At 67.1% G+C, this 49,428-nt stretch carries 47 protein-coding genes; 21 read left to right on the forward strand and 26 right to left on the reverse strand.

What is annotated here, in order from left to right; genetic code table 11:
- Positions 1–821: NAD-dependent epimerase/dehydratase family protein (locus QZ609_RS04725; RefSeq protein WP_295491756.1), on the forward strand; the 821-nt coding region annotated here is incomplete at its 5' end.
- A gap of 17 nt (positions 822–838) precedes the next feature.
- Here the strand turns inward: QZ609_RS04725 and QZ609_RS04730 are convergent.
- The 4 genes from QZ609_RS04730 to QZ609_RS04745 all read right to left on the reverse strand — a co-directional run bounded on the left by QZ609_RS04730 (position 839) and on the right by QZ609_RS04745 (position 7,250).
- Entirely contained in the window at positions 839–2,332 is a 1,494-nt protein-coding gene (locus QZ609_RS04730) for an efflux transporter outer membrane subunit (RefSeq protein ID WP_365900941.1), read from the reverse strand.
- Between the two features lie 91 nt (positions 2,333–2,423).
- The gene (locus QZ609_RS04735; RefSeq protein WP_295491757.1) at positions 2,424–4,391 is read right to left on the reverse strand and encodes a glycosyltransferase; all 1,968 of its coding nucleotides are present in this window, start codon (positions 4,389–4,391) and stop codon (positions 2,424–2,426) included.
- A 20-nt stretch (positions 4,392–4,411) separates the two neighbouring features.
- A complete protein-coding gene (locus QZ609_RS04740; protein ID WP_295491838.1) occupies positions 4,412–5,707 on the reverse strand; it encodes a hypothetical protein in 1,296 nt (431 codons plus the stop codon).
- 91 nt (positions 5,708–5,798) lie between these two features.
- Positions 5,799–7,250: a multidrug transporter gene (locus QZ609_RS04745; protein ID WP_295491759.1), complete on the reverse strand. Its 1,452-nt coding sequence runs from the start codon at positions 7,248–7,250 to the stop codon at positions 5,799–5,801.
- An 877-nt stretch (positions 7,251–8,127) separates the two neighbouring features.
- Between QZ609_RS04745 and QZ609_RS04750 the strand changes: the two genes are divergently transcribed.
- Positions 8,128–9,024 (forward strand): response regulator transcription factor, encoded by an 897-nt coding sequence (locus QZ609_RS04750; RefSeq protein WP_295491761.1) that lies wholly within the window; start codon positions 8,128–8,130, stop codon positions 9,022–9,024.
- 114 nt (positions 9,025–9,138) lie between these two features.
- Here the strand turns inward: QZ609_RS04750 and QZ609_RS04755 are convergent, their stop codons facing one another.
- From QZ609_RS04755 to QZ609_RS04765, 3 genes are read right to left on the reverse strand one after another with little or no spacing between them, the layout of a single operon-like run.
- Entirely contained in the window at positions 9,139–9,543 is a 405-nt protein-coding gene (locus QZ609_RS04755) for an ester cyclase (protein WP_295491763.1), read from the reverse strand.
- Positions 9,544–9,579: 36 nt separating this feature from the next.
- On the reverse strand, positions 9,580–10,341 hold the full coding sequence (locus QZ609_RS04760; RefSeq protein ID WP_295491765.1) for an SDR family NAD(P)-dependent oxidoreductase: 762 nt from the start codon (positions 10,339–10,341) through the stop codon (positions 9,580–9,582).
- Positions 10,342–10,392: 51 nt separating this feature from the next.
- Complete coding sequence (locus QZ609_RS04765) at positions 10,393–11,205, reverse strand: SDR family oxidoreductase (protein ID WP_295491767.1); 813 nt, start codon at positions 11,203–11,205, stop codon at positions 10,393–10,395.
- Between the two features lie 129 nt (positions 11,206–11,334).
- On the opposite strand from QZ609_RS04765, the gene QZ609_RS04770 reads away from it, so the two are divergent.
- The 3 genes from QZ609_RS04770 (at position 11,335) to QZ609_RS04780 (ending at position 13,932) form a co-directional block, all read left to right on the forward strand.
- Positions 11,335–12,282, forward strand: a complete 948-nt coding sequence (locus QZ609_RS04770) for a GlxA family transcriptional regulator (protein ID WP_295491769.1) — start codon at positions 11,335–11,337, stop codon at positions 12,280–12,282.
- A 374-nt stretch (positions 12,283–12,656) separates the two neighbouring features.
- Entirely contained in the window at positions 12,657–12,902 is a 246-nt protein-coding gene (locus QZ609_RS04775; RefSeq protein ID WP_295491771.1) for a hypothetical protein, read from the forward strand.
- Between the two features lie 46 nt (positions 12,903–12,948).
- On the forward strand, positions 12,949–13,932 hold the full coding sequence (locus tag QZ609_RS04780) for a lyase (RefSeq protein WP_295491839.1): 984 nt from the start codon (positions 12,949–12,951) through the stop codon (positions 13,930–13,932).
- 22 nt (positions 13,933–13,954) lie between these two features.
- Here QZ609_RS04780 and QZ609_RS04785 read toward each other — a convergent pair whose 3' ends face one another.
- Together QZ609_RS04785 and QZ609_RS04790 are read right to left on the reverse strand one after the other, a co-directional pair.
- Positions 13,955–14,350 (reverse strand): DUF1801 domain-containing protein, encoded by a 396-nt coding sequence (locus QZ609_RS04785; protein WP_295491773.1) that lies wholly within the window; start codon positions 14,348–14,350, stop codon positions 13,955–13,957.
- A gap of 220 nt (positions 14,351–14,570) precedes the next feature.
- Positions 14,571–15,806 (reverse strand): NADH:flavin oxidoreductase/NADH oxidase family protein, encoded by a 1,236-nt coding sequence (locus QZ609_RS04790; protein ID WP_295491775.1) that lies wholly within the window; start codon positions 15,804–15,806, stop codon positions 14,571–14,573.
- A 76-nt stretch (positions 15,807–15,882) separates the two neighbouring features.
- Here QZ609_RS04790 and QZ609_RS04795 point away from each other — a divergent pair, with 76 nt between their 5' ends.
- Entirely contained in the window at positions 15,883–16,341 is a 459-nt protein-coding gene (locus tag QZ609_RS04795) for a MerR family transcriptional regulator (protein WP_295491777.1), read from the forward strand.
- A 12-nt stretch (positions 16,342–16,353) separates the two neighbouring features.
- Here QZ609_RS04795 and QZ609_RS04800 read toward each other — a convergent pair whose 3' ends face one another.
- Positions 16,354–17,316: a helix-turn-helix domain-containing protein gene (locus QZ609_RS04800; RefSeq protein ID WP_295491779.1), complete on the reverse strand. Its 963-nt coding sequence runs from the start codon at positions 17,314–17,316 to the stop codon at positions 16,354–16,356.
- 89 nt (positions 17,317–17,405) lie between these two features.
- On the opposite strand from QZ609_RS04800, the gene QZ609_RS04805 reads away from it, so the two are divergent.
- Positions 17,406–18,668: an MFS transporter gene (locus QZ609_RS04805; protein WP_295491781.1), complete on the forward strand. Its 1,263-nt coding sequence runs from the start codon at positions 17,406–17,408 to the stop codon at positions 18,666–18,668.
- A gap of 47 nt (positions 18,669–18,715) precedes the next feature.
- Here QZ609_RS04805 and QZ609_RS04810 read toward each other — a convergent pair whose 3' ends face one another.
- Entirely contained in the window at positions 18,716–18,889 is a 174-nt protein-coding gene (locus QZ609_RS04810; protein WP_295491783.1) for a hypothetical protein, read from the reverse strand.
- A gap of 951 nt (positions 18,890–19,840) precedes the next feature.
- On the opposite strand from QZ609_RS04810, the gene QZ609_RS04815 reads away from it, so the two are divergent.
- The 6 genes from QZ609_RS04815 to QZ609_RS04840 all read left to right on the forward strand — a co-directional run bounded on the left by QZ609_RS04815 (position 19,841) and on the right by QZ609_RS04840 (position 27,240).
- Positions 19,841–20,428 carry a cytochrome b/b6 domain-containing protein gene (locus tag QZ609_RS04815; RefSeq protein ID WP_295491841.1) on the forward strand — a complete coding sequence of 196 codons (588 nt, stop codon included), beginning with the start codon at positions 19,841–19,843 and terminating at the stop codon, positions 20,426–20,428.
- Positions 20,425–21,945: a glycosyltransferase gene (locus QZ609_RS04820; RefSeq protein WP_295491785.1), complete on the forward strand. Its 1,521-nt coding sequence runs from the start codon at positions 20,425–20,427 to the stop codon at positions 21,943–21,945. The genes QZ609_RS04815 and QZ609_RS04820 overlap by 4 nt, the downstream gene beginning before the upstream one ends.
- A gap of 100 nt (positions 21,946–22,045) precedes the next feature.
- Positions 22,046–23,461, forward strand: a complete 1,416-nt coding sequence (locus QZ609_RS04825) for an alkaline phosphatase family protein (RefSeq protein WP_295491787.1) — start codon at positions 22,046–22,048, stop codon at positions 23,459–23,461.
- Between the two features lie 13 nt (positions 23,462–23,474).
- The gene (locus QZ609_RS04830; protein WP_295491788.1) at positions 23,475–23,939 is read left to right on the forward strand and encodes a GNAT family N-acetyltransferase; all 465 of its coding nucleotides are present in this window, start codon (positions 23,475–23,477) and stop codon (positions 23,937–23,939) included.
- A gap of 179 nt (positions 23,940–24,118) precedes the next feature.
- Positions 24,119–25,666, forward strand: a complete 1,548-nt coding sequence (locus QZ609_RS04835) for a methyl-accepting chemotaxis protein (protein ID WP_295491790.1) — start codon at positions 24,119–24,121, stop codon at positions 25,664–25,666.
- Between the two features lie 128 nt (positions 25,667–25,794).
- Entirely contained in the window at positions 25,795–27,240 is a 1,446-nt protein-coding gene (locus tag QZ609_RS04840; RefSeq protein ID WP_295491792.1) for a M20/M25/M40 family metallo-hydrolase, read from the forward strand.
- Between the two features lie 50 nt (positions 27,241–27,290).
- Here QZ609_RS04840 and QZ609_RS04845 read toward each other — a convergent pair whose 3' ends face one another.
- Both QZ609_RS04845 and QZ609_RS04850 read right to left on the reverse strand, forming a co-directional pair.
- Positions 27,291–28,058 (reverse strand): 3-oxoacyl-ACP reductase family protein, encoded by a 768-nt coding sequence (locus tag QZ609_RS04845; protein WP_295491794.1) that lies wholly within the window; start codon positions 28,056–28,058, stop codon positions 27,291–27,293.
- Positions 28,059–28,171: 113 nt separating this feature from the next.
- Positions 28,172–28,747, reverse strand: coding sequence for an ABATE domain-containing protein (locus tag QZ609_RS04850; RefSeq protein ID WP_295491796.1), 576 nt, complete (start codon positions 28,745–28,747; stop codon positions 28,172–28,174).
- Positions 28,748–28,897: 150 nt separating this feature from the next.
- On the opposite strand from QZ609_RS04850, the gene QZ609_RS04855 reads away from it, so the two are divergent.
- The gene (locus QZ609_RS04855; RefSeq protein ID WP_295491798.1) at positions 28,898–29,986 is read left to right on the forward strand and encodes a nitronate monooxygenase family protein; all 1,089 of its coding nucleotides are present in this window, start codon (positions 28,898–28,900) and stop codon (positions 29,984–29,986) included.
- A gap of 175 nt (positions 29,987–30,161) precedes the next feature.
- Entirely contained in the window at positions 30,162–31,070 is a 909-nt protein-coding gene (locus tag QZ609_RS04860; RefSeq protein ID WP_295491800.1) for an alpha/beta hydrolase, read from the forward strand.
- Between the two features lie 10 nt (positions 31,071–31,080).
- On the opposite strand, the gene QZ609_RS04865 is transcribed toward QZ609_RS04860, so the two are convergent.
- Positions 31,081–31,998 carry a LysR family transcriptional regulator gene (locus QZ609_RS04865; protein ID WP_295491802.1) on the reverse strand — a complete coding sequence of 306 codons (918 nt, stop codon included), beginning with the start codon at positions 31,996–31,998 and terminating at the stop codon, positions 31,081–31,083.
- A gap of 171 nt (positions 31,999–32,169) precedes the next feature.
- Positions 32,170–32,451, reverse strand: a complete 282-nt coding sequence (locus tag QZ609_RS04870) for a hypothetical protein (protein ID WP_295491804.1) — start codon at positions 32,449–32,451, stop codon at positions 32,170–32,172.
- Between QZ609_RS04870 and QZ609_RS04875 the strand changes: the two genes are divergently transcribed.
- Entirely contained in the window at positions 32,450–33,310 is an 861-nt protein-coding gene (locus QZ609_RS04875; RefSeq protein WP_295491806.1) for a hypothetical protein, read from the forward strand. The two genes, QZ609_RS04870 and QZ609_RS04875, sit on opposite strands and share 2 nt — an antisense overlap.
- A 100-nt stretch (positions 33,311–33,410) precedes the next feature.
- Complete coding sequence (locus tag QZ609_RS04880) at positions 33,411–33,947, forward strand: PadR family transcriptional regulator (RefSeq protein WP_295491808.1); 537 nt, start codon at positions 33,411–33,413, stop codon at positions 33,945–33,947.
- Positions 33,948–33,983: 36 nt separating this feature from the next.
- Here QZ609_RS04880 and QZ609_RS04885 read toward each other — a convergent pair whose 3' ends face one another.
- The 7 genes from QZ609_RS04885 to QZ609_RS04915 form a co-directional block, all read right to left on the reverse strand.
- On the reverse strand, positions 33,984–34,988 hold the full coding sequence (locus QZ609_RS04885) for a nitronate monooxygenase family protein (protein ID WP_295491810.1): 1,005 nt from the start codon (positions 34,986–34,988) through the stop codon (positions 33,984–33,986).
- Between the two features lie 43 nt (positions 34,989–35,031).
- On the reverse strand, positions 35,032–35,475 hold the full coding sequence (locus QZ609_RS04890; RefSeq protein ID WP_295491812.1) for a nuclear transport factor 2 family protein: 444 nt from the start codon (positions 35,473–35,475) through the stop codon (positions 35,032–35,034).
- A gap of 114 nt (positions 35,476–35,589) precedes the next feature.
- Positions 35,590–36,057, reverse strand: a complete 468-nt coding sequence (locus QZ609_RS04895; RefSeq protein ID WP_295491814.1) for a universal stress protein — start codon at positions 36,055–36,057, stop codon at positions 35,590–35,592.
- 86 nt (positions 36,058–36,143) lie between these two features.
- Complete coding sequence (locus tag QZ609_RS04900; RefSeq protein ID WP_295491816.1) at positions 36,144–37,046, reverse strand: LysR family transcriptional regulator; 903 nt, start codon at positions 37,044–37,046, stop codon at positions 36,144–36,146.
- A 26-nt stretch (positions 37,047–37,072) separates the two neighbouring features.
- Positions 37,073–37,384 carry a hypothetical protein gene (locus QZ609_RS04905; protein WP_295491818.1) on the reverse strand — a complete coding sequence of 104 codons (312 nt, stop codon included), beginning with the start codon at positions 37,382–37,384 and terminating at the stop codon, positions 37,073–37,075.
- A gap of 1 nt (position 37,385) precedes the next feature.
- A complete protein-coding gene (locus QZ609_RS04910) occupies positions 37,386–38,729 on the reverse strand; it encodes an acyclic terpene utilization AtuA family protein (RefSeq protein ID WP_295491820.1) in 1,344 nt (447 codons plus the stop codon).
- Between the two features lie 4 nt (positions 38,730–38,733).
- A complete protein-coding gene (locus tag QZ609_RS04915) occupies positions 38,734–40,032 on the reverse strand; it encodes a citrate:proton symporter (RefSeq protein ID WP_295491822.1) in 1,299 nt (432 codons plus the stop codon).
- Between the two features lie 249 nt (positions 40,033–40,281).
- Between QZ609_RS04915 and QZ609_RS04920 the strand changes: the two genes are divergently transcribed.
- The gene (locus QZ609_RS04920; protein WP_295491824.1) at positions 40,282–40,836 is read left to right on the forward strand and encodes an alpha/beta hydrolase; all 555 of its coding nucleotides are present in this window, start codon (positions 40,282–40,284) and stop codon (positions 40,834–40,836) included.
- A gap of 45 nt (positions 40,837–40,881) precedes the next feature.
- On the forward strand, positions 40,882–43,365 hold the full coding sequence (locus QZ609_RS04925) for a cation-translocating P-type ATPase (RefSeq protein WP_295491826.1): 2,484 nt from the start codon (positions 40,882–40,884) through the stop codon (positions 43,363–43,365).
- Between the two features lie 31 nt (positions 43,366–43,396).
- On the opposite strand, the gene QZ609_RS04930 is transcribed toward QZ609_RS04925, so the two are convergent.
- From QZ609_RS04930 to leuA, 4 genes are all read right to left on the reverse strand, one after another.
- Positions 43,397–44,983 (reverse strand): DUF4139 domain-containing protein, encoded by a 1,587-nt coding sequence (locus QZ609_RS04930; RefSeq protein ID WP_295491828.1) that lies wholly within the window; start codon positions 44,981–44,983, stop codon positions 43,397–43,399.
- A gap of 166 nt (positions 44,984–45,149) precedes the next feature.
- Entirely contained in the window at positions 45,150–45,641 is a 492-nt protein-coding gene (gene cadR, locus QZ609_RS04935; protein WP_295491830.1) for a Cd(II)/Pb(II)-responsive transcriptional regulator, read from the reverse strand.
- A gap of 8 nt (positions 45,642–45,649) precedes the next feature.
- The gene (locus QZ609_RS04940; protein ID WP_295491831.1) at positions 45,650–46,036 is read right to left on the reverse strand and encodes a four-helix bundle copper-binding protein; all 387 of its coding nucleotides are present in this window, start codon (positions 46,034–46,036) and stop codon (positions 45,650–45,652) included.
- A gap of 127 nt (positions 46,037–46,163) precedes the next feature.
- Positions 46,164–47,882, reverse strand: a complete 1,719-nt coding sequence (gene leuA / locus QZ609_RS04945; RefSeq protein ID WP_295491833.1) for a 2-isopropylmalate synthase — start codon at positions 47,880–47,882, stop codon at positions 46,164–46,166.
- 722 nt (positions 47,883–48,604) lie between these two features.
- Between leuA and QZ609_RS04950 the strand changes: the two genes are divergently transcribed.
- Together QZ609_RS04950 and QZ609_RS04955 are read left to right on the forward strand one after the other, a co-directional pair.
- Positions 48,605–49,030 carry a hypothetical protein gene (locus QZ609_RS04950; RefSeq protein WP_295491835.1) on the forward strand — a complete coding sequence of 142 codons (426 nt, stop codon included), beginning with the start codon at positions 48,605–48,607 and terminating at the stop codon, positions 49,028–49,030.
- Between the two features lie 174 nt (positions 49,031–49,204).
- The coding region (locus QZ609_RS04955) for a hypothetical protein (RefSeq protein ID WP_295491837.1) at positions 49,205–49,428 on the forward strand (224 nt) is incomplete at its 3' end.

Consider the following 49,428-nt stretch of genomic DNA (forward strand, 5'->3'; position numbering starts at 1 on the left):
CCGATCGCGGCCAGCTGCGCGAGATCATCGAGCGCCACGGCATCACGCAGATCTACCATCTGGCGGCCGCACTGTCGGCGGCGGCCGAGCAATCGCCCACGTGGGCGTGGCAGCTCAACATGAACGGCCTGCTCAACGTGCTGGAGGCTGCGCGCCAGCACAATCTCGAGCGCATCTTCTGGCCGAGTTCGATCGCCGCCTTCGGCCCCACCACGCCTGCCGACAACACGCCGCAGAGCACGATCATGGAGCCCAAGACCGTCTACGGCATCTCCAAGCTGGCCGGCGAGGGCTGGTGCCGCTGGTACTTCGAGAACCACGGCATCGACGTGCGCAGCCTGCGCTATCCGGGGCTGATCTCGTACAAGACCGCGCCGGGCGGCGGCACCACCGACTACGCCATCGACATCTTCCACTCGGCGGTCAAGGGCGAGCGCTACGCGTGCTTCCTCAAGAGCGACGAGGCGCTGCCCATGATGTACATGCCCGATGCCGTGCGCGCCACCATCGAGCTGATGGAAGCGCCCGCCGCCAGCATCGCTGAACGCGGCAGCTACAACCTTGCTGGCGTCAGCTTCACGCCGGCCGAACTGGCGGCCGAAATTCGCCGGCATCGCCCGTCGTTCGAGGTCGCGTACGAGCCGGACTTCCGCCAGGCGATTGCCGCCAGCTGGCCCAACTCCATCGACGACTCGGTCGCCCGCCGCGACTGGGGCTGGCAGCCCGAGTACGGCCTGGCCGAGATCACCGCCGACATGCTGAAGAACCTGGCCTACCTGGCCACGCAGGGCGAATCGCACGACAGGCACTGCACGCACTGAGCATCGCCTCGCGCGGCTTACTTGCTGGGCAACGCCTTGCTTGACGCCGCGGGTGTCGCCGCCGCTACGGCAGCGGCCCCTGATTCGTGCCAGCCGCCGCCCAGCGCCTTGTAGAGCGTCACGCGGCTGGTCAGGCTGGCCAGCTTGTAGGTCACCAGCGACTGCTGCGCCGCAAAGAGCTGGCGCTGCGCGTCGAACACACCAAAGTAGTCGTCCACCCCATTCTGGAAGCGCATCTCGGCCAGGCGCTTGGTCTCGCCGGTGTCGTGGATCAGCGTCTCCTGTGCCTTCACCTGGCGCTCGTAGGTGGTGCGTGCCGCCATGCTGTCGGCCACCTCACGGAAGGCGCTCTGGATGGTCCGCTCGTAGTTGGCGACGTTGATGTCGCGGCGCACGTTCGCCAGGTCGAGGTTGGCTTGGTTGCTGCCCGCGTTGAAGATCGGCAGCGTGAGCTGCGGCGCGAACAGCCAGGCCATGCCGCTGGAGAACAGCCCGGCGAGGCTGGCGCTCGCCACGCCCAGCGCGGCGGTGAGCGTGATGCTCGGGAAGAACGCCGCACGCGCCGCGCCAATGTTGGCGTTGGCGGCCATGAGCTGGTGCTCGGCGGCCACCACGTCGGGGCGGCGTTCCAACAGGCTCGAAGGTAGGCCAGTCGGAAACTCGGCCAGCAGGGGTTGGTTGTCCAGTGGTGCCGCGCTGGCCACCGAGGCCGGCAACGGCCCGCCGCTCAACAAGGTCAGCGCGTTCTCATCCTGCGCCACCTGCCGCGTGAACTGGTCCACCGCCACCTGCGCGGTCTGCACCTGGGTGTCGGCGCGGTGCTCGTCGAGCTGCGCCATGGCGCCGGCGCGCTTGCCGCGCTGGACCATCTCGGCGGTGTCCTGCTGGCTCTTGAGCGTGTCTTGCGACAGCTTGAGCAGCGCGCGGTCGGCCAGCAGCGTCAGGTACGTGTTGGCCACCTCGGCCACCAGGCTGATGTGCACGCTGCGCCGGGCCTCTTCGGTGGCCAGGTATTGCTCCTGCGCAGCCTGGCTCAGGCTGCGGACGCGGCCAAACACATCCAGCTCGAAATTGGTCATGCCAACGTTGGCGCTGTAGGCATTGGTATGCGCATCCTGACCGGTCGCGCGTAGCGCCGAGGGCAAGCGCTGGCTGACCAGCCCGGCGCCGGCGGTAATGGCGGGAAACTGCGCGGCGCGCTGGATCCGGTACAGGGCGCGCGCCTCGTCGATATTGAGCGTGGCGATGCGCAGGTCGCGGTTGTTGGCCAGCGCCTGCGCGATCAACTGCTGCAACGCGGGGTCGGCAAAGAAATCGCGCCAGCCGAGGTCGGGCGCCGCCGGGCCGGCCTGGGGCGCGGCCGCACCCGGCGTGGAATAGGCCGGCCCGTTCGGGTAGGCCGACGGGATGGGCGCGTCGGGCCGCTTGTAGGTCGGCGCCATGGAGCAGGCGGCGAGCGCCACCGCCAGCACGGCGGGCAACAAGCGCGGTAGTGGACGCATCGGAGGCATGGGAGGTGAGGGGAACGGCAGGCTACGCATAGTCGAGGGTTCCAGAACGAGAGGATGAATCGGCAAAGGGGCGATGGCGTGGCGCGTCGGCTCAGCCCGACAGCGCGCGCTGCATCAGGCGCGAGATGGCTAGGCGCGGTTGGCCCTGCGCCGCGATGTTGTGCGGTGGGTCGCCAAACAGTGTGCGGATCAGGCAGTGCCGGGCAGCCATGTCGGTGTGCAGCGCGATGCCGAGCAAGTGGCCGTGGCGGCGCACGATGCGGCACGGAATCCAGCCGGTTTGCTCAAGCCACAACGCGCCCTCCGCGTCCACCGGCAAGGCTGGCGCCAGCGGGGTGGTCACGCCCACGCCGTTGCACGACAGGTCGCGCGTGGTGACCGCAATTTCCTGGGTGCCCAGGCGTAGCCGGGCACGCGCGCGGTGCGGGAAGCGCTCTTCCTTGCGCGGGCGTGGCAGCTCCACGCACACCAGCAGCGAGGCGAGATAGAGCGTGAGCGAGATACCCGTCCACACCGTGTTGAAGGCCAGCCCCGACGATGCCGGGTCGACCACCAGGGCACGCCCCAGCCCCAGCGCCGACAGCGCCAGCAGGCCCGCATACAGCGCCGCGAACTTGCCGTGGATGATGAGCTTCGAGCGGTCCAGCCCCTTGTTCGTCACCTTGAAGGGCCGCCCGAACGGCCGCAGGATGGCGCTCGCCAGCGATGCGCTCACCGCCAGCGCGCAGACGATCTGCGTGACCTCGGTAAAGATCGGCAGCGCGCGCCGGCCGGTGATCCACATGCTGTAGCCCCAGTAGGCGATGAGCGCGGGCAGGCCGTAGGCGAGGAACTGCAGCGGCTCGCCGTAGAGCGTGGGCACGTTGAAGTACCAGTACAGCAGTGGCCCGAGCAGCAGCATCAGCGTGAAGGGGCGGCTGATCCAGTGCAGCATGCCGTGCAGGTAGTGCAGGCGCTGGGTGAAGGTATAGCCGCGGCCGCGGAAGGGGCCGTCCGCCGTGAGCGCGACCTGGATCGTGCCCAGCCCCCAGCGGCTGCGCTGGCTGATGTATTCCGCCAGGCCTTCGGCAGAGAGCCCCACCGAGAGCCGCTCGTTGAGCCAGCGCGTGACATAGCCGCGCGGCATCAGGCGATACGTCAGGTGGATGTCTTCGGTGACGGTGCCGGTGGGGAAGCCGCCGATCAGATCGATCAGGTCACGCCGCACCACGAACGAGGTGCCGATGCAGAACGCCGTGCCCCAGGCGTCCTTGGCCGGCTGCATGACGTCGAAGAAGGCGCGCTGCTCGTCCACCCAGCATTCGGTCGAGCGCAGGTTGTACTGGATCGGATCGGCGTTGTAGTAGAACTGCGGGGTCTGCACCACGCCCACCTTGGGGTCGGAGAACAGGCCGACGGTACGCAGCAGGATGGTCTTGTGCGGGGCGAAGTCCGCATCGAGCACCATGATGTAGGGCGCGCCGCCATCTTCGCTCTGTGCGCTCTTGAGCAGGCCATTGTTGAGGTTGCCGGCCTTGGCGTGCGCATTGTCGGGGCGGGTCACGTAGTGCGCGCCAACCTGCTCGCAGAACGCCTTGAGCCAGTCGCGCCGCGTGTCGTCCAGCACCCAGACGCGGAAGTCGGGGTAGTCGATGGCGAGCGCGGAGACGATGGTCTTCTCCAGGATCTCCAGCCCCTCGTTGTAGGTGGCGATGAAGATGTCGACGCGCGGTACCTTGGCCGCGCGCCGCAGCGCCGCCTCGCCGGCATCGGCCGCGCGCGAGTGGTTGGTGTAGCGCGAGAGCACGACGATGGAGATGAGCGTGTACGCCAGCGTCACGCATTCGAAGCCGAAGAAGACGTGCGACCACACGCTGGCAAAGTCCATGCGGAATTCGGGCAGCGTCTGCCCGGCGCGCCAGACCAGGTACACCAGCAGTAGCGTGGCGGTGATGCCGCCAAACAGGATGCGGTCGACCATGCGCTCGCGTTTGCCCAGCAGGGTCAGCACCAGCACGATCAGCAGCACGCCGCCGTTGATATCGAGCAGGTGCCGGTTTTCGAGAAAGAGATCAAACATCGTCACTCCTGGAGGATGGACTAGGAGGTGGGGGCAGCGGTGCCCGGGCACCCGGCGCTGCCCATGCTCAGGCAGCCGCCGGGACGAAACGGGTTCCACCCCGCCGCCGCGAGCACGGCCCACGCGGTGGCGCCCAGGTGCGGCAGGTGGAAGTAGTCAAAGTCTTCCGTGGTGGAGGTCGGGCCGATCGACAGGCCGGTGCGGATGCGCGCCTCCGGCGTGGCGTAGAGCAGGCCGGACGGCGCGCGCTGTGCCAGCAGCAGCGCCCACAGCGGGCGGGCATCGTCCTCCCGGCCGACCGCCTGCAGCGTGAGCGCCGCCTGGCCCGTGCCTTCGGTCCAGACCCCATCGGGATGCGCGTTGAACCCGTAGCCGCCGCCCGTGCGGTGCATGCGATCGACCCACGCTACGCTGCGGCGCCAGTCCGCCGGTGCGTCGGGCACCGCCAGCAACGGCCACAATGAGGCATCGAGCGCCGAGGGGTCGGCATTGGGGCTGTGCCCGTCGTCGCGCGTGCCGATCAGGAAGCGGCCTTCGCGCGCATCCCACATGGCCGAGACGAAACCGCGAGCACGCTCGGCGGCGGTGCGCCAGCGCGCATCACCTGTGCGGGCGGCAAGCCAACTGAAGACGGCGTACGCGTCGACGTTGTGCTCGGTGGATTTCCAGCCCTGATGGATCGGCTTGGGCTCGTGCCCGAACTCGCCGCCGATGTAGCCGGCGGGGGCGGTGGTATCGAGCCGGCCGGGCTCGACCCAGCGCATCAACGCGGCCGCGCCGTCGAGATAGCGCGCATCGTGCGTGGCCTCATGCACGGCCAGCAGCATCAGCGCGGCCCAGGCGACGTTGCCGGTGGCGGTGCCGGCCTGGTAGGCATCTTCAAACCAGCGCTTGGCTGGCGCGTCCCACCAGCCGGGCAGCGGCGCCGGGCCGGCCGGCAATGCACCGGCGCGGTAGGCATTGCGTAGGCGTGCATCGTGGTAGTGACGGTCCTGCTGGCTGGCTTGCAGCATGGCATCGGCAATGCGCCGCGCCGCGTCGGTGCGGCGGCAGGCCACCAGTGCGATGCCGGCGGCCGCATTGTCGTAGACGAACGCCGCTTGGCTCAGCGCAGGTGCGAGCGCGCCGCCCGGCGCGGCCTCGTAGCTGCCGAGAAAGACCGGCCCGGTGCCCGGCACCGCGTCAACGCGCTCGGCCAGCGTCTTGCATCCGGCCGTCAGCAGTTCGGCGCGCTGCGGCGGGGCGTCGGCGGCGTGGGCGGCTTGGGCAGCCTGGGCGGGGGTGACGGGCAGCACAGACAGGGCGAGCGGCAACATCAGCACCGTCGGCAACATCGCCAGCTGTGCCACCTTGCGCAAGAAGCGCGTGCTTGGAAGACGACGCATCGGCACGTGTTCGCAGCCGTCGTCAGATCAACGACTTGATGTGGCCCAGCCACTGCTGGCCGCGATCCGCCGCCGACTTCAGGTCCAGGTTGTTCACCCAATCCAGGTCGAGGTGGCCCAGCCCCGCCAGGTTGCCGCCCACCCAGCCCTGGTCAAGGCTGACCTTGGCCCAGCGGCCCATTGCGCAGCGTCCCGCTGCATCTGCGCCCAGGTTGCCGGGCAGCGACGCGAGCGGCTTGTCCAGCTTGGCGATCACGTAGATCTCGTTTTTCTCGATGGGCGGAAACGGCACGAAGTAGCGCGCCTGCTCGCCCTCGGACGCGGTCGGCAGCACCTCCGCCACCGAGGCGGGCACGGCGAGCGGCACGCCATCCATGCGCACCCGCAAGCGGGCGCCGGGCAGCAGGCTGTCGCTCAGGCTGCGCGGGAACACCGCCACCACGCGCGATTGCGTGCAGTTGCTGGCGCGGATCAACGTGGCGCCGGCGGCCACGCGCGTGCCGGTCGGCGCCAGCACGTCTTCCACCACGCCCGGCTCGTTGGCGCGGATGTCGAGGTTGGTGAGGCGGTCCAGGCGCTGCTTCTCGGCGTCGATCAGCTTGTCCACCGATTGGCCGTAGGCATCGAGCTGCGTCAGCTCGGCCTTGCGCTGCACGATGTCGGCATTGAGCAGCCGGCTGCGCTGCGCCAGCGCCGCGACCGGGCCGTCGGCGGCCGAGGTGTAGACCTTGTTGCGCGAGGCGTCGCTGGTGCCGATGGCGCTTTGCAGCTCGGCGGCGGCAGCGGCCTTGGCATTGGACAGCACCGACAACTGGTGGCGCGAGGCGTCGGTGTAGGCCTGGCTCACGGCGCCGGCCCATTGCATGGACTGGTTGCGGTTGACCACCTCCTCCTGCTGGTCCACCTGTGCGCGGGCCGCCGCCACACGTGCCTCCAGCGCCTGGATGCTGGCCGCATGTTCCTTTTGCGATGCGGCCTGATAGCGCTGCACGTCGTGGTCGGTGGCGGCCAGTTGGTTCTGGTCGCCTGCGAGCTGGGCTTGGGCGGCATCGCGCCGCTGCTGGTTGTCGAGCTTCTTGCCGGTCAGGTCGATCAGCAGGGCGCGGTCGATGTTGGGGTTCTGCACCGTCATCAGCGGCTGGCTGGCATCGAACGGCTTGCCGGCGGCCACGTGCTGCTCCGTCACCACCCCCTCCACCGGAGAGGTGATGAGGCTCACCTGTCCGTTGACCACCGCCCGTTCGGATGAGCGCGTGAAGATGGTGGGAAACATGATGGTCAGCACTGCCCACGTGATGAAGAGCACCACCCCGTAACCGGCCGCGCGCGGCACGAGGTGCCAGAGCGGGCGCCGCACCGCGAGCTGGCGGCGTTCCACCAGCTCGTCAGGTGCCAAATGCGGTGGCAAATGCGGCGCAGGGTCGGGCCCCAGGTGGGGCTCAGTCCGGCGATGGTCGAGTTGCTGATCAGACATGACGTTCTCCTGCATGGCAAAAAGCGCGAATAAAGAGACAACGGTTCCCCGCCAGCCCAGTGCTGCCAGTGAGCTCCGTTGGTTTGCAGGCAAAGCCAGTCCCTCACGCATGAGCATTGGCGTGCGGCTCGACCTGCATGTCCCCTAGACGCTAGTTGTCTGCAGTGCATCGCGACCGAGCATCCGTCGAGCCGGCGCACTGTGTGAGTGGACCGGCGGCACCGGTCCGTTTGTCAGCCCCGCCATGGCGGGGCTTTGATGAATGGTCTTAGAGCCTGTTTGGCAATGAACCACGATGGCACCCGCGGTCATGCTGCACCTGCAGCACCGCCGCGAGTTAAATTCAGGCTAGTGAAATCGCCCGAATCTTGCTGTAAGAAGATGTAAGGGCAGCTTTTATCACTCTTTAAAGTTTTCGCATGCGGTGATTTGATGTTTTTTCAAACCGCTTGTTATTTCTTCAAACACTGGCTTGACCGACCGGCCGGTCATCGGTGCCTTTCGGTTCAGGTTGGCCCGCGCCGCCCCCCAATAAGCGGGCCCTCGCGCCGAAAATGTAAGCGGATGTTGCGCTGCACGATCCTGGCCCGATGCTTGCTCTACCATGCGCGGTCAATGCCCGCTGGCGAGGTCGTTCTTGCCGACTGCCGGGCACTGCGCTTCACACACATAAGCGGATTCGCAACACATTGACGGATTCCGCACCTCGCGCGCCTGCCGCCACGTACCGGCAGGCGACGCGCTTCGCACAGACGGATTCTGGGGTTTTCGACGGTCGCACGCCGTGCATGCGCGCCGCAGTTGGCGCGCGGCAATTGACGCGCTGCAATTGACGCGCTCGGCCGGCCGCGTTGTTTGACACGAGAACGAGGAAACCATGAAGGCTGTCCTGCTGGAGAATCATCCGCTGCTGCGCGCCGGGCTTGCACAAATGCTCGCGCACCCCGCGCTGGGCCTGGACGTCAGCGCCCCGGAATGCCAAGACTGGTCCCAAGAGGCCCCCCAACTTGCTGATCTGCTCGTCATTGGCGTGGACGAAGCATTCGGCACGCTCGATGCCGCGCGATTGCGTGACGTCGTTGCGCGCAGCACGGCACGCCATGTGGTGGTGCTGGCCGCGCGCGTGTCGCCCGAAGAGGCGCATGCCGCCATGCTGTGCGGCGTGGATGCCTATGTCGCCAAGGCGCAATCGCCGCAGGTGCTGCTGGCCACGCTGCAGCTGGTGCTGGCGGGCGGGCAATCGTATCCACCGCTGATGCCGCGCGCCGCGGTGCCGACCGCGCCGGTACCGATGCAGGCCATCGATGCGGCCGAGGCCGCGCAGCGCTTGAGCGTATCGCAGCGGCAGTACGAGGTGCTGGTGCTGCTCTCGCGCGGGCACTCGGTCAAGGGCGTCGGTCGTCTGCTGGGCATTTCGGAAGCCACCGTCAAGACGCATGCGTGCACGCTGTACCGGCGCCTGAACGTGCGCAACAAGAGCGAGGCCGTCTACGCCGTCATGCGCCTGGGCATCCCGCTGGAGCTGCAAGGCGGGCCGGCCGCGACAGCGGCGTTTGTCAGCGTCGATTCGCCCGATGACGCTGCGTGCGACGCGAGCGGCGATGTTGCGCCCGCTGCCGTTGCGTCGGCCCATGCGCCGGCGGTTGTCTCGCCACGGTTTGCTGCCAACGACCACACAGCTCAATCCCGCTGGGCCGCAATGACGCGGGCCTTTGGCATGAGCGGCGAGCCGGTGCGCGTGGCCAACGGCACGCGCCGCTCCGGCATGGTCTGAGTGCGCTGACCGCGCCAACACGCCCGAGAATCATGGCGCGGGGGAGCCGAGCAGGCGGGTATCGATGCATCCGCCGGGGCTGGCAGCGGCCCGGCGAATGCGGTTTTGCCTCGACTACCGCTCGCCCGGGAAGGTATTGCCGAACATCGGATGACCGCCGGCCGATTCGCTGCGCGTCGGTTCGTCCTGCAACACGTCCCAATGCTCGACGAGCTTGCCGTCTTCGATGCGCAGGATATCCAAGGCGATCATGGCAGCGGGTTGGGCCGAGCTGGTGTAGCGGCTGTGCACCCAGACAAAGTCGTCTTTGGCGATGACCATGTCGTACTCGAAACGGATGTTGGCCAGCGTACGGACCAGGCCGAACAGCCCGTCGCGCCCGGCCGGGACGTGCCGGCTGTGCTGGACGTAGGCATCGGACCAGAACTGCGCCGCTTTGTCGTAGTCCTTCTGGTTGAACAGCGTGTCCAGCGCTTCCAGAACAAACGCTGTGTTCTTCTCTTCAAGTGTTGCAGTCATGACAGAACTCCGGTGATGTCTGACGTCGTGCCGCCTTTATTCAACGGGAATCGGGTTGTCGACGATGAACTGGTTGAACTGTTCGACAAACGCATGCTCGTTGGGCCCGGCGTTGTCGCGCAGCGGCTTGGCGGCGTCGACGACGACTTCGGTCGTGGCGGTTTCCAGGCGCGCCATCGTCTCGGCAATGAACGCGTCGAGCGGCATGGCGCGCGGGTCGCCGCTCTTGTGGATGAGATCCGTGTCGACCCAGGGCGGTGCGATCTCGAGCACGCGCACGCTTGTGTCGCGCAGCATGAAGCGCTGCGACAGCGTGTATGAGTGGATCGCGGCCTTGGTGGCGGAGTACAGGGCCGTTTGCGCGATCGGCACGAAGGCGAGCACCGAGCTGTTGTTGATGAGGGTCGCCTCGGGCTGCCGCTTCAGATGCTCGATGAAGGCGCCGCTCACGCGCACGGGGCCAAGCAGGTTCGTGTTGACCAGATGGACGGCCTGCGCGTCGTCAAGCGGGCCGCCGGCATCGTCGAACGGCATGATGCCGGCGTTGTTGATCACCACGTTCAAGGCCGGGTAGCGCGCGATCAATTGCGCGGCGACTTCGCGAATCTGCGCGGCGTCGCCGATGTCGAGTTCGACCGTATCGATGCCGGGATGCTGCTTGGCGATGTCGTCCAGCAGTGCCTTGCGCCGCCCCGCGACGATGACCTTGTTGCCGCGCGTGTGGAAGGCTTGCGCCAGTGCGCGGCCGATGCCCGACGTACCGCCGGTGATGAATACCGTGTTTCCGCTGAGTTTCATGATGCGTGCTCCTGATGAGGATCGTTTGGGTGCAGGTTCGATGGCCGGGGCTTATCGCCCCGTTGCCGCCTGCGTCGCATACCGCGGTGCAGGGGTGTTGGTGGACAACTGCGGGGACATGGCGCGCCGTGCGGCGTCATAGGCTTCCCACGCATCGCCGTCATGCAGCGACGGGATCGTCACGAGTTCGCGGCGGTCGAAACCCGTCAACGCGGCGTCGACCATGTCGGTGGCGGACATGACGATGTCCTTGGGCAGGTGCTCGAGCGGGAGGCCGCCGGTCTGCCAGAAATCGGTGGCGGTGGCGCCGGGCAGCACGGCCTGCACCTGTACGCCCTTGTCGGCGAGTTCGTGGTGCAGCGACTGGCTGAAGGCCAGCACGAACGCCTTGCTGCCGCCGTAGACGCCGTTGAGCGTCTCCGGCGAGATCGCGGCGATGGACGAGATGTTGATGACGGCACCCTTGCCGCGTGCGACGAAGCCCGGGACGGCGGCATACGTGAGGCGCGTGAGCGCGGTGACGTTCAGGTCGATCATCCGCGTCATCGCATCCGCGTCGCTGTCGAGCAGCGGCGTGTGCGTGCCCACGCCTGCGTTATTGACCAGCAGCGTGATGCTGGCGTCCTGTTTCAGCTTGGCTTCCACGGCGGCCAGCGCCGCGCGGTCGCCCAGGTCCGCGTCGACGATTTCGACGCTGCGGCGCGTCTCGGTCGTGATGCGGTTGGCCAGGGCGATCAGCCGGTCGCGGTTGCGCGCGACCAGGATCAGGTCGTAGCCACGCCGTGCCAGCCGGTCGGCGTAGACTGCGCCGATACCCGACGACGCGCCGGTAATCAGGGCAGTCCCTTGATGCGATGAGGTCATGATGTCGCTCCGTTTCGAAGGGGGTGTTGAATGCGTGAATGCATTCTGGCTTCGATTCGGTGCGACCGAAATGACGTTTATAGGTATGATTCAGGACGCGGCCTGACCGAAAACAGCGGGAGAACGGACATGCATCGGATCGGCTTTCTGATCAGCGACGGCTTCCAGATCATGGCGCTCGCGTCGCAGTCGGTATTCGAGTACGCCAACATGACGGCGGGCGAGGCGTTCTACACGCTTGAGAATTTCTCGGTGGCCGGTGGCGAGGTGCGCTCGTCGCTCGGCATGGCGGTGAACACGCGGTCGTTGCGTGGGAAAGCCGAGGTGGACACGTGGTTTGTCGCCGGGGTCAATGATCCGCTCAGCTCACCGGCGCCAGAGAAGATTCTGGCGTTCCTGCGCAAGGAGAGCACGCGCGCGAGGCGCATCGCCGGCATCTGCACCGGCGGGTTCGTGCTTGCGGAAGCGGGCTTGCTTGCGCATCGGCGCGCCACCACGCATTGGTATTTTGGGCGCGAGATGCAGAGCCGATTTCCGGATATCCGCGTCGAGGAAGACCGCATCTATATCGTCGATGGCCCGATCTGGACGTCGGCCGGCATGACGGCCGGCCTCGACCTGGCGCTGGCGATGGTGGAAAAGGATCTGGGCGCGGAGATCGCGCGTTCAGTCGCGCACAAGCTGGTCATGCATCAGCGGCGCGCGGGCGGCCAGTCTCAGCATTCCGAAATGCTCGATCTCGCGCCCAAGTCCGATCGCATCCAGAATGCGCTGAACTATGCGCGCCAGAACCTGGGCCGTGCGCTGACGGTGGAAGAGCTGGCCGAGGCCGTTCACCTGAGCCCGCGCCAGTTTAGCCGCGTGTTCACGCTCGAGACGGGGCAGTCTCCGGCCAAGGCCATCGAAGGCCTGCGTCTGGAGGCGGCGCGGCTGATGATCGAACAGAGCCGGCACCCGCTGGATGTCATTGCCAAGGAAACCGGTTTTCGCGATCGCCGCCATATGCGCGAGGTGTTCATGCGCGGGTTTGGCGTGCCGCCCCAGGCGGTCCGGCGTGATGCGCGCATGGAGCTCTGACGCCCCTTCCAGACCGGCGTGCCCCCATCCCCATTGGGCGCCACGCGTTCTCGTTGGCCGGGCGGTCGGGCAAACGTGCTAACCCGAAAGGTTGGATGCGGCACAGCATGGACTGCGCAATCGTTGCCGCCCGCGCGCCGGTCCACACGGCAAACGTATGTTGCGCTGCGAAGCGCGTGCGGCCTTCAAGCCTCCTGTCGGCATTGCGCGCTGACCCGGCGCGCGATCGCCTTGATTGGTACCGCGCGCGCGCCTATGCTTCGTTTTCCTGCAAGCAGAAGGCGCCCCGATCTCTCTCTCATTCGCCCTTGCAGTGCTCATGTGTCAGTGAACCAAGCCGACCGTCACGGGCATCCGTCCGCGACCAACCAAACATGCTGGAGTCGACTGTGCTGAGTCCCCATGAATTTGCCGTCCTGCTCTTGGTCAACGAGGGTGCCGAAGCCGCGGAATTGGACCGCGCGGATGTCGAGGCACTGATCGAGCACCAACTCGTCACGCTGGAGCGTCGTGGCCCCGACCGTTGCTACGTGCGTGTGACCCTCCAGGGGTATGCCTTTCTCAAAGCTTCCGGGCACGTTCGCGCAAGCGGGCAACGCGCGGTGGCCGCCGTGCATTGAGCGCATTGCCCGTCGCAAGAACGTCCCTGCATCACCCGTGTTGAGGCTGGCCGCGTCTTTTGCCTCGGCCCTGGTGTGCGCCGCACTCACCGTAGGGTTGGCGCAGGCGCAGCCACCGTCGTTCGAATCGTTCACCGTCCCGGCCGGCAGCGCGCCGCACGACGTTGCGCCGTCGCCTGACGGCACGGTGTGGTACACCGCGCAGGCGCAGGGTGCGGTCGGGCGGTTGGACCCGCGCAGCGGCAAGACCGACCGGGTCCCGCTCGGCGCTGGGTCCGCACCGCACGGTGTGATCATTGGCCCCGACCGGGCGGCATGGATCACGGACGGCGGTCTGAACGCGATCGTGCGCGTTGATCCGAAGACACTGGTTGTCACGCGTTTTCCATTGCCGAAGGACCGGCCCGGCGCCAACCTGAACACCGCGGTCTTCGACCAGCGCGGGCACCTGTGGTTTACCGGGCAAAGCGGCATCTACGGCGAGCTCGACCCGGTGCGCGCCAGCCTGCGCGTGTTCGATGCGCCGCGCGGGCCGGGGCCCTACGGCATCTGCTTGACGCCTGACGGCAGCCTGTACTTCGCGTCACTGGCCGGCAGCTATCTCGGCCACATTGACCCCGTGAGTGGCGCGGCGCAGGTCATCGAGCCGCCGACGCCGAAGCAGGGCGCTCGCCGCGTGTGGGCCGATTCGAAAGGGCGCGTGTGGGTGAGCGAGTGGAACGCCGGGCAGGTCGGCATGTTCGACCCGGCCACGCAGCAATGGCGCGAATGGCGGCTGCCCGGCAGCGACCCGCATGCATACGCGATCTTCGTCGACGACCAGGACATCGTCTGGCTCAGTGAATGGAGCGCCAATGCGCTGGTGCGCTTCGACCCGCGCGCGGAGCGGTTCGAGGTGCTGCCGCTGCCGCGCACCCACGCGAACGTGCGCCAGATGATGGGCCGCCCCGGCGAACTCTGGCTGTCCGAATCCGGCACCGACCATCTGCTGCGCTATCGGTCCCGCGCGGCAGATGCCAGCGGAAACTGAGCAACGCGTTGACCCTTGCCGACTAGCCGCGGGCCGAGGCCTTGTTCACGGCGACTGCCGCTCGGATGAGCGCCTTGAGCGCCGCCGCGTCCACCGTGTCGCCGTCATGGAAATCAATGGCGCGCCGGGTGTTGCCTTCGAGGCTGGAATTGAACAGGCCGGAAGGGTCCGCCACCGCGGCGCCCTTGGCGAACGTCATCTTCACGGCCTTCTTGTAGGTCTCGCCGGTGCAGAGGATGCCGTTGTGCGACCAGACGGGAACGTTCCACTTCCATTCCTCGACCACGGCGGGCTCCGCCTCCTTGATCAGGGCGCGCAGGTGGGCGAGCATCTCGCCGCGCCAGTCGCCAAGCTCTTCGATTCTTGCGTCGATCAACTCGGCTGCGGATGCAGCTGTCTCCGGCGGGCTTGTCTTCATGCGAACTGCCTCCTTTGGGGGCCCCGCGCTCGGGGCGTTGAACGTGGCTGCGCTCAACGCAGCCGCCCTCTCCGCAAATACGTTCGCGGGCCTGGACACCTGCGCGGCGGGCTCAGCCGAGCGGGCCGGGTGAAGTGGCCCTGCAATTGTAGGTACGTTCTCTGGGGTCGCCAGTGTCCGACCCCCCGAGCCGCAGAGAGAAGACGCTGCGCCGACCGCGCTAGCGCGGAACCCGCTGCGCCATCCACCGTCGATACCGCCGCGTCTCGCAGACGGTGGTCAACTGCTGCAACAGCAGCGCCCTGAGCGGCGACACCTGCGGATGCGTGCCGCGCCCCTCGCTGAGCCGCTTGAGCTGGAACTTGACCACCGCCATGTTGGCCACCGAGCCCAGCACCTTGTTCTTCCACGTGATCGGGCGCAGCACCGGCGCGTTGTTCTTGCCCGCGCGCCAGTCGCGCGGCAGGTTCGGGTCGATGGAAAGCGCGGTGGCAATGCCGACCATGCCGATACCGCTGTCGACCACCTGCTCAGCCACCGCGCGCCGGCGGATACCGCCCGTGACCATCAAGGGCATGTGTGCGACCGCCGCGATGTCGCGCGCGAACTCCAGAAAATACGCCTCCCGCGCGAGCGTGCGGCCATCACGCGCCTGCCCCTGCATCGCGGGGGCTTCGTAGCTGCCGCCCGACAACTCGACCAGGTCGACGCCCAGCGGGTTGAGCAGCTCAACCACGCGCTTCGCGTCATCGGGGCTGAAGCCGCCGCGCTGGAAGTCGGCCGAGTTCAGCTTGACCGACACCACGAACTGCGGCGACACCGCACCGCGCACCGACCGCACGATGTCCAGCAGCAGGCGCGCGCGGTTCTCGATGCTGCCGCCCCATTGGTCTTGCCGCTTGTTGGTGATGGGCGACAGGAACTGGCTCAGCAGGTAGCCATGGGCCGCGTGGATCTGCACGCCGGTAAAGCCGCTGCGCTCGGCCAGAAGCGCTGCGCGCGTGAAGCGTTGCTGCACCTCGGCGATGTCGGCGTCCGTCATTTCCCGGGGCACGGGAAATTGCTTGGACAGGGCACCCAGGTCCAACGGAATGGCGGAAGGCGCCAGCGTGGTCTGGCCGAGCGCCGCAGGCATCTGGCGCCCGGGGTGGTTGATCTGCATCCAGACATGCGCGCCGTGGGCCCGCGCGATCTGCGCCCAGCGCTGGAAGCGGTCGAGGTGCACGTCGTCTTCCAGCACCACGCCGTTCGGCCCGGTCATGGCGCGGTGATCCACCATCACGTTGCCGGTCAGGATCAGGCCGGCGCGGCCGTTGGCCCAGGCCTCGTACAGGCGCAGCAGCGCGTCGGACGGCGCGTGGTCGGCGTCCGCCATGTTCTCTTCCATGGCCGCCTTGGCCAGGCGGTTGGGGATCACTGCGCCATTGGGCAGGGTCAGGGGCGTGAACAGCTTCATGGGGGCATCCTCGGTTGACGACACCGTAACCCTAAGCTTAAAGTTAACTTGAATGTCAAGCGCTGGGAGTGCGCAAATGAAGATTGGTGAATTGGCCCGGCTGAGTGGCGTGGCCGCCTCGCGCATCCGGTTTTACGAGGCGAGCGGCTTGCTGCAGCCCGCGCAACGGCAGGCCAACGGCTATCGCGAATACGCGCCCGACACGTTGACCCGGCTGGAGATCATCCTGCGCGCGCAATGCGCAGGGTTCTCCTTGGAGGAGATCCGGGCGATCCTGCCGCCCGATCTGGACAACTGGCCGCACGAAGAGCTCCTGCAGGCCCTGCAGGGCAAGATCGACGAGATCGAAGTGCTGGAACAGCGCCTGGCGCAGAGCAAGCGCCACCTGAGCGCACTCATGGATGAGATCGGCAGCCAGCAACCCGGTGAAGACTGCGCGGGCAAGGCCAAGCGCATGCTGGACAAGCTCACTGAAAACGTGCCTGGACAAGCCCCGGTGGATCTTCAGGCGCGGCCTGCGAGAAAGCGCGCTTGATTCGCGCAGGCCCTAGGCCACCAACCGCGCCCGCCCCGATCGACCTGAGCGCCGCACCGACTGCGGCGGCTGCCCGAACACCCGGATGAACGCGCGCCGCATCCGCTCCGGGTCGGCAAAGCCCACCGCGCGGGCAATCCCTTCCAACGATTCGTCGCCGGCCTCCACGCGGGGGCGGGCGGCTTCCGCACGCAGCTTCTCGATGGCCTTGGCGGGCGTCTGGCCGGTCTCGGCAGCGAAGGCGCGGTCGAACTGGCGGCGGCTCAGGTGGGCGACCTCGGCCAGACGGTCGACGTCCAGCATCTCGTGCAGGTGTTCGCGCGCATAGCTCAACGCGCGGGCGATGCGGCTCGAGGCCGGGTCCAGCTCCAGCAGCGCCGAGAACTGCGACTGCCCGCCCGGCCGGCGGTGGTACACCACCAGCTCGCGCGCCACGGCGCGGGCCACGTCCACGCCCAGATCTTCTTCGATCAACGCCAGCGCCAGGTCGATGCCGGCGGAGATGCCCGCCGAGGTCCACACCGGCCCGTCGTGGATGAAGATGTGATCGCTCTGCACCTTGATGCGCGGGTAGCGCCGCTGCAACTGCGCCGCCATGCGCCAGTGCGTGGTGGCGCGGCGGTCGTCCAGCAGGCCCGCCGCCGCCAGCGCAAACGCACCCGAGCACACGCTCGTCATGCGCCGCGTGTGCCGCGCGGCTCCGTGCACAAAGGCGATCAGCGCGGCGGAGAAGGTGTCCTCGCGCGGCTCCGTGCCCCCGCTGATGATGAGCGTATCGAAGGCCGGGTCGCCAAGCCCCTGCGTCTGCATGACCAGGCCGGGCGCGCTCTGCACCAGCGCGCCGCCTTCTGACAGCACTTCGATGTGGTACGCCGGCTGCGACGCGGCCCGGTTGGCGACGTCGAAGGCCGTCAGCGGGCCGGTGAAATCCAGCAGGCTGCAGCCCGGAAACACCAGAAAGCCGATTCTGCGCATGATGTCCTGAAACGAGGGAATAACGTCATTTAGGACCGATCATCCTCCGCGACACTGCCGCTGTCAAACGCATTCCTGGAGCGAAGATCATGACCACCTTGGCGCTTTCTCCCACACCTGCCGACGCTGTTTCGCGCCACCACCGCTGGAAGGTGCTGGGCGTCGGGGTGGCGGCCAATGCCAGCTTTTCGGCGGCGTTCTCGGGCATTCCCACCACGGCGGTGTTCATCCGCTCGGCGTATCACCTGGGCAATGCGGAGCTTGGCGTTGCGCTCGGGTTGCTGGGCCTGGGCATCGCCATCAGCGAACTGCCGTGGGGCCTGCTGACCGACCGCTGGGGCGATCGCACGGTGCTGCTGGCGGGCCTGGGCCTGACGGCGCTGGCGCTGTTGGTGATGGCCTGCTTCGTGGCGCCGCTGCATGGCAATGCGCCGCCGCTGGCGTGGCTGGCGGCGGGCATGTTGAGCGTCGGTTTGCTCGGCGGTAGCGTGAACGGCTCCAGCGGCCGCGCGGTGATGGGCTGGTTCCGCGAAGGGGAGCGCGGCCTGGCCATGAGCATCCGCCAGACCGCCGTGCCGCTGGGCGGCGGCATCGGCGCGCTGGTGCTGCCGAGCCTGGCCGCGCATGCCGGGTTTGTGGCGGTGTACGGCGTGCTGGCCGCCGCCTGCGCACTGACGGCGGGGCTGACCTGGCTGTGGGTGCATGAGGCGCCGGACGTCGCGGCGCCAGTGTCAGGCGCCGCTGCCATACCTGCCGGCCCCGGCCCGCTGCGCGACGCCAACCTATGGCGCATGGCGCTAGGCATCGGTCTGCTGTGCGTGCCGCAGGGCGCGGTGGTCGCCTTTGCCACGGTGTTCCTGCGCGATTTCGCCCACGCCAACGTGCTCACGCTCAGCCTGACCATGGCCGCCGTGCAGGGCGGCGCCGCGGTGACGCGGGTCTGGAGCGGCCGCTGGACCGACCGCCACGGCAATCGCCGCGCCTATCTGCGCGTCTGCGCGCAACTGAGCGCGGTGCTGTTCGTCGTGCTGGCGGGCGTCGCCTGGGCCACGATGGCGTTGCCGGTCGAGCTGTCGATCATGCGCGGCGTGCTGATCGCCGCGCTTGTGGTGGGCGGGATTTGCGTGTCGGCGTGGCACGGCGTCGGCTATACGGAACTGGCCACGCTGGCCGGTGCGCAGCGCGCCGGCACGGCGCTGGGGTTGGGCAACACTGGGGCCTTTACGGCGCTTGGGCTGACGTCGCTATGTCTGCCGCATGTGCTGGCGTGGTCGTCGTGGCCGGTGGTGTGGCTGGTGGCGGCGGGCAGCGCCGTGTTGGCGTGGCGCGTGTTTGCGGCCGTACAGCGCTAGCGCTTCGTTGCGTACGCCAAGCAGGACAGCAGTGCGAGGACGGCCGTTCACGCGCAAGGGACGGTCTGATCGACGTCTATGACGCGAGCGGCACGCTGAAAAAACGCTTCGCGACCGGCGATGTGCTGAATGCACCATGGGGTATCGCGTCCGCACCGTCGGACTTCGGACCGTTCAGCAACAAGCGCATTGTCGGCAACTTCGGCGATGGCACGATTCATGCTGCCAGTCCTCGGGCCGGTGCTCTGGTGGGTACGCTCACACAAAAGTGCGGGACGCCGATCACGATTGCAGGTCTGGGGGTATCGGCTTCGGCAACGGGCTGAACGCGCAGCAGACCAATGCGCTATTCTTTGCGGCTGCCCCGAACGGCGGTACGAACGGCCTTTACGGTCGGCTTGATATCGGCCAGTAACTTTTACAAGCGTACAAGGCGAGGCCAAAGGCGTTCGCGACCGGACCGTCGGTGTTGCGCTGCCGGGGTGTGGTGCATGCTGCGCCTTCAGCGGCCGGCTAGAAATGCCATATCGCCTGGCCCACCCAGTGATTGTCCAGCGCCCCCTGGAATAGCGACTTGGCTCGCCCGACGGTGCCGATGTACCTATGGCGCGAAACCATCGCCTGTGCGCTCCAGCTCTCGTCGAGACGGCAGCCGTATCCCGCATTGGCGACGACTTCGGCACTCGTGGGCGTGGAGCGGTCGGGCAGTGTGAGCGACGAACCGCAAGGCCGGCAAAGAAGCCGGAGCCCAGGTACCGGCTCGCGGCTGCCTCCACCGACGGGCGGCCGTGGCTGATGTCATCGCCCGCCTGACCTTGTCGCTTGCTGCGCTGAGCGCGAAGCGCCACGCGTCGGACCCCGGAGGCCATCGCCAGCCGAGGAAGGAGGAACCGGGGCCGCGGCCACCGGTCACTGAGAGACCGGATATGAAAGGACGCAAGCGGGCGAATCAGCGGGCCAATCAGCGGGCGAATCGAAGCGGCCGATCTTGTGATGCGACGTTTCAACCATGGGTCAGCCGCCGTTTGCGCTTCGGCCGCCACTTGGTTTCCTTGGATAGCGGATGCCACATGAATCCGGATGACTTGAGCGCAGACCACAATCGCATAGCGCGTGACTTCAACCCTCGACCCATTTTTCTTCTTGCAGACATTTCGAACTTCGGCACAAGCATGACGACACCAGCCAATACCGGCCGTTCGCAGTCGGCCGCACGCTACGGTGGCGTAGCGATCATTCTCCACTGGACCATCGCTGCGGCGATCCTGTGCAATGTCGCACTGGCGTGGTGCGTGGATGCTCTGCCCGACGACTGGGTACGCCCTGCCATCGACACGCACAAGTCGATCGGCATCACCGCGCTTGGCCTGGTCCTGCTGCGCATTCTGTGGCGCATCTCACATCAACCTCCGCGTTTGCCTGACGCCTTTCCCAAATGGGAGCGCACCGTGTCGCATATCGCGCACGGGCTGCTCTACCTGATCATGCTCGGCCTGCCGATATCGGGATGGCTTCACGACTCGGCATGGAAAGACGCCGCCAGTCATCCGATGACGCTCTTCCATCTCGTCCCATGGCCGCGCGTCGGCTTTCTGACGCACCTTGAACCGCAGTTGAAAGAGCACATGCACGACGTGCTCGGCGCGGTGCACGCGTGGTTCGCATACGCGCTCTATCTGCTGCTGGCGCTGCATCTGACCGGCGTACTCAAGCACGCGCTGCTCGATCGTCAATCCGTCTTGCGACGCATGTGGCCATGAGTTCGGTGCTTCGTCCTGTCATGCCCGCAAAGCGCGATGGCGCGGGCAATCATGCGTCGTATGCCGCCGCGCTTTCCGAAGACGCGTTGAGCGATGCTTTCGCGAACGCATCCCCGCGCATCTCGCCGCGCGGCACGCCTGCCGCCGCGGTGCTGATTCACGGCTGCGTGCTTGCCTTGTGGATTGTGCTGTTCGCGCGGGCGTTCTTCCTGAGCGGCCTCCTGGCGTGGTCTGTCGGCATCGCCTACGTCATCTACGATACGTTGCTGCTCACGTTCGTCGCGCTCAAAACGGTGTCGCTGCTCAAGCCGCTTCATGAGCCGCCTGCCAAAGGGCCATTGCCGACGCTCGGTGTCGTCGTGGCCGCGTACAACGAAGCGGCGGTGCTGCCCGTCACGCTCAAGGGTTTGCTTGAGCAAGACGCGGCACCTCAACAGATCGTGATCGCCGACGACGGATCGACAGACGGCACGGCTGCGCTATTGACGCGCGAATACGGCCTGATCGAGCCGCCCGAAGGGCAGTCGAGTGCGCCGAGCACGCGATATCCGAACCTGGTCTGGCTGCGCCTGCCGCATGCCGGCAAGGCGCGTGCGCTGAACGCCGCCATTGCGCTGCTCGATACCGACACGGTGCTGACGGTCGATGCCGACACACGTGTTGCGCGCGACGCATGCTCAGCCATGCGTGCCGCTTTCGCGCGCGATCCGGAGCTTGTCGCGGCCACCGGCATCATGACGCCGATCTGCGCGAGAACCGTCACGGGCCGATTCTTTCAATGGTTCCAGACGTACGAGTACATCCGCAACTTCATCTCGCGCTTCGCGTGGATGCGCGCCGACAGCCTGCTGCTCGTTTCGGGTGCGTTCGCGTGCTTCAGGCGCGAAGCGTTGGTGAACGTGGGCGGCTTCGATCCTGAGTGCCTGGTGGAGGACTACGAGCTGATTCATCGCCTGCACCGCCACGCCGTCGAACATGGCAAGCGCTGGCGCGTTCGCGTGATCGGCGCAGCGCGGGCACAAACGGACGCACCGGGAACGCTGCCAGCGTTCTTGCGTCAACGGCGCCGCTGGTTTGCAGGCTTCCTGCAAACGCAATTCTGGAATCGAGACATCACGGGAAATCGCCGCTACGGCGCGCTCGGGCTGCTCATGATGCCGGTCAAGGCCATCGATACGCTTCAGCCGGTGTACGGGCTCACCGCGTTCGCGCTGCTGCTGATGTTTCTCTTCACGGGACGGTTCTCCACTGCGCTGCCGGTGTTCGGCGTCATCGTGGCGAAGATCGTCGCCGACCTCGCGTTCCATCTCTGGTCCGTTCACCTCTATCGCCGCTGGACGGGCGATCGCCGAAGCTCGCGTCTGCCGATGGCGGTTCTCGCCTGCATCGTGGAGCCGTTCAGTTTTCAGCTGTTGCGGCATACCGGCGCGGCACTGGGCTGGCTGCACGCGCTGACCGCGCGGAAAAGCTGGGGCGTGCAGGAGCGGGCAGGGCTCGTCGATATGGATCGCATTTGAGCTAAGCGCGCTCGTACCTCGGCTCAGTTTCTTCCTATAGTGACCGGCATGCCGCCAAGCGTTATGGCTGCCGATCATCACAAAAGACGAGGGAGCCGCCATGCCAGGGCTGAACGCAATCGAGCACGTGGTCGTGCTGATGCTGGAGAACCGGTCGTTCGACAACCTGTTCGGCACGCTGTATCCGAAGAGCGCCGAGTTCGACGGCCTCTCGGGCGAGGAAACCAACCCCGACGGCAGCGGCGAGCCCGTCCGCGTGTGGACCTCGCCCACGCCGGTGCCGCCCGGCACCATGATGCTGCCCAGCCCCGACCCCGGCGAGCTTTTCACCGACATCAACCAGCAGCTCTTCGGCGCACAGGTGCCCGGCCAGCAAGCGCCGGGCATGCAGGGCTTCACCACCAACTACGCCAAGAACGGCGGCGACCCGCGCAACATCATGCATTGCTTCGCGCCGGAGCACGTGCCGGCGCTCACCACGCTGGCGCGCAACTACGCCGTGTGCGACGCGTGGTTTGCCTCCGCGCCGTGCCAGACCTGGCCCAACCGGTTCTTCATGCATACCGGCACGGCGCATGGCTATCCGAACAACTCGCCGGTGCATTTTCCGTATCTGATGCCGACGCTGTTCAACGCGCTCGACGGCGTGGTGCCCGACGGCTGGGCCATCTACTACCACGACTTCCCGCAGTCGCTCACGCTCACGCACCTGTGGATGCACTCGGACCACTTCCACCTGTTCGACGACTTCCTCGACGACGCGGCGGGCGGCAAGCTGCCGTCGTACAGCTTTATCGAGCCGCGCTACTTTGCCGATCTCGACTGGCCCAACGATATGCACCCGCCGCACGACGTCGGCTATGGCGATGCGCTGGTGGCGCAGGTCTACAACGCGCTGGTGCAATCGCCGCAGTGGCCGTCGACCATGCTGATCGTCACCTTCGACGAGCACGGCGGCTGCTTCGACCATGTGCCGCCGCCGAATGTCGTGCCGCCCAGCCCGCCGCAGCCTGGCCAGTTGTTCGCTTTCGACCGGCTGGGGGTGCGGGTGCCGGCGGTGGTGGCCTCGCCGTGGGTGCCAAAGGGCACGGTGTTCCGCTCGCAGGGCGCGCAGCCGTATGACCACACAGCAATCATTCGCACGCTGCGCAACCGCTACAACATCCAGACGCCGCTGACCGCACGCGATGCTGGTGCGCCGGATCTGGCCCAGGTGCTGTCGCTGACCGCGCCGATGCTCGACAACCGCGACGCGGTGGCCGCCCGCGCCATGACGCCCGACCCCGACGGTCTGCTGGTCGCGCGCAACGCGCCGCTCAACGATTTCCAATGGGCGCTGCATGAGGCGGCGGCCTTGCTGGCGCCGCTGGGCTCCGGGGTCTCCATCGACGACCACGTGCGCGACCTCTCCACCGACCAGCAGCCGCCCGTGCCCGCCGCGCAGAATGCCGCGCAGGCTGTGCAGCACATCAAGACCGTGCTGGATTCGATGAACATGCCGTATTCGGGCCAATAAGATGCCGCCCGCCATGCACATCCGCCCATTCCGCCCCGGCGACGCCCCGGCCCTGCACGCCATCTTCTATTCCGCCGTCCACCAGCTCGCGAAAGGTCATTACACCGCGGCGCAACTCGACGCGTGGGCGCCAGCAGACTACGACGCGCGCCAATGGGCAGAGCGAATCACCCGCAACCGGCCTTTCGTCGCGGAGATCAACGGCGTGCCGGTGGGCTACGCCGACCTGCAGCCCAACGGTTACATCGACCACTTCTTTGTGGCCGGCAACCATGCGCGCCAGGGCGTTGGGCAACGCCTGATGAATCACCTTATCGAGCAGGCCGCCGTGCGCGATATCTCGCGCCTGGAGGTGCAGGCCAGCCGCACGGCTGAACCTTTCTTTATCCGTAACGGCTTTACCGTGGTGGCTCGCCAGCAAGTGACGGTGCGCGGCGTGTCGATGCCCAACGCATTGATGATCCGCGCGCAGGTCTGAACATCGGTTTCGCTGCTGCCTTGGGCCCGCAAAGCTTTGCGGGCCGGTGGGGTGCGGTCTCGGATGCCCGCCCTGGTGCTGCTGCGATTAAAGAACAAATTCAATCTGTCGTTACCTCTGCTTATATCGGCGCCTTGCTGCGCCGACGAAGAGATTTTCCACTCGGTGTTGGCAGAGATATGAAGACGCTTTCCATCAAGGCCCGGCTGGCGCTGGTGCTGTTTGTTCTGGCAGTGTTCCTGGCGGGCGTCGGCGCGCTGGGGCTGGTCGGCAACCTGCGCTCCAACGCGGCGCTCAAGGAGACCTACAGCAACCAGCTCGCCTCGGCGCGTGCGCTGGGCCAGGCGATTGCTCGGGTGGGGCAGACCCGTACGGCGCTCGATCGTGCCATCTATGAAACGGACGACGCTAAGCGCGCGCTGCTGCTCAAGGCCGCCGAGGACCGCTACAAGGAGGGCCTCGCCGCCTGGAAGGCCTACAACGACCTGCCGTTTGCCACGGCGGAAGAAGAGCGCACCGCAGGCGAGGCCAAGACCGCGCTCGACGCGTTCATGAAGGACGGCATGGAGCCGACCTTCGCAGCCTTCCAGCGCAATGACATCGAGGGCGCCAAGCCCTTTGTGCTGGACAAGCTCTATACCCTGTCGGCGCCGTACCTGGTCAAGCTGGACCGCCTCGATGCGATCCAGTCCGAAGTGTCGTCCGCCGCCTACGCCGACGCGCAGTCCTTCTTCACCAAGCTGGTGTGGGCGTTCGTGATCGTGATCGGCCTGGGCGTGGTGCTCGCGGCCGGCTGCTACGTGGTGCTCTCGCGCGCCATCTCGCTGCCGCTGGCCGAGATGCTGGTGCACTTCAAGGAAATCGCCGCCGGCAACCTGACCACCGAGGTGCGCATCCGCTCGCGTGACGAGATGGGCGTGCTGATGGAAGGCCTGCAGCAGATGCAGGGCAAGTTGAAGGAGACCGTGGTGACGGTGCGTCGCGGCAGCGAGTCGATCGCCTCGGCCACGCAGCAGATCGCGGCGGGCAATACCAACCTGTCGCAGCGCACGGAAGAGCAGGCCAGCTCGCTGGAGGAAACCGCCTCCAGCATGGAAGAGCTGACCAGCATCGTGAAGCAGAACGCCGACAACGCGCGCCAGGCCAGCACGCTGGCGGTGAGCGCGTCCGAGATCGCCCAGCAGGGCGGCGCAGTGGTGCAGGACGTGGTGACAACCATGGGCGAGATCAGCACGTCGTCGCGCAAGATCACCGACATCATCGCCGTGATCGAAGGCATTGCGTTCCAGACCAACATCCTGGCGCTCAACGCGGCCGTGGAAGCCGCCCGCGCCGGTGAGCAGGGCCGCGGCTTTGCGGTGGTGGCCGGTGAAGTGCGCACGCTGGCGCAGCGCAGTGCCGGTGCCGCCAAGGAAATCAAATCGCTGATCGAAGATTCCGCTACGCGGGTGGAATCGGGGTCGAGCCTGGTGGCACGTGCGGGCAAGACGATGGAAGAGATCGTCGTGGCCGTGAAGCGCGTGACCGACATCATGGGCGAGATCAGCGCGGGCTCGGCCGAGCAAAGCAGCGGCATCGAGCAGATCAACGAAGCCGTCACGCAGATGGACGACGTGACGCAGCAGAACGCGGCGCTGGTCGAGCAGGCGGCTGCTGCCGCGCAGGCGCTGGAAGAACAGGCGGACGAACTGCGCCGCGCCGTGGCGGTGTTCCGCGTGGCGATGTAACGCCTGGGCACCTGATGGGTTGCCCCGGCAGCGAGCTTGCCGGGGCAACGCTACACTGCGGAGTCGGTCTTCGGGCCGGCTCCGCATTTTTTTTGCGCGCGTATTCATAACGATTATTCGGAGGTGTCATGCGTTTCCAGTGTCGTCGTGTTCCCGTTCGAGCCATGGTGTTGGGCGCCGCGTTGGCGTGCAGTGCCGGGGCCTTCGCTCAGACCGCCCAGTCCATCCCGGCCAGCAAGCTGCCGTCCGCCACGCTCACGCCCGAGCAGCAGCGCTACCACGACATCTACAAGGAACTGGTCGAGATCAACACGACGCACTCGGCCGGCGACACCACCCGCGCGGCGCGCGCGATGGAGAAACGCCTGCGCGATGCCGGCTTTGCGGCCGCCGACATGCAGGTGATCGAGCCCTTCCCCAAGAAGGGCAACCTCGTGCTGCGCTACAAAGGCACGGGCGCCAAGCAGCCGATCCTGCTGCTGGCCCACATCGATGTGGTGGAAGCCAAGCGAGACGACTGGAAGACCGATCCATTCCGGTTGCAGGAGACCGATGGCTACTTCACGGCGCGCGGCTCGATCGACGACAAGGCGATGGCGTCGTCGTTCGTGTCGGTGCTGGGGCAGCTCAAGCAGGAGGGCTTCAAGCCCTCGCGCGACATCATCCTCGCGCTGACCACCGATGAGGAGCGCGGCGACGTGCCCAGCAACGGCGCGTACTGGATCGTCAAGAACAAGCCCGAGCTGGTGAAGGCCGAATTCGGCATCAACGAGGGCGGCGGCGGCGAGCTGCGCGCCGGCAAGCCGGTGCTGCATCGCATCCAGGTGGCCGAGAAGATGTACACCACCTATGAGCTGGAGGCACATGACGTGGGCGGCCACAGCTCGATCCCGACCAAGAGCAACCCGATCTATGCGCTGACTGCCGCGCTCGATCGGCTGGGGGCGTACCAGTTTCCGGTCAAGCTGGCGGACGTGACGCAGACCTACTTCGCCCGCAGCGCGCCGCTGGCGACGGGGCAACTGGCCGAGGACATGCGCGCGGTCGGCACCGGCCACCCGGACCAGGCGTCGATCGATCGCCTGTCGGCCATGCCGTTCTATAACGCACAGCTGCGCACCACCTGCGTGGCCACCATGGTCAACGCTGGGCACGCCGAGAACGCGCTGCCGCAGTCGGCCAAGGCAACGGTCAATTGCCGCATCCTGCCGCATGATGACCCGGCCGACATCGACCGCCAGCTCAAGCAGGTGATCGGCAACGACAAGATCAGCGTGCGCTACGTCAACCAGCCGCTCGCGAGCCCTGCCTCGCCGCTGAGCGGCGATCTGGTGAAGACCGTCGACACGCTCACGCAGCAGATGTGGAACGTGCCGGTCATCCCCGCCATGAGCACCGGCGCCACCGATAGCCGCTTCATGCGCAACGCGGGCATCCCGATGTATGGCGTGTCGGGCCTGTTCACCGAGCCGGCCGATTACCGCGCGCATGGCCTGGACGAGCGCATCGAGATCGCCCGCCTGTATGACGGCCGCGAGTTCCTCTATCGCCTCGTCAAGCAGCTTGCAGAGTAGGCACGCTGCCGCGCCTGCGTTCTGCGGGCGCGGCTTGTTCCCGTTTTGGTTTAGATGAAGCCGCCGTCGGTCAGCAGCGTGCGGCCGGTGATCCAGCGCGCGTCGTCGGAGGCCAGGAAGGCGATCGTGTCTGCGATGTCCTCGGGCTCGGCCAGACGGCCCAGCGGCGTCGATTCACGCATGCGGGCCCTCACCTCGTCGGGGATCGGTGCGGTCATGTCGGTGCGCGTGAGCGCCGGCGCCACCGCGTTGACGGTGATGTTGCGCGGCCCCAGCTCCAGCGCGAACGCCTGCGTGAGCGCGCTCACTGCCGCCTTGCTCGCGGCATAGACCGACAACCCGGCCCGCGGCTTGTACGCCAGGCTCGATGACACGTTGACGATGTGCCCGCCGCGCGCCGGCACATGCGGCAGCACCGCCTGCGACACCAGGATCGCCGAGAACGCGTTGGTGCGGAACTGCTCGTCGAAGGACGCCTGGTCGATGCTGCCCACCGGCTGGTTTGCGAGGATGCCCGCATTGTTGACGAGGATGTCGATGGCGCCGAAGGTCTCCCGCACGGTGCTGACCATCGCGTTGACAGAGGCGGCGTCGGCCACGTCGGCCTGCACGGCAATCGCCTCCGCGCCGGTGGTGCGGATGGACTGGATCACGGCGTGGGCTTGGGCGTCGTTGCTGCGATAGACGACCGCCACGCGGGCACCGTCGGCGGCCAGGCGGCGTGCAACCGCCGCGCCAATGCCGCGCGAGCCGCCGGTGACGATGGCGGTGCGCCCGGCAAGGCGCGGGGCGGGGGACTGGGTTTGCGGGTTCGACATGCTGTTCTCCTGAAATGGATGGCGAGGTTTCGGGAGAACAGGTTACGAAGCAGCCACCCCGCGCGCAGCCGGCGCTGCCGCGACGCGGCGTTCCAGCAGCGGAACGAGGCGGCCTACGCTTGCTGGCGCTTACGGTATTCCGCCACCTTGTGCCGGTTGCCGCAGACCGCCATGCTGCACCAGCGCCGCTTGTGCGATTTGGTGCGGTCGTAGAACCACAGCGTGCAATCCGGATGCTCGCACACGCGCACTAGCTGGAATTCGCCCTCAGCCAGCAGCTGTGCGGCGGCCTCGGCCAAGGGTGCCAGGCACTGCTCGACCGAATCGGTCGGGCGCAGGCGTTCCACGCGTGGCGTGTCACCGTCCCACACCAGCACGGGGTGGCTGGGTGCCTGCCGCAGGAACACGTTGAGCGCGTCCGCGCTGGCGGCGTGGCCGGCTTTGCGGGCCTCCACCAGCGTGCGGATCGCCTCGCGCAGGTGCCGCGCCACCGCCAGCAGGACCCCCGCCGGGTAGCGGCCGGCAAGCGGTCCGGCCAGCCAGCCGGCACGCACGAGCCAGTCGGAAACATCGGCATCGGATTGCCAGAAATCGTGCGACTGGCCATCGACGTTGGCCACGGTGTTGAGCATGTCGAGCACCGGGTGGTCGGCGATCAGGAGCGGGGTATCTGCGGCGGGCGAGGACATGGCGGCGCGTGGAAGGGGTGATGTGCGGATTGTAACCTTTTTGCTGGCTGTATATGAGTTACATGAGGGCTCATGCCTTGTCCGCGCAAATCTGGTGCGAAGACCAGCGCATTACCATGTGCCCATCGCAACTGTTTGCCGGAGATGATCATGAACGCATGGCCCGATGCCCGCGTGCTGACGTTGTTCAACATCGACGTGCCCATCGTGCTGGGACCGATGGCCGGCGTGGCCGGCGCGGAGCTGGCAATAGCGGTGGCGCGCGCCGGCGGCCTTGGCTCCCTGCCGTGCGCGATGCTCAGCGCCGAGCAGATCCGCCAGCAGGTCGAACAGTTCCGTGCCGCCGTGCGCGGGCCCATCAACCTGAACTTCTTCTGTCACACGCCGCCCCAGCCCGACCCGGAGCGAGAGGCCAAGTGGCGCGCGCACCTGGCGCCGTACTACGCCGAGTTCGGCATCGATCCCAACGCGCAGGCGCCGGCTGTTAACCGCGCGCCGTTCGACGCCACCACCTGCGCGCTCGTCGAGGAACTCAGGCCCGAGGTGGTGAGTTTCCATTTCGGTTTGCCGGCGCCCGAGCTGCTGGCGCGCGTGAAGGCCACAGGTGCGAAGGTCATCTCCGCTGCCACCACCGTGGAAGAAGCGCGCTGGCTGGAAGCGCGCGGCGTCGATGCCATCATCGCCATGGGCAACGAGGCGGGTGGGCACCGCGGAATGTTCCTCGCCAAGACCATTGAGTCGCAGGTCGGTACGTTTGCGCTGGTGCCGCAGGTGGCCGATGCGGTGCGCGTGCCCGTGATCGCCGCGGGTGGCATTGCAGATGCGCGCGGGCTGGTGGCCGCGCTGGCGCTGGGCGCCTCGGCCGTGCAGATCGGCACCGCCTACATGCTCTCGCCCGAGGCGACGACCTCGGCCATCCACCGCGCCGCGCTCAAGCAGGCGACCGACGCCGATACCGCGTTGACCAACCTGTTCACCGGCCGCCCCGCGCGCGGCATCGTCAACCGGCTGATGCGCGAGATCGGGCCGATGAGCCCCTTCGCTCCGGCCTTCCCGACTGCCGGCGGTGCATTGGCGCCGCTGCGCGCCAAGACCACGTCCGATGGCTCCGGCGATTTCATCAACCTGTGGTCCGGCCAGGCCGGCCAGTTGGCCACGGAAGACAGCGCCGAGGCCATCACCCGCCGCATCGCCACGCAGGCGCTCGAGCGGCTGGCGCCGGCACACAGTCTCGCCTGAGTTTTCCTGCTGCATCACTTCCCGCGCGGGCACGCCACATGGCGTGCCCGTTTTGCTTTGGCATCACGAATCGGAATGCGATCGATGGAAAAATATCATGTAACTTGAAAAAATATATTTAGACGGTTACGATGCGTTCCTGTGCAGTTCCCAAAACCCCATCAGGAGCCTTGCCATGAACGCCCCCGCACAAGCCGTCGACCTCGTCATCGATGCCTACGCCCCCATTGCCGTGCGCCATCGCACCGAGGATGTCGACGGCGTGAACGTCTTCTACCGCGAGGCCGGCTCAGCTGATGCGCCCACCGTGCTGCTGCTGCACGGCTTCCCGAGCGCCTCACACATGTTCCGCGACCTGATCCCGCAACTGGCCGAGCGCTATCACGTGGTGGCGCCCGACTTGCCCGGCTTCGGCCTGACGCAGGTGCCGGACGGCTTCCGCTATACCTTCGACAATCTGGCACGCGTGGTGGATGGCTTCACGGAGGCGCTCGGCCTGGCGCGCTTCGCCGTCTACGTGTTCGACTATGGCGCGCCGGTCAGTTGGCGGCTGGCAATGGCGCACCCGGAGCGCATCACGGCCATCGTCACGCAGAACGGCAATGCCTACGAGGAGGGCCTGGGTGAGGGCCCGTGGGCACCGGTCAAGGCGTACTGGGCCCACCCGGACGACGCGCACCGGCGCGAACTGCACATGCTGGTCTCCGACGAGATGACGCAATGGCAGTATCTGAACGGCGTGCCCGATCCGACGCGCGTGGCGCCGGACGGTTACCTGCTCGACCAATATTTCCTCAGCCGCCCGGGCCAGCTCGACATCCAGATGGACCTGTTCCTGGACTACGCGAGCAACGTGGCGCTGTATCCGGCGCTGCACCAGTACTTCCGCACGCACCGTCCGCCGCTGCTGGCCGTGTGGGGCCGCAATGACGCGATCTTCATCCCGCCCGGTGCCGAAGCCTTCCAGCGCGATCTGCCGCAGGCCGAGGTGCACTTTGTCGATAGCGGCCACTTTGCGCTGGAGACGCACCATGAGGAAATCGGCGCGCGCATGCTCGATTTTCTCGGCCGGGTGGTGAAGTAGCCGCGCGCCTTCAGGCGAGCGGTCGCATGGTGGGTTCGCTGGCGAAACGCTCGCGCAGGAACGACACCAGCGCCTTGACCGACGGCGGCACGCCCGCCCGCGACGGATACAGCGCGTGCAGGTCGGCCGGCTCGGGCATCCAGCCTGGCAGCACGGTGCGCAGGCGGCCGTCGGCCAGGGCCGCATGGCAGCAGTGCTGCGGCAGTATGGTCAGCCCGAGCCCGGCGATGGCGGCTTCGCGCAGCGCGATGATGTTGTCGGAGGCAAAGCGCGGGCGCACGGGCAGGGCCAGGCGATGGCCCCGGGCGTCCTGCAGCACCCAATCGCGGCAGCGCGCGAGCGTGCCCTGGCCCAGGCACGGCAGGTCGTCCAGATCGGCGGGCGTGGCCGGTGCGCCCGCGCGCGCAATCAACGCAGGACTGGCCACCAGCACGCGAGGTGAACTGGCCAGATGCCGCGCGACCACATCGCGCGAAGGCAGCGGCCCCGTCGCCGCGCGGATGGCCACGTCGATGCGCTGCTCAATCAGATCGACATAGGTGTTGGAGAGGTCCAGCTCGACGCGCAGCTTCGGATGCGCATCGGCAAACTCGGCCAGCCAGCCGGCGAGCAGTGTCTCCGCCAGCAGCGGTGAGGTGCCCACGCGCAGCACGCCCGCCGGCTCGCTGCGTGCGGCGCCGGCCAGCGCCTCGATGGCGGCCGAGGCATCGGCCATGTCGCGGGCGTGCCGATATACCGCCTCGCCCACCGGCGTGACCGACACGCGGTGGCTCGAGCGCTGCAGCAAGCGCGTGCCCAACTGTGTTTCCAACTCGGCAATGCGCCGGCTCAGGCGCGACTTGGGAATGCCCGTGGCGCGCTCGGCGGCAGAAAAGCCACCGGCTTCCACCACGCGGGTGAAGAGGTAGAGATCGTCGAAACGCTTCATGTTCCTGTCCTGCCTGGCGCGCGGATGCGAGAAGACGTGCCTTGGCGCCGCCGCGTGTCAATAAAGTTCGAGATCGTCGCAGAAGTTGTGTCTTGTGTGTTGCCGCGTCGGCGGGAAGGTGTTCTGGCGAGTTGTTCAGATTGCACTGATTTTCTAACGGTGCAGAACGATTCACAGCGACTCCAAACCAACAAGCAAGAACACGTTTTCGGAATAGACCATGAGGACAACGACATTCAAGCCCCGCACGCTGATCGCCTGCGCGGCGGTTTCCTGTGTGCTGGCTGCCTGCGGCGGTGATGATGGTGGTGGTGGCGGTTCGGGTGGCGGCTTGAAGCCGGACGGCGGCCCGCAGCGGGCCACCGTGCCGATCAGCCAGACGGTCTTGTCAGACGGCACCACGCGGTACTCCATTCCCGTGACCATTGGCAATGCGCCGCCGGTCAATGCCATGCTCGACACTGGATCGTGGGGGCTGCGCGTGCTGCCCGGTGCGGTGCCCGCCAGCGCCTATACGGCCTCGGCCACCACCACGTCTTATGCCTATGGCGCCGGCGTAAGCCTGATCGGCAACAACGCCACGGCCAACCTCACGCTCGGCTCGCTGCCGAGCGCGGCACCCGTGCCGATGATGGCGATCTCCAGCCTTGCCTGCATGCCCGCCAATCCGCATTGCCCGGCCAGCAAGATGAGCATCGACGAATACGGGATCGGTGGCGATGGCCTGCCCAACGAGGGCTTCAAGGCGATCATCGGCGTGGCGTTGGGCTTCCAGGCGCCGGCACAGGGCGAGGGCGTTCCCAGCCCGTTGCCTTACTTTGGGCAGGGACAATTCATCGTTAGCCTGCCGGCACCGGGGCAGGCAACCGGCACGCTGACGATCAACCCGACCGCCGACGACCTGAAGGGCTTCACGATGTATGCCCTCAAGCAATTGCCGACCGCGTTGCCGAACGGTGTGCCGGCCTGGAACGTGCGGCAGCTGCCGGGCTGCCTGGCCAACACGGCGACCGGCAAGTCGTTCTGTGCACCGACCATGCTGGACTCCGGCACGGGCAGTGTTGTCGTGGGCGGCACGGCCAGCGAACCTGCGCCGCCCTTCGCGGCGAACGACGCGGCCGTGTTCTCGGTGTCCGGGCCCAATGGCACCGTCAAGTCGCCGGCCTTCACGGTCGCGGCAAGCGGGATCACGCACGTCGCATCCCAGACCGCCGCGACCGCGCAGATGGTCGCTGGCGTGATGCCGTACCTGTACTTCGACGTGTACTACGACGCGACCAACGGCCAGATCGGGCTGCGCCCGAAGTCGTGACGACGGCAGCGCGCTGACCGTTGCATCAGCGCCGCAGCGCGTGCGCTCCGAGGCGGTGGCGATCGTTATACTGATGCGATTGCCGGCCGCCTTTTTTCTCATGTCGATCCAACACGCCCTGCTGACCTCCCTGCTGGAAAAACCGTCGTCGGGCTACGAGCTTGCTCGCCGCTTCGACAAGTCGATGGGCTATTTCTGGAGCGCCACGCACCAGCAGATCTACCGCGAGCTTGGCCGCATGGCCGAAGCCGGTTGGGTGAGCATGGAAGAGGAAGAGGACGGCCGCAAGAAGACCTACACGGTCTTGCCGCCGGGCCGCGAAGAACTCGCGCGCTGGGTGCTGGAGCCGACCGTGTCGTCGGACAATCGAGAGGAAGTGCTGGTGAAGTTGCGTGCCGAGGCCGTGATCGGCCCGCTCGGCTTCATCGACGAGATGCAGCGCCTGATCGAGCAGCATCGCACGCGGCTGAATACCTTCCGCGAGATCGAGCAGCGCGATTTTTCGGCGCCCGATCTCACGCGCGCACAGCGCCTGCAACTCGCTGTGCTGCAGCGTGGCATCGTCTATGAAGAAGGCTGGCTCGCGTGGGCAGACGATGTGTTGCCGTTGCTGGAGCCAGCCTCGGTGACTGCTTAACTGCTTAACTGCTTAACTGCTTAACTGCTTGACGGCTTAGACCGTCGCCTTGCTACCCGCCGGGGCGCGCAGCGCCTCGATGTGGTTCAGCCGGCGGCGCGCCACCTCGAACTCCTCGGCAAAGCGCTTGACGAGTTCCGCTGCCGGCACCACGCGCTTGACCGCGCCCACGCCCTGGCCGGCACCCCAGATGTCCTTCCACGCCTTGGCCTTGGCACCGCTGCCCGAAGCGAAGTTCATCTTGCTCGGGTCCGATTCCGGCAGCGCGTCCGGGTCCAGGCCGGCGCCCACGATGCTCGCGCGCAGGTAGTTGCCGTGCACGCCGGTGAAGAGGTTCGTGTAGACGATGTCGCTGGCGGTGCTCTCCACGATCGCTTGCTTGTAGCCCTCGATCGCGTTGGCTTCTTCGGTGGCGATGAAGGCCGAGCCGACATAAGCGAGGTCTGCGCCGGCCGCCAGCGCCGCCAGGATGGCGTTGCCGTTGGCGATGGCGCCCGACAGCAGCAGCGGGCCGTCGAACCATTCACGGATCTCATGGATCAGCGCAAACGGCGAGGTCGTGCCCGCATGGCCGCCTGCGCCGGCCGCCACCGCAATCAGACCGTCCGCGCCTTTCTCGATCGCCTTCTTGGCGAATTTGTTGTTGATCACGTCATGTAGCACGATGCCGCCGTAGCTGTGCACCGCGCGGTTCACATCTTCGCGCGCGCCCAGCGAGGTGATGACGATGGGCACCTTGTACTTCACGCACAGTTCCAGGTCGTGCTCCAGGCGGTCGTTCGACTTGTGCACGATCTGGTTGACGGCGAACGGTGCCGACGGCTTGTCCGGATGCTGCGCATCGTATTCAGCCAACTCGGTGGTGATGCGCTGCAGCCAGGTCTCCAGCAGTTCAGCCGGGCGCGCGTTCAGCGCCGGGAACGAGCCGACCACGCCGGCCTTGCACTGGGCGATCACAAGGTCAGGGTTGGAGATGATGAACAGCGGCGAGCCCACCACGGGCACGGACAAGCGGTTTTGCAGGATCGGCGGCAGCGACATGGCAGTCTCCGTTGATATTGGTATGGGAATAAAAAAGGGGGGCTTAAACGCCAGCCTTGAGCAGACCGACCTTGTCGGCCAGCTTGGCGCCCATGGCGGCGCCGAGTGCCTGCAGGCCGGTGGCCGGGCGGACCATGACCTCGAACTCGACGATCTTGCCGTCGGCGTTGAAGCGGATCATGTCGATGCCCTTGAGCACTTTGCCGCTCACGTTGGCACTGAATTCGAGCACCACGCTCGCGCCGTCGTCGGTGGCGAAGCTGCGGTGGTAACGGAAGTCTTCGAAGACGGTGTTGACGGTGCGCAGCACCAGCGTGGTGGCAGCGCGGCCCGGATAGGCCGTGTGCGCGACGGGCGAGCGGAAGACGACGTCGTCGGCGAACAGGGGGTCGAGCGCGTCCATGTTGCCGCTCTCCAGCATCGCGTGCCACGCGGTGAGCGTGGTCTGCGCCGGGGCGGGCAGGGTGGCGGGAATCGGCTGGGTCACGGTGTCTCCTGAGCGGATGGTGCAACGTGTTGCATGCGATGTGGGATGCAACATAGCATGGTGCCCCGATCTATGCAACAAGTTGCATAGTGCGCCGATTCCAAACTCCGAGGCTCAGCCTTCGGTGTGTTCCGTGTGCGGTTCACGTACCACGATGACGGTACGGTGCGAGAGCTTGACGGTGCGCTCGGCCACGCTGCCCAGCAGGATGCGGGCGAGGCCGCGCTTGCCCTGCGAGCCCACGACGATGGTGTCGGCCTGCCAGCGCTCGGCCTCCTGCTCCAGCGCGCGGCCGATGTCGTCGTCCGTGGCGTCGAGCATCAGGATGCCGGTTTCTGCAGCGGTGCCTTCGGCATCGAAGGTGCGCTGCAGCTCCGCGAGCGAGGCCGATGCGGTGCGATGCGCCTCTTCGCGCAGCTTGTCGACGCTGTAGATCTCGCGCGACTCCGGCATGCTGGGCGAGCCGACCGCCCACACCACCCGCACGCGGCCATTGAACGCCCGGGCAAGCGCGGCGCCTTCCTCCACCGCCAGATGGGCCTCGTGGGTGCCGTCGAAGGCGGCAAGGATACGTTGATGCATGGGGCGCTCCGAGTGGTGGGGATGCTGTCACTGTAGCAGCGCGGGTGGGGCATGCTGCACCCAGTGTGCTCGCGGCTTGCGCCGTATCAACCCGGCGTGGCGCCCGCATGGACGGGGTGCGCCAGCAGCAGCTCCAGCAGCCCCTGCGCCGCCACCGACAGGCTGCGCCCCTCGCGCCGGATCACGTATAGCGTGCGCACCAGCCCCGGCAGCGGCAAGGGCCGCACCACCAGTTCGGGCAGGCGGAACTGGAACAGCGCCAGCGCCGGAATGACGGTGATGCCCAGGTTGGCCGCCACCAGCGCCGCGGCCGTGGCCAGGTGCTCGACCTCCATGCCGCCGCGCAGCTTGGTCGGGTGCAGGGCGGCGTCCAGGTATTGCCGGATGCTGGTGTTGCGCGCGAGGTGGATGAAGGGCGCGTCGACCAGATCGCCCACGCCCGGCGCCCGCTTGTGGGCGAGCGGGTGGTCGCGGTGGCAGACCAGGTGGAAGTCATCCGTGCAGAACGGCTGCGCGGACAGCCCCGCCATGTCCGCCCCCATGGCCGCGATGGCGAAATCCGCCGCGCCGCGCCGGACCATGTCGATGCACGGATCGGAGAGCAAGTCGTGCATCGCGAGCTGGATGCCCGGGTGCCGCGCGGCAAAGTCGGCCAGCACGCCTGGCAGGATGCCCGCCGCGATCGATGGCAACGCCGCCACTGTCACGCGCCCGGTGCGCGCGGCGGCGCGGTCGCGCAGCTCGGCAAAGGTGGCCTCGAAATCGGCCAGCAGCCGCAGGGCCGATTCGGCAAAGGCCTCGCCCTCGGGCGTCAGCTCCACATGGCGCGTGTTGCGGTCGAACAGGCGCACACCGGCATCGGCCTCCAGGTTCTGGATCAGCGCGCTGAAGGCCGACTGCGACAGGTGGCAGGTCTGCGCCGCCTGCGTGAAGTTCTTGTGCTCGCGCAGCGCGGCAAAGGCGCGGAGCTGCTTGACGGAGAGGTTCATGGCGTCTGGCGGAGGAATGCGCCAGCTTAGCCCGGAATCTCCAGCGTAAGCAGCGCGCTCGACAACGACTTGCCGTGCGCGTCCAGCGCCAGCGAGCGCGTTACGCCGCCAGCCAGCGCGCCATGCAGCACGAAGTTGAGCGCGCCGAGCTGTGGCAGCACGTAGCGTTGGACTTCACCGTGCACGAGCTCAGCGAAATGCGCGCGCACGCGTGCGGCCGTTACGTGCTGCTCCAGCACGGCGAAGTCTTCCGGACGATGCGCGATCACGGAGATGCACGAAATGTCGCCCTTGTCGCCGGCGCGGGTGTGGGCGAGGTCGCGGAGGAGGCGCGTCATGTCAGGTCTCCAGGATGTGCACGTGGTGTGGCGCGAGTTCTTCCGGAATCAACGTCGACGCGACGGCGATGACCTCGCGCGCACTCTTGGTCGCGCCGCCGCCGCCGGACGGGCCGCAGGTCAGCAGCGTCTCGACCTCGTTGCCGATGCGGATGGCTTCGGCCATCGACTCGGTGCGGGCGGCCACGCGCACACGCACTTCGTAGGGCTGTGCATCGGTGCGGGAGAGCGCGCCGCCGTGCAGTGCGTCGACGCCGATCAGCTCGAAGCGCGTCTCCGTCGTCTGCACGCCCGTGAGCGCCAAGCGCTCACGCACGATGTCGAGCGCCAGCTTGCCGCGTGCCACGGCGTTGGGGCCGGCATAGCTGATCTGGCCCTCGCCGATATAGCTGTCGAGATAGCCGATCGACACCTTCAACTGGCCGGTGCGCGGCGTGCCGGTGGCGCCTTCGATGACGACGCGGTCGGTGCCGTCGGTGCGCATGCGCACGTTGGAAAAGTCCGCCACCACGTCGGGCGTGAGGTAGCGCGCCGGGTCGTGGATCTCATACAGCAGCTGTTCCTTGCACGTGGCCTCGCTGACGAGGCCGCCGGCGGTGGGCACCTTGGTGATTAGCACGGAACCGTCCTCGCCAACTTCACCAATGGGGAAGCCCAGGCGCGCGAGGTTGGGCACGTCCTTGATGCCAGGGTCTGCGAAGTAGCCGCCGGTAATCTGCCCCGCGCATTCGAGCAGGTGGCCGGCCAGCGTGCCGCAGCCGAGGCGATGCCAGTCGTCCATGCGCCAGCCGAAGGCGTGGATGAGCGGCCCGAGCGCCAGCGCCGGGTCGGCCACGCGCCCGGTGATGACGATGTCTGCCCCCTGCGCCAACGCATCGACGATGCCCTGTGCGCCGAGGTACGCATTGGCGGAGACCATGCGCGTGCCGAGCGAGGCCACCGGCGCACCGCCGTCCATCAGCGTGAAGTCGTGGCCGCGTGCTTGCAGCAGGCTAAACACATCATCGCCGGTGACCGCCGCCACGCGCAGCGTGAGGCCGAGTTCGCGGGCGATGTCGCGCGTGCGCTCAGCCGCTGCCAGAGGGTTGGCCGCGCCCATGTTGGTGACGATGCGGATGCCGCGCGCCGCGCAGGCCGGCAGCACGGTCCGCATGCGCGCCTCGAGCAGCGGGTCGTAGCCGTGCGACGGGTCCTTGCGGCGCACCTGCTGCGCCAGCGCGATGGTGCGTTCGGCCAGGCATTCGAACATCAGCACGTCGATGTCGCCATGCTCCGCGAGTTCGAGCGCCGGTTCGATGCGGTCACCCGAGTAACCGGCGCCGCCGCCGATGCGTAGTCTCTTCATGCCATCACCACGGAAGCACGCCCAGCACCACGGCCACTGCGGTCATCAGCAGCGAGGCGCCGAACAGGAAGGGGATCGAGAATTTCTGGTGGTCCGCCAGGTCGATGCCGCACAGGCCGACCACGAGGAAGGTCGCGGGCGTGAGCGGGCTGACCGGGAAACCGGTGGTCATTTGGCCGAGCACGGCGGCCTGCGCCACGTGCACGGGCGCCACACCGAGCATCTTCGAGGCTTCCGCCACGACGGGCAGCACGCCGAAGTAGAACGAATCCGGATCGAACAGCAGCGACAGCGGCATCGACAGCGCACCCAGGATGACCGGAATGTGGTGCGCCATCGCGGGCGGGATGAAATCGACTGCGGTCTTGGCCATCGCCGTGAGCATGCCGGACTTGCTCATGATGCCGGTGAATACGCCTGCCGCCAGCAGGATGCTCGCCATCATCAGGGCGGCCTTGGCGTGGGCGTCCACGCGCTGGCGCTGCTGATCCACGTTCGGGTAGTTGATGAGCAGCGCGGCCACCACGCCGAGCATGAACATCACCACTGGGTCGACCTTGCCGCTCACCATCACGCCCATCACGACCACGGTCAGCACGAGGTTGATCCAGAAATTGCGCGGGCGGCGCAGCGCCTGTTCGGCGTCGGTCAGCGGGCGGGCGACCACCTGTGCGCCGCCGGCGTGATTGGCCAGCCCCAGGCGTTTTTCCTCGCGCTTGCCCAGCAGCCAGGCGCACACGAACACGAAGACGAGCCCCGCGATCTGCACCGGGATCAGCGGGTTGAAGATGTCCGTGACCGGCATGTGCAGCGAGGCCGAGGCGCGGATCATCGGCCCCGTCCACGGCAGGAAGTTCACGCCGCAAGCCATCGACGTGACACACGCGAGGATGCGGCGGTCCATGCCGAGCCGGTCGTACAGCGGCAGCATGGCCGGGATGGTGACCAGGAACGCCACCGCGCCGGAGCCATCAAGGTGGATCAGCAGCGCCAGCAGGGCCGAGCCCACCACGATGCGCGGCGGCCGGCTGCCCACGGTGCGCAGGATGCGGTCGATGATCGGGTCCAGCATGCCGGCATCGGTGACGATGCCGAAGTAGAGGATGGCGAAGATGAACATCCCCGCTACCGGCGCCACGTCCTTGATGCCGGCCAGGATGAACTTGCTGGTATTGAGCCCGAAGCCGCCCGCGAGCGCGGCGATGACGGGAATGGCGATGAGCGCGACCAGCGGCGACATGCGCTTGGTCAGGATGACGACAAACAGCGCGACGATGGTCAGCAGCCCGAGCAGTGCGAGCATGGTCTCCTCCGAGTCATGGATCGGAATCCCTGTTGGCGGGATTTACGTGGACTGTAGAGGCTGCTGATCTGCCTGTGAAACAGAATATTTGGATCGATTGAGCGGTTTTGCAGATGAATGCGCTGGCCCGGATTGCCGATGCATTCGCGGTTTTTGCGTGGCGTTTCCAATGCTTTCGCCTGTCCTGCCATGTGACGCCCAGGCAGAATGTGCCGACGATCCGACCCACCCTCTCTTTTGGAGACCGACGTGACCGCAGCAAGCGCCCCGACTGTCCTGATCCTGCCCGGCTGGCAGAACTCCGGCCCTGACCATTGGCAATCGCAATGGGAACGCATCCATGGCGACCGTCGCGTCGAGCAACATGATTGGATGACGCCCAGGCGCGCAGACTGGGTCGACGCGCTCGAACGTGCCGTGAGCGCTGCGCCCGGCGACGTGGTGCTGGTGGCGCACAGCCTGGGCTGCGTGCTGACCGCGCATTGGGCCGCCGGCTCGGCCCGGACCGCCCGCGTGCGCGGCGCCCTGCTGGTCGCCGCGCCGCAGCTGGACCGCCCCGGCATGCCCGACGACCTGGCTGACTTCCGCCCGGTACCGCGCCAGCGCCTGCCGTTCCCGTCCACGCTCGTCTTCAGCACCGACGATCCATTCAGCGATGCCGCCTGGAGCCGGGCGCAAGCGCAAGCCTGGGGCGCGCAGGCGCTCGAGCTGGGTGCGCGCGGTCATATCAACGCGGAATCCGGCCTCGGCAGTTGGCCGGAAGGCCGTGCCCTGATCGCAGCGTGGTCTTTACAACACCCTTGAGAGGGTCCTTGACCCTGGAGTTCCTTTAGGGTTTTGAATGGAGGCATGAAACCCGATCTCGCCTCCACCCTGCCTGCCCACGACCACGCCACAGCCGACCAGAGCGGTTGCGGTGGATGCTGCGGCCATGACCATCCCGCCGCCCGGGCGTCGGCTGATCACGCGCACAAGCCTGCGCACGACCATGACCACGGTCACGATCACGGCCACGCGCACGGTCGCGGTCACGGTGAGGGGCACGGTGAGGGGCACGGTGAGGGGCACGGTGAGGGGCACGCGTGCGGCCACGACCATGCCCACGCGCACGACCATCCGGCAGCGCCCGCGCCGGTGGTTGACGCCGCCGCGCGCGCCCGTGCCTCTGGCCGCACCAAGGTCCGCATCCAGCAGATGGATTGCCCGACCGAGGAGCGCATGATCCGCGCCAAGCTCGGCAGCGCCGCCGGCGTGGTCGCGCTGGATTTCAACCTGCTGGAGCGCCACCTCACCATCCACCACACCGTCGACGACGTCGCGCCGTTCCTGGAAGCGCTGCGCGCCATCGGCATGGATGGCGAGGTGCTGGAGGCGCACGACCGCGCCGCTGCTGTGCCCCAGGCCGAGGGCGGCATCTCGCGCCGCTCGCTGCTGCTGGCGGCCGGCGGCGTGACGGCCTTCGGCGCGGAGGCCATCGCCTGGTCGCAGGGCGATCATGCGTGGCCGGTGCTGGCGCTGTCGCTCGCCTCCATCGTGCTGGCCGGCGGGCCGACGCTGCGCAAGGGCTGGATTGCTGTGCGCGCGCTCACCTTCAACATCAACTTCCTGATGGCGGTGGCCGTCATCGGCGCGCTGCTGATCGGCAAGTGGGCCGAGGCGGCGATGGTGATCTTCCTGTTTGCCGTGGCCGAAGCCATCGAGGCGCGCGCGCTGGTGCGTGCTCGCGATGCCGTGCGCGCGCTGACCGCCATCGCGCCCGATACGGCAGAGCTGCCCGATGGTGCCGGTGGCTGGCGCGACGTGGCGGTCGAGACCGTCGCCATCGGCGCGCGCCTGCGCGTGCGCACCGGCAGCCGCGTGCCGGTCGATGCGCGCATCGTTGTAGGCCGCGCCGCGCTGGACGAGTCGCCCGTGACCGGCGAGAGCCTGCCGGTGGAGAAGGCCATCGGCGACACCATCCTCGCGGGCACCATCGTCACCGACGGCGTGATCGAGGCTGAGGCCACGGCCGTGGCAGCCGACAGCACGCTCGCGCGCATCGCCGGGGCCATCCAGGAAGCGCAGTCGCAGCGCGCGCCCACACAGCGCTTCGTTGATACCTTCTCCTCCATCTACACGCCCGCGATGATGCTGCTGGCGCTGGCGGTTGCCGCGTTGGGTCCATTGATGGGCCCGCAGGTGACGGCGGATGGCTGGCTGACCTGGGCGTATCGCGCGCTGGTGCTGCTGGTGATCGCCTGCCCGTGCGCGCTGGTGATCTCGACCCCGGTGACGGTGGTCAGCGGCCTGGCCGCGGCCGCGCGGCGCGGCATCGTGGTCAAGGGTGGCGTCTATCTGGAAAGCGGCCGGCGCCTGCGCGCGCTGGCGCTGGACAAGACCGGCACGCTCACGGCCGGCCGCCCGGTGCTCGACGCCATCATGCTGCCAGACGGCACGCGCCGCTCCGTCGCCGCACTCGACATCGCGACCGATGGCGTGCAACTGCGCGCGCTGGCCATGGCCGCCGCGCTCGATGCCAACACCACGCACCCGATCGCCCGCGCCATCGTGCAGGCGGCGGCTACGCATGCGCTGGTGGACGGGCGCCGCGTCGACGAGCTGTCCGTGCTGCCCGGCCGTGGCGTGGCCGGCACGCTTGACGGCGTGCGCTGGCACATCGGCAACGCCGCGCTGGTGGCCGAACGCGGCTTCGATACGCCGGCCTGGCGCAGCGCAGTCGACAGCTTGCAGGCGGAAGGCATGTCCGCAGTGACGCTGTGCGATGCCACCGGTGCCGTTGCCACCTTTGGCGTGCGCGACCGCGAGCGTCCGGAATCCGTCGAGGCCATCGCCGACCTGCGCGCGCTCGGCGTGCAGCCGGTCATGCTCACCGGCGACGATCACCGTGCCGCGCAAGCCATCGCTCGCGCGGTCGGCATCGACGACGTGCACGCCGAGCAATTGCCCGCCGACAAGCAGCGCGTGGTCAGCGCATTGGCGACCCGCTACGGCTTCGTCGGCATGGTGGGCGACGGCATCAATGACGCCCCGGCCCTGGCGCGCGCCGACATCGGCTTCGCCATGGGTGCCGCCGGCACCGCCACCGCGCTCGAGGCGGCCGACGTCGCCATCATGGACGACGACCCGCGCAAGCTGGCCGCCTTCATCCGCCTGAGCCGGCGTACGGTTGCCGTGCTGCGTCAGAACATCGTGCTGGCGCTGGGCATCAAGGCGGTGTTCCTGGCCCTGGCCGTGATGGGCCATGCCACGCTGTGGATGGCGATCTTCGCCGACGTGGGCGCGAGCCTGCTGGTGGTGTTCAACGGGCTGCGGGTGATGCGCACGCGCGTCTGAGCTCCGACGGCGCGTGCACGTGTGCCGGCGCTCAGCGCAGGCCGGTGATGCGCGCGTCCTTCGGATAGGTGACGACGTAGTCGGCGGAGAAGCGGGCGTTCTCGCCCGGCTTGAGCGTCTGCTGCCAGGCGACCACGCCCTCGCGATGTTCCCAATCGCGCGCGGCCGGCTCCGGGCTGAAGGTGGCGCGCACCTTGATGTCTTCGGCCCGCGTGACCGGCATCGCCTCCAGGATCTCGATGCAGATCGGGTCACGGTGCCGGTTGCGCACCGTGTAGATGGAGGTGTACTGACGCTCGTTGCGGCTGTCGAGCAGCCCGACATTGCGATTGAAGGTCTTGGGCGCCTCCGCCGTGATGCTGATCAGGTCATCGCGGCCAAATGGCAGGGTCACGTGCTGATCCTCACCTGCCGGATTCCAGAACGTGGTGCCCACTGTGGCGCCGTCGCGGCGCAGCTGCATCTGCCCTGCGGGCCAGATGCCGTCCGGACGGTCGATGGCCGCGGTCAGATAGGCGGCGCTGTCCAGGCGCGGCGTGCTGCGGGCGGTGAGCGTGGCGGGCAGGGACTGGGTTGCGAGCGAGAACGTGGCCTTCTGCGCGTCCGAGGGCAGCTCTACGGTGCCGGGGATTTCGAATTCAGTCGTATAGGCGGTCTGGATCGCGCTGACGTCGAAGAGGGGGGCGTTGTCTTCGGCGCTTCTCTCGCTTCTTAACATGGGGGCGGAGGGCGACGGCATCGCTGCGGGCGCTGCCGCGATCGGATAGGCGAGCTGCGCGGCGGGCTGCGGCTTCAGTATGTCGAGCTGCCACGTGTAAGGCTCCGGGCCGCGAGGTGCGCTGCGCGGCTGCCCTGTCGACAGGCGCAGCCGCACACCGCGCCAGTCTTCACCAGTGGTTTGTGCGATGGTCGCTTGCCGTTCAATGACGACATTCGAGCGCACCGGGTCTAGGCTGGCCAGATAAGCCGGCCGCCAGCCTGCGCGCGAGGTCTGGTAGCTGACGCGCAGCTCGCCACCGCGCGGTGCCGCCACCGCGATCCGGACCGTGCGCAGCGTCTCACCGGCACCCGCGCCGCGCGTTTGCCGCAGCGCGTCGAGCTGGCTCTTCAGCTCTGCATCGCGACGCTTGAGTTGTTCCTGGCGTGTGAAGACGTCTTGCGCGGTGCGCGTGAGGGCATCGGTGGATTTGCCCAGCGCCGTGAAATCCGTGGGTGGGACGCGGCCGTCGGTGCTCGTGCGCTCGCTCACGACTTTCAGGTAGTTGGCAGACAGCTCGTTGGCCCGGATCTGCGTGTCGAGTGCAGTACGTTGGTCTTCCAGCGCGCGGATCTGTGCGTCCAGCGAAGTCATCGCGCAACCGGGGGCGCCCTCGCGCGGGATCGATTCGGTTCGGACGTCGCCAACGCGGACCGCGTTATCGCCTTCGACGCGCAGGCTTTGCAGATCGAACGTGGCGGGCAGGCACGTCAATTCCACGTTGCGGGCGCCGGGCGCCACCGTGGCGGTGCGCACGACGGTGGCGCTGTCAGGGTAGAGCGTGACCTCGGCGATGCGCGAGGGGGTGGCCGCCTGGGCCAGCAGGGTGGCAGCCGACAAGGTCGTGCCGACTGTGGTCATTGTGATGCGCTTGACCTGCCTAGTGCGCTGCTGACGTCGTGCTCCGGTCCGTTGCTTCATCCGCTTCCCCACTCGTCCGTGAAATGTGGCGAGTATGGCACGGCGTCGGAACGGCGCCAGCCGTCAATCAGGGGGAGACGCGCCGGCGCAACGAGGCAGGCGTCGGCTAGCGATGCGCGCCGCGGATATGCCGGTGCGCGTGCTCCGCATCGGCTTCGCCATGGCCGTGACCATGGTTGTGGCCGTGGTGATTGGCCACCGGCAGCGGCTCTTCATGCAGCGACTGCAGCACGCCGCATTCGGCCACCGACGCCGCCGTCGTGCAGCGCTGGCCGATCGCCTCGATCTGCTGCTTAAGTTCGGTCAGTTCGGCAATGCGCGCCTGAACGTGGCACAGGTGTTCATCCAGCAACTGGTTGATCTCCTGGCAAGAGGCCTGGGGGTTGGCCTGCAACTCCAGCAGCCGGCGGATCTCGGTATGCGCCATGTCGAGCGACCGGCATTTCGCGATGAAGGCCAACTGCTCGGCATGTTCGGGCGTGTAGACGCGGTAGTTGTTGGCGGCGCGCGCCGGCGGGGGGAGCAGGCCCTGCGCTTCATAGAAGCGGATGGTCTCGATGCTGATGCCCGTACGCTGGGCGAGCTCGCCAATCTTCATATGCGATATCAAAACACGGTGGGTTCGCCGGCCATGTCTTCGACACCGGCGGTTTTCAGGCAAGCGTCCATGCAGGCCCGGCAGGCGGTCGCGCAGGTGCTGCAATGGCCTAGGCCGTGATGATCGCATTCTTCCGCACATTGGTGACAAAGCTCGGCACAGTCCTCCAGCAGTAGTTCAGCGAACTCGCTGTTGCGCGCCAGGAAGGCTTGCGTGAGGGCGCAGTATTCCGCGCAGTCCGTGCACAGGCTCATGAGGCGCGACATCGCCTCGGCGTGGCCGTTCTTGCTGCACTCCGCCACGCAGTACGCGCAAGCGGTTTCGCACGCGTGAAGCGCTTGAATCACACTGGCATAACGCTTGGCGTTGTCTTTCGCGGTCGGACGATTGGTCATCTCGGTTCTCCTGGCAGTGGCTTCACGCGCAGTTGCGCAAACAAAGGGAACCCACCCGGGGCGGGCCCGGATGGCCTCATTTCAATGTAGCAAGTCGTGGCTCAGTGCACAGGTAAACCTTGCGTGATCAGGCAACCTCCTCAGGCGCTGTTGTCTCGCGCTGCAGCAAATCTTCCGATGCCTGCCGCACCATCAGCCGGTTCACGCCCCCCACCACCGCGCGGATTGATGCCGTCGTCAGGTTGGCATCGACGCCCACGCCGAAGGTGCTGCCCGCCACGCCCGCCGCCGCGATTTCGGCAAACGCAATCGCATCGGCATTCGCACCCTGGCCGAGCGCGCGTTCCTCGTAGTGGTGGATCGATACCGGCACCGTCAGCACGGAACCCAGTGCATCTACCAGCGCATCCAGCGGGCCGTTGCCGTTGCCTTCGCAAATGCGCTCGCTGCCATCGACGCGCACGGCCAGGCGGATGTGCTGGCTACCGTCGTCGCGCTCGGTCAGACGGTGCGATACGTAGCCGATCGGGCCGTCGCCCTGCAGGTAGGTCTGCTGGAACAGCGCCCAGATGTCGGCGGCGGTGGCCTCGCGGCCGCTCTCGTCGGTCAGTTGCTGCACGGTGCTACTGAACTCCACCTGCAGGCGACGCGGCATGGCAATGCCGTAGCCCGATTCGAGCAGGTAAGCGATACCACCCTTGCCCGACTGGCTGTTCACGCGAATGATCGAGTCATACGTGCGGCCCACGTCGGCCGGGTCGATCGGCAGGTAGGGCATCTCCCAGAGCGCGTCGGGCTGCTGCACGGCAAAGCCCTTCTTGATCGCGTCCTGGTGCGAGCCCGAGAACGCCGTGAACACGAGGTCGCCCACGTACGGATGGCGCGGATGCACCGGCAGCTGCGTGCAGTCTTCGCAGGTGCGGGCCACATCGTTGATGTGCGAGAAATCGAGTTCCGGATCGACGCCCTGCGAATACAGGTTCAACGCGAGGGTGACGAGGTCGACGTTGCCGGTGCGCTCGCCGTTGCCGAACAGGCAGCCTTCGACGCGGTCGGCGCCGGCCATCACGGCCAGCTCCGCGGCGGCCACGGCGGTGCCGCGGTCATTGTGCGGATGCACGGAGAGAATGATCGAGTCGCGGCGCACGAGGTTGCGGTGCATCCACTCGATCTGGTCGGCGTAGATGTTGGGCGTGGCCATCTCCACCGTGGCGGGCAGGTTGAAGATGATCTTGTGCGCGGGCGTCGGCTCCCACACCTCGGTCACGGCGTTGCAGACCTCCAGCGCGAAGTCCAGCTCGGTGCCGCTGAAAACTTCCGGGCTGTACTGATACGTCCACTGCGTCTCGGGCATCGTCTGCGCAATCTCGCGGATCAGCTTGGCGCTCTGCACGGCGATGCGCTTGACGCCCTCGCGGTCGGTATTGAACACGGTGCGACGGAACACCGGCGCGGTCGCGTTGTAGACGTGAATGATGGCGCGCTTGGCGCCGCGCAGCGATTCCATGGTGCGGCGGATCAGGTCTTCACGCGCCTGCGTGAGCACCTCGATCGCAACGCCGTCGGGAATGTGTCCGCCTTCGATCAGCTCGCGCACGAAATCGAAATCGGTCTGGGAGGCAGCGGGGAAGGCGGCTTCGATTTCCTTGAAGCCGATCTGCACGAGCATCTTGAACATGCGCATCTTGCGCTCGGCGTTCATCGGCTCGAACAGGGCCTGGTTGCCATCGCGCAGGTCCGTGCTCATCCAGATCGGGGCACGGGTGATGGTCTTGTTGGGCCAGGTGCGATCGGACAAGGCGATCGGCGGGAAGGGGCGGTATTTGGTGGCGGGGTTCTTCAACATGGTGTGTGCGTCCTATGAGATCGAGATCGGTGGGATACGACGGGGACGACCGCGCGGGCGGTGTCCGGCGTGGCCGGAAGAGCGGTGCGGGTGGGGCGGCCAGACAGCCACGGGCGCGTGGTCTGGCAACCGGTCGGTAGTCGTAGCGAAAGCAGGATCGGGGTGGGCATGCGAGGCTCCAACGATTTGGCGCACGGACTGCGCCACACGAGGCCCGTCGCCTGTTACGGCAGCGGACCGGTCAAATACCGGAACGAGGGGGAAAGAGAGGTCTACGCGCTTACACGCGTAGTAGGGAAGCGGATAGCAGACCGCGCTCGCACTGGAGCGTGCGGGCTTGAGCGGTGAGGAGGGTGGTCTGCTGAGGGTGCATTTTCTGATAGTGCTGGGGGATGGGGGGTGTTGTCAAGTTGCCTGGGCGGGATTCGGAGGGTTCTGGGGTTGGTGCTTGTGGTTTTGTGTTGGGATTTGGTCTTGGTGGTCTGCCTTCCTTTCGTCCCCTGCCGGGGCCGACCTACTTTCTTTGTCTTGCCAAAGAAAGTAGGCAAAGAAAGGCGCGCCCGAGATGGCGACCCCCTCCTTGAATTTGCGTAACCGGGCGGAGAAGGAGGCAAACTCGCTGCGCTCAGACAGCCTCCTTCTTTTTTCCGCCCGCTTACGAAAATTCAAGGCGCCATCTAGGGCAGGGCAAAAACACACCGTCTGGGCGCGGCCCGTGGCGCTTGTTGCTGTTGCTGTTCGTTTTCCTCTTCCTCTCGCTCTTCCTCTTGCTCGCCTCGCCGGCGTCCCTGCGCGGCGTCCCTGCGCGGCGTGTCTGGCCGGCAGTGCTGGTGATGCGGCAGCGGGGCAATGACAGCGGCGGGGGGCGGGCGCGGCGTCTGATGGTTCGGCCGCGGCTTCGTGCGCCAAGCGTTGGGCTCCCGGCGTTCAGCGGCAAGCTGCACAAGCACAGCAAAAAGCTCCCGGCGCAAAGCCCTTCGGCTCCAGGCGCGAACCGATTCGCTTTGCGCGCAAAGCGCGGCGCTGCAATCGCAAAGCTTTTTGCTTTGCGATTGCAGCCCCAAAGCTCGGCGGTTGAAGCTTTTTGCTTTGCGCTCGACGCTCCGGGCCTCGCGCACAGCGCTTTTTGCTTTGCGATTGGAGCTTGAAGGCTCAGCGGCCGGAGCGTTTTGCTTTGCGTTCGGCGCGTTGGGCTTCGCGCACGGCGATTTTTACTTCGCGATTGGAGCTTCAGGGCTCGATGGTTGGAGCTTGAAGCTTTGCGACTAGCGCTTCGGGCAGTGCGGCCGGGGCTCCGCGCCGCACGGTTGGCGCCGTGCCCCTTGCAGTTGGCGCCCAGCGACCTGAACCAGCCCCGCGACGGTTTGGCCGTTGACGTTCCTGCCCTATGCGGCGCCTTGAATTTTTGTTGCAAGGAGGAAAAAGAGGGGAGGCTGTTTGAGCGCAGCGAGTTTGCCTCCCCTCCCTCCTTGCGACAGAAATTCAAGGAGTGTTTCGCCGCATCGGGCGCGCCTTTCTTTGCTTACTTTCTTTGGCAAGACAAAGA

This window comes from uncultured Ralstonia sp. (assembly GCA_913056305.1).
Lineage (GTDB): Bacteria > Pseudomonadota > Gammaproteobacteria > Burkholderiales > Burkholderiaceae > Ralstonia.

Excerpts from the sequence above, each read along its gene's own strand:
- QZ609_RS04795 (WP_295491777.1), top strand. The coding sequence starts at position 15,883 with ATGAAGATTGGTGAATTGGCCCGGCTGAGTGGCGTGGCCGCCTCGCGC.
- QZ609_RS04755 (WP_295491763.1), bottom strand. The coding sequence starts at position 9,543 with ATGACTGCAACACTTGAAGAGAAGAACACAGCGTTTGTTCTGGAAGCG.
- QZ609_RS04785 (WP_295491773.1), bottom strand. The coding sequence starts at position 14,350 with ATGAAGACAAGCCCGCCGGAGACAGCTGCATCCGCAGCCGAGTTGATC.
- QZ609_RS04875 (WP_295491806.1), top strand. The coding sequence starts at position 32,450 with ATGCTCGACACTGGATCGTGGGGGCTGCGCGTGCTGCCCGGTGCGGTG.
- QZ609_RS04910 (WP_295491820.1), bottom strand. The coding sequence starts at position 38,729 with ATGAAGAGACTACGCATCGGCGGCGGCGCCGGTTACTCGGGTGACCGC.
- QZ609_RS04770 (WP_295491769.1), top strand. The coding sequence starts at position 11,335 with ATGCATCGGATCGGCTTTCTGATCAGCGACGGCTTCCAGATCATGGCG.
- QZ609_RS04800 (WP_295491779.1), bottom strand. The coding sequence starts at position 17,316 with ATGCGCAGAATCGGCTTTCTGGTGTTTCCGGGCTGCAGCCTGCTGGAT.
- QZ609_RS04835 (WP_295491790.1), top strand. The coding sequence starts at position 24,119 with ATGAAGACGCTTTCCATCAAGGCCCGGCTGGCGCTGGTGCTGTTTGTT.
- QZ609_RS04810 (WP_295491783.1), bottom strand. The coding sequence starts at position 18,889 with ATGAATCGTGCCATCGCCGAAGTTGCCGACAATGCGCTTGTTGCTGAA.
- QZ609_RS04735 (WP_295491757.1), bottom strand. The coding sequence starts at position 4,391 with ATGTTTGATCTCTTTCTCGAAAACCGGCACCTGCTCGATATCAACGGC.
- QZ609_RS04775 (WP_295491771.1), top strand. The coding sequence starts at position 12,657 with ATGCTGGAGTCGACTGTGCTGAGTCCCCATGAATTTGCCGTCCTGCTC.
- QZ609_RS04815 (WP_295491841.1), top strand. The coding sequence starts at position 19,841 with ATGACGACACCAGCCAATACCGGCCGTTCGCAGTCGGCCGCACGCTAC.
- QZ609_RS04930 (WP_295491828.1), bottom strand. The coding sequence starts at position 44,983 with ATGACCACAGTCGGCACGACCTTGTCGGCTGCCACCCTGCTGGCCCAG.
- QZ609_RS04830 (WP_295491788.1), top strand. The coding sequence starts at position 23,475 with ATGCACATCCGCCCATTCCGCCCCGGCGACGCCCCGGCCCTGCACGCC.
- QZ609_RS04925 (WP_295491826.1), top strand. The coding sequence starts at position 40,882 with ATGAAACCCGATCTCGCCTCCACCCTGCCTGCCCACGACCACGCCACA.
- QZ609_RS04905 (WP_295491818.1), bottom strand. The coding sequence starts at position 37,384 with ATGACGCGCCTCCTCCGCGACCTCGCCCACACCCGCGCCGGCGACAAG.
- QZ609_RS04915 (WP_295491822.1), bottom strand. The coding sequence starts at position 40,032 with ATGCTCGCACTGCTCGGGCTGCTGACCATCGTCGCGCTGTTTGTCGTC.
- QZ609_RS04880 (WP_295491808.1), top strand. The coding sequence starts at position 33,411 with ATGTCGATCCAACACGCCCTGCTGACCTCCCTGCTGGAAAAACCGTCG.
- cadR (WP_295491830.1), bottom strand. The coding sequence starts at position 45,641 with ATGAAGATTGGCGAGCTCGCCCAGCGTACGGGCATCAGCATCGAGACC.
- QZ609_RS04940 (WP_295491831.1), bottom strand. The coding sequence starts at position 46,036 with ATGACCAATCGTCCGACCGCGAAAGACAACGCCAAGCGTTATGCCAGT.
- QZ609_RS04900 (WP_295491816.1), bottom strand. The coding sequence starts at position 37,046 with ATGAACCTCTCCGTCAAGCAGCTCCGCGCCTTTGCCGCGCTGCGCGAG.
- QZ609_RS04760 (WP_295491765.1), bottom strand. The coding sequence starts at position 10,341 with ATGAAACTCAGCGGAAACACGGTATTCATCACCGGCGGTACGTCGGGC.
- QZ609_RS04855 (WP_295491798.1), top strand. The coding sequence starts at position 28,898 with ATGAACGCATGGCCCGATGCCCGCGTGCTGACGTTGTTCAACATCGAC.
- QZ609_RS04730 (WP_365900941.1), bottom strand. The coding sequence starts at position 2,332 with ATGCCTCCGATGCGTCCACTACCGCGCTTGTTGCCCGCCGTGCTGGCG.
- QZ609_RS04845 (WP_295491794.1), bottom strand. The coding sequence starts at position 28,058 with ATGTCGAACCCGCAAACCCAGTCCCCCGCCCCGCGCCTTGCCGGGCGC.
- QZ609_RS04820 (WP_295491785.1), top strand. The coding sequence starts at position 20,425 with ATGAGTTCGGTGCTTCGTCCTGTCATGCCCGCAAAGCGCGATGGCGCG.
- QZ609_RS04745 (WP_295491759.1), bottom strand. The coding sequence starts at position 7,250 with ATGTCTGATCAGCAACTCGACCATCGCCGGACTGAGCCCCACCTGGGG.
- QZ609_RS04805 (WP_295491781.1), top strand. The coding sequence starts at position 17,406 with ATGACCACCTTGGCGCTTTCTCCCACACCTGCCGACGCTGTTTCGCGC.
- QZ609_RS04870 (WP_295491804.1), bottom strand. The coding sequence starts at position 32,451 with ATGGCATTGACCGGCGGCGCATTGCCAATGGTCACGGGAATGGAGTAC.
- QZ609_RS04750 (WP_295491761.1), top strand. The coding sequence starts at position 8,128 with ATGAAGGCTGTCCTGCTGGAGAATCATCCGCTGCTGCGCGCCGGGCTT.
- leuA (WP_295491833.1), bottom strand. The coding sequence starts at position 47,882 with ATGTTGAAGAACCCCGCCACCAAATACCGCCCCTTCCCGCCGATCGCC.
- QZ609_RS04825 (WP_295491787.1), top strand. The coding sequence starts at position 22,046 with ATGCCAGGGCTGAACGCAATCGAGCACGTGGTCGTGCTGATGCTGGAG.
- QZ609_RS04885 (WP_295491810.1), bottom strand. The coding sequence starts at position 34,988 with ATGTCGCTGCCGCCGATCCTGCAAAACCGCTTGTCCGTGCCCGTGGTG.
- QZ609_RS04790 (WP_295491775.1), bottom strand. The coding sequence starts at position 15,806 with ATGAAGCTGTTCACGCCCCTGACCCTGCCCAATGGCGCAGTGATCCCC.
- QZ609_RS04850 (WP_295491796.1), bottom strand. The coding sequence starts at position 28,747 with ATGTCCTCGCCCGCCGCAGATACCCCGCTCCTGATCGCCGACCACCCG.
- QZ609_RS04860 (WP_295491800.1), top strand. The coding sequence starts at position 30,162 with ATGAACGCCCCCGCACAAGCCGTCGACCTCGTCATCGATGCCTACGCC.
- QZ609_RS04895 (WP_295491814.1), bottom strand. The coding sequence starts at position 36,057 with ATGCATCAACGTATCCTTGCCGCCTTCGACGGCACCCACGAGGCCCAT.
- QZ609_RS04865 (WP_295491802.1), bottom strand. The coding sequence starts at position 31,998 with ATGAAGCGTTTCGACGATCTCTACCTCTTCACCCGCGTGGTGGAAGCC.
- QZ609_RS04840 (WP_295491792.1), top strand. The coding sequence starts at position 25,795 with ATGCGTTTCCAGTGTCGTCGTGTTCCCGTTCGAGCCATGGTGTTGGGC.
- QZ609_RS04765 (WP_295491767.1), bottom strand. The coding sequence starts at position 11,205 with ATGACCTCATCGCATCAAGGGACTGCCCTGATTACCGGCGCGTCGTCG.
- QZ609_RS04740 (WP_295491838.1), bottom strand. The coding sequence starts at position 5,707 with ATGTTGCCGCTCGCCCTGTCTGTGCTGCCCGTCACCCCCGCCCAGGCT.